Origin of the sequence: Pseudomonas sp. Pse79, from assembly GCF_024519615.1 — a bacterium.
GTDB lineage: Bacteria > Pseudomonadota > Gammaproteobacteria > Pseudomonadales > Pseudomonadaceae > Aquipseudomonas > Aquipseudomonas veronii.
In genome coordinates this window covers 115,343-172,127 of the sequence record NZ_JALJRR010000004.1, presented here as the reverse complement: position 1 = coordinate 172,127, position 56,785 = coordinate 115,343, and the positions used below count along the sequence as shown (strand labels likewise).

The 56,785-nt window shown below is 62.7% G+C and carries 48 protein-coding genes and 3 pseudogenes (2 of these 51 cut by a window edge); 17 read left to right on the top strand and 34 right to left on the bottom strand.

Translation table 11 applies throughout. The features are described 5' to 3' along the window. The 8 genes and pseudogenes from NR164_RS07815 to NR164_RS07780 all read left to right on the top strand — a co-directional run. Nucleotides 1-1,066 (top strand): annotated as a pseudogene (locus tag NR164_RS07815) (type IV pilus secretin PilQ); its annotated part reaches 188 nt to the left of the window's first position; the annotation flags it as partial. 4 nt (nucleotides 1,067-1,070) lie between these two features. Continuing rightward, nucleotides 1,071-1,589, top strand: a complete 519-nt coding sequence (gene aroK / locus NR164_RS07810; RefSeq protein ID WP_026140392.1) for a shikimate kinase AroK — start codon at nucleotides 1,071-1,073, stop codon at nucleotides 1,587-1,589. A gap of 125 nt (nucleotides 1,590-1,714) precedes the next feature. Continuing rightward, nucleotides 1,715-2,815 (top strand): 3-dehydroquinate synthase, encoded by a 1,101-nt coding sequence (gene aroB / locus NR164_RS07805; protein WP_017849857.1) that lies wholly within the window; start codon nucleotides 1,715-1,717, stop codon nucleotides 2,813-2,815. Between the two features lie 10 nt (nucleotides 2,816-2,825). Next, the gene (locus tag NR164_RS07800) at nucleotides 2,826-4,388 is read left to right on the top strand and encodes an SPOR domain-containing protein (RefSeq protein WP_046384966.1); all 1,563 of its coding nucleotides are present in this window, start codon (nucleotides 2,826-2,828) and stop codon (nucleotides 4,386-4,388) included. A gap of 351 nt (nucleotides 4,389-4,739) precedes the next feature. Then, nucleotides 4,740-9,185, top strand: coding sequence for a glutamate synthase large subunit (gltB, locus tag NR164_RS07795; RefSeq protein WP_057003636.1), 4,446 nt, complete (start codon nucleotides 4,740-4,742; stop codon nucleotides 9,183-9,185). Nucleotides 9,186-9,217: 32 nt separating this feature from the next. Beyond that, on the top strand, nucleotides 9,218-10,636 hold the full coding sequence (locus NR164_RS07790) for an FAD-dependent oxidoreductase (protein ID WP_017849854.1): 1,419 nt from the start codon (nucleotides 9,218-9,220) through the stop codon (nucleotides 10,634-10,636). 241 nt (nucleotides 10,637-10,877) lie between these two features. After that, a complete protein-coding gene (gene hemE, locus NR164_RS07785; RefSeq protein WP_017849853.1) occupies nucleotides 10,878-11,945 on the top strand; it encodes a uroporphyrinogen decarboxylase in 1,068 nt (355 codons plus the stop codon). Nucleotides 11,946-12,141: 196 nt separating this feature from the next. Then, a complete protein-coding gene (locus tag NR164_RS07780) occupies nucleotides 12,142-12,651 on the top strand; it encodes a cytochrome b/b6 domain-containing protein (RefSeq protein WP_104904081.1) in 510 nt (169 codons plus the stop codon). An 11-nt stretch (nucleotides 12,652-12,662) separates the two neighbouring features. Here NR164_RS07780 and NR164_RS07775 read toward each other — a convergent pair whose 3' ends face one another. Continuing rightward, the gene (locus NR164_RS07775; protein WP_198864526.1) at nucleotides 12,663-13,931 is read right to left on the bottom strand and encodes an MFS transporter; all 1,269 of its coding nucleotides are present in this window, start codon (nucleotides 13,929-13,931) and stop codon (nucleotides 12,663-12,665) included. A 124-nt stretch (nucleotides 13,932-14,055) separates the two neighbouring features. Here NR164_RS07775 and NR164_RS07770 point away from each other — a divergent pair, with 124 nt between their 5' ends. Then, the gene (locus NR164_RS07770) at nucleotides 14,056-14,970 is read left to right on the top strand and encodes a LysR family transcriptional regulator (RefSeq protein WP_256822576.1); all 915 of its coding nucleotides are present in this window, start codon (nucleotides 14,056-14,058) and stop codon (nucleotides 14,968-14,970) included. Nucleotides 14,971-15,078: 108 nt separating this feature from the next. On the opposite strand, the gene NR164_RS07765 is transcribed toward NR164_RS07770, so the two are convergent. Genes NR164_RS07765 through NR164_RS07670 form a run of 20 tightly spaced genes read right to left on the bottom strand, consistent with a single transcriptional unit; the run spans nucleotide 15,079 to nucleotide 32,379 of the window. Further along, complete coding sequence (locus NR164_RS07765) at nucleotides 15,079-15,474, bottom strand: hypothetical protein (protein ID WP_256822575.1); 396 nt, start codon at nucleotides 15,472-15,474, stop codon at nucleotides 15,079-15,081. Nucleotides 15,475-15,501: 27 nt separating this feature from the next. Continuing rightward, nucleotides 15,502-16,728, bottom strand: coding sequence for a beta-ketoacyl-ACP synthase (locus NR164_RS07760; protein WP_046384962.1), 1,227 nt, complete (start codon nucleotides 16,726-16,728; stop codon nucleotides 15,502-15,504). After that, complete coding sequence (gene fabG / locus NR164_RS07755) at nucleotides 16,728-17,456, bottom strand: 3-oxoacyl-ACP reductase FabG (protein ID WP_256822574.1); 729 nt, start codon at nucleotides 17,454-17,456, stop codon at nucleotides 16,728-16,730. Before fabG ends, NR164_RS07760 begins: the two co-directional genes overlap by 1 nt. Next, nucleotides 17,453-17,914: a hotdog family protein gene (locus NR164_RS07750; RefSeq protein WP_017849846.1), complete on the bottom strand. Its 462-nt coding sequence runs from the start codon at nucleotides 17,912-17,914 to the stop codon at nucleotides 17,453-17,455. The genes fabG and NR164_RS07750 overlap by 4 nt, the downstream gene beginning before the upstream one ends. Next, the gene (locus NR164_RS07745; protein WP_256822573.1) at nucleotides 17,911-19,077 is read right to left on the bottom strand and encodes a beta-ketoacyl-[acyl-carrier-protein] synthase family protein; all 1,167 of its coding nucleotides are present in this window, start codon (nucleotides 19,075-19,077) and stop codon (nucleotides 17,911-17,913) included. Before NR164_RS07745 ends, NR164_RS07750 begins: the two co-directional genes overlap by 4 nt. Further along, nucleotides 19,074-19,556, bottom strand: a complete 483-nt coding sequence (locus NR164_RS07740) for a hypothetical protein (protein WP_046490803.1) — start codon at nucleotides 19,554-19,556, stop codon at nucleotides 19,074-19,076. Before NR164_RS07740 ends, NR164_RS07745 begins: the two co-directional genes overlap by 4 nt. Continuing rightward, nucleotides 19,553-20,287 (bottom strand): class I SAM-dependent methyltransferase, encoded by a 735-nt coding sequence (locus NR164_RS07735; protein WP_017849843.1) that lies wholly within the window; start codon nucleotides 20,285-20,287, stop codon nucleotides 19,553-19,555. The genes NR164_RS07740 and NR164_RS07735 overlap by 4 nt, the downstream gene beginning before the upstream one ends. Further along, nucleotides 20,284-21,531 carry an NAD(P)/FAD-dependent oxidoreductase gene (locus NR164_RS07730; protein ID WP_026140390.1) on the bottom strand — a complete coding sequence of 416 codons (1,248 nt, stop codon included), beginning with the start codon at nucleotides 21,529-21,531 and terminating at the stop codon, nucleotides 20,284-20,286. The genes NR164_RS07735 and NR164_RS07730 overlap by 4 nt, the downstream gene beginning before the upstream one ends. Before the next feature lie 33 nt (nucleotides 21,532-21,564). Then, the gene (locus NR164_RS07725; protein WP_256822572.1) at nucleotides 21,565-23,895 is read right to left on the bottom strand and encodes an MMPL family transporter; all 2,331 of its coding nucleotides are present in this window, start codon (nucleotides 23,893-23,895) and stop codon (nucleotides 21,565-21,567) included. Beyond that, nucleotides 23,867-24,553, bottom strand: a complete 687-nt coding sequence (locus NR164_RS07720) for an outer membrane lipoprotein carrier protein LolA (RefSeq protein ID WP_046490798.1) — start codon at nucleotides 24,551-24,553, stop codon at nucleotides 23,867-23,869. The genes NR164_RS07725 and NR164_RS07720 overlap by 29 nt, the downstream gene beginning before the upstream one ends. Next, the gene (locus NR164_RS07715) at nucleotides 24,547-24,975 is read right to left on the bottom strand and encodes a thioesterase family protein (RefSeq protein WP_046384955.1); all 429 of its coding nucleotides are present in this window, start codon (nucleotides 24,973-24,975) and stop codon (nucleotides 24,547-24,549) included. Before NR164_RS07715 ends, NR164_RS07720 begins: the two co-directional genes overlap by 7 nt. Continuing rightward, the gene (gene hutH / locus NR164_RS07710; protein ID WP_256822571.1) at nucleotides 24,968-26,509 is read right to left on the bottom strand and encodes a histidine ammonia-lyase; all 1,542 of its coding nucleotides are present in this window, start codon (nucleotides 26,507-26,509) and stop codon (nucleotides 24,968-24,970) included. Before hutH ends, NR164_RS07715 begins: the two co-directional genes overlap by 8 nt. Continuing rightward, nucleotides 26,493-27,428, bottom strand: coding sequence for a glycosyl transferase (locus tag NR164_RS07705; RefSeq protein WP_057003644.1), 936 nt, complete (start codon nucleotides 27,426-27,428; stop codon nucleotides 26,493-26,495). Before NR164_RS07705 ends, hutH begins: the two co-directional genes overlap by 17 nt. Then, entirely contained in the window at nucleotides 27,425-28,159 is a 735-nt protein-coding gene (locus tag NR164_RS07700) for a glycosyltransferase family 2 protein (RefSeq protein WP_256822570.1), read from the bottom strand. Before NR164_RS07700 ends, NR164_RS07705 begins: the two co-directional genes overlap by 4 nt. Continuing rightward, the gene (locus NR164_RS07695; RefSeq protein WP_256822569.1) at nucleotides 28,152-29,822 is read right to left on the bottom strand and encodes an acyl-CoA synthetase family protein; all 1,671 of its coding nucleotides are present in this window, start codon (nucleotides 29,820-29,822) and stop codon (nucleotides 28,152-28,154) included. The genes NR164_RS07700 and NR164_RS07695 overlap by 8 nt, the downstream gene beginning before the upstream one ends. Continuing rightward, on the bottom strand, nucleotides 29,819-30,364 hold the full coding sequence (locus NR164_RS07690) for a membrane protein (protein WP_017849834.1): 546 nt from the start codon (nucleotides 30,362-30,364) through the stop codon (nucleotides 29,819-29,821). Before NR164_RS07690 ends, NR164_RS07695 begins: the two co-directional genes overlap by 4 nt. Beyond that, nucleotides 30,361-30,615 (bottom strand): acyl carrier protein, encoded by a 255-nt coding sequence (locus NR164_RS07685; protein ID WP_017849833.1) that lies wholly within the window; start codon nucleotides 30,613-30,615, stop codon nucleotides 30,361-30,363. Before NR164_RS07685 ends, NR164_RS07690 begins: the two co-directional genes overlap by 4 nt. Before the next feature lie 9 nt (nucleotides 30,616-30,624). After that, nucleotides 30,625-30,894, bottom strand: coding sequence for a phosphopantetheine-binding protein (locus NR164_RS07680; RefSeq protein ID WP_046384951.1), 270 nt, complete (start codon nucleotides 30,892-30,894; stop codon nucleotides 30,625-30,627). After that, a complete protein-coding gene (locus tag NR164_RS07675; protein WP_017849831.1) occupies nucleotides 30,872-31,684 on the bottom strand; it encodes a 1-acyl-sn-glycerol-3-phosphate acyltransferase in 813 nt (270 codons plus the stop codon). Before NR164_RS07675 ends, NR164_RS07680 begins: the two co-directional genes overlap by 23 nt. Then, the gene (locus tag NR164_RS07670; RefSeq protein ID WP_126588444.1) at nucleotides 31,660-32,379 is read right to left on the bottom strand and encodes a beta-ketoacyl synthase chain length factor; all 720 of its coding nucleotides are present in this window, start codon (nucleotides 32,377-32,379) and stop codon (nucleotides 31,660-31,662) included. The genes NR164_RS07675 and NR164_RS07670 overlap by 25 nt, the downstream gene beginning before the upstream one ends. A gap of 337 nt (nucleotides 32,380-32,716) precedes the next feature. Between NR164_RS07670 and NR164_RS07665 the strand changes: the two genes are divergently transcribed. Further along, nucleotides 32,717-33,487, top strand: coding sequence for a ParA family protein (locus NR164_RS07665; protein ID WP_017849829.1), 771 nt, complete (start codon nucleotides 32,717-32,719; stop codon nucleotides 33,485-33,487). Between the two features lie 41 nt (nucleotides 33,488-33,528). Here NR164_RS07665 and trxC read toward each other — a convergent pair whose 3' ends face one another. After that, nucleotides 33,529-33,963: a thioredoxin TrxC gene (gene trxC / locus NR164_RS07660; RefSeq protein ID WP_017849828.1), complete on the bottom strand. Its 435-nt coding sequence runs from the start codon at nucleotides 33,961-33,963 to the stop codon at nucleotides 33,529-33,531. Nucleotides 33,964-34,201: 238 nt separating this feature from the next. Here trxC and NR164_RS07655 point away from each other — a divergent pair, with 238 nt between their 5' ends. Together NR164_RS07655 and NR164_RS07650 are read left to right on the top strand one after the other, a co-directional pair. After that, a complete protein-coding gene (locus NR164_RS07655) occupies nucleotides 34,202-34,498 on the top strand; it encodes a type II toxin-antitoxin system HigB family toxin (protein WP_017849827.1) in 297 nt (98 codons plus the stop codon). Further along, nucleotides 34,495-34,896: a type II toxin-antitoxin system HigA family antitoxin gene (locus NR164_RS07650; protein ID WP_256822568.1), complete on the top strand. Its 402-nt coding sequence runs from the start codon at nucleotides 34,495-34,497 to the stop codon at nucleotides 34,894-34,896. The genes NR164_RS07655 and NR164_RS07650 overlap by 4 nt, the downstream gene beginning before the upstream one ends. 6 nt (nucleotides 34,897-34,902) lie before the next feature. Here NR164_RS07650 and selO read toward each other — a convergent pair whose 3' ends face one another. The 5 genes and pseudogenes from selO to NR164_RS30470 all read right to left on the bottom strand — a co-directional run. Beyond that, the gene (selO, locus tag NR164_RS07645) at nucleotides 34,903-36,366 is read right to left on the bottom strand and encodes a protein adenylyltransferase SelO (RefSeq protein ID WP_256822567.1); all 1,464 of its coding nucleotides are present in this window, start codon (nucleotides 36,364-36,366) and stop codon (nucleotides 34,903-34,905) included. A 48-nt stretch (nucleotides 36,367-36,414) separates the two neighbouring features. After that, a complete protein-coding gene (gene mscK, locus NR164_RS07640) occupies nucleotides 36,415-39,798 on the bottom strand; it encodes a mechanosensitive channel MscK (protein WP_256822566.1) in 3,384 nt (1,127 codons plus the stop codon). Nucleotides 39,799-39,847: 49 nt separating this feature from the next. Next, complete coding sequence (locus NR164_RS07635; protein WP_046384946.1) at nucleotides 39,848-41,590, bottom strand: potassium/proton antiporter; 1,743 nt, start codon at nucleotides 41,588-41,590, stop codon at nucleotides 39,848-39,850. 231 nt (nucleotides 41,591-41,821) lie between these two features. Next, a pseudogene (locus NR164_RS30475) lies at nucleotides 41,822-42,421 on the bottom strand (methyl-accepting chemotaxis protein); the annotation flags it as partial. Between the two features lie 303 nt (nucleotides 42,422-42,724). After that, nucleotides 42,725-43,381, bottom strand: a pseudogene (locus tag NR164_RS30470) (MCP four helix bundle domain-containing protein); the annotation flags it as partial. A gap of 342 nt (nucleotides 43,382-43,723) precedes the next feature. Between NR164_RS30470 and NR164_RS07625 the strand changes: the two are divergent. Together NR164_RS07625 and NR164_RS07620 are read left to right on the top strand one after the other, a co-directional pair. Next, nucleotides 43,724-43,954 carry a hypothetical protein gene (locus NR164_RS07625; RefSeq protein WP_017849821.1) on the top strand — a complete coding sequence of 77 codons (231 nt, stop codon included), beginning with the start codon at nucleotides 43,724-43,726 and terminating at the stop codon, nucleotides 43,952-43,954. Further along, nucleotides 43,951-44,244, top strand: a complete 294-nt coding sequence (locus NR164_RS07620; protein WP_017849820.1) for a cell division protein ZapA — start codon at nucleotides 43,951-43,953, stop codon at nucleotides 44,242-44,244. The genes NR164_RS07625 and NR164_RS07620 overlap by 4 nt, the downstream gene beginning before the upstream one ends. On the opposite strand, the gene NR164_RS07615 is transcribed toward NR164_RS07620, so the two are convergent. Beyond that, nucleotides 44,241-46,043, bottom strand: coding sequence for an acyl-CoA dehydrogenase (locus tag NR164_RS07615; RefSeq protein WP_256822565.1), 1,803 nt, complete (start codon nucleotides 46,041-46,043; stop codon nucleotides 44,241-44,243). The two genes, NR164_RS07620 and NR164_RS07615, sit on opposite strands and share 4 nt — an antisense overlap. 243 nt (nucleotides 46,044-46,286) lie before the next feature. After that, nucleotides 46,287-50,240, bottom strand: coding sequence for a trifunctional transcriptional regulator/proline dehydrogenase/L-glutamate gamma-semialdehyde dehydrogenase (gene putA, locus NR164_RS07610; protein ID WP_256822564.1), 3,954 nt, complete (start codon nucleotides 50,238-50,240; stop codon nucleotides 46,287-46,289). Between the two features lie 81 nt (nucleotides 50,241-50,321). Here putA and NR164_RS07605 point away from each other — a divergent pair, with 81 nt between their 5' ends. Together NR164_RS07605 and putP are read left to right on the top strand one after the other, a co-directional pair. Then, nucleotides 50,322-50,579, top strand: a complete 258-nt coding sequence (locus tag NR164_RS07605) for a hypothetical protein (protein WP_256822563.1) — start codon at nucleotides 50,322-50,324, stop codon at nucleotides 50,577-50,579. 123 nt (nucleotides 50,580-50,702) lie between these two features. After that, nucleotides 50,703-52,187, top strand: coding sequence for a sodium/proline symporter PutP (gene putP / locus NR164_RS07600; RefSeq protein WP_177031433.1), 1,485 nt, complete (start codon nucleotides 50,703-50,705; stop codon nucleotides 52,185-52,187). 134 nt (nucleotides 52,188-52,321) lie between these two features. On the opposite strand, the gene NR164_RS07595 is transcribed toward putP, so the two are convergent. The 3 genes from NR164_RS07595 to NR164_RS07585 form a co-directional block, all read right to left on the bottom strand. Continuing rightward, nucleotides 52,322-52,711, bottom strand: coding sequence for a hypothetical protein (locus NR164_RS07595; RefSeq protein ID WP_057003650.1), 390 nt, complete (start codon nucleotides 52,709-52,711; stop codon nucleotides 52,322-52,324). After that, the gene (locus NR164_RS07590) at nucleotides 52,701-53,147 is read right to left on the bottom strand and encodes a hypothetical protein (protein WP_256822562.1); all 447 of its coding nucleotides are present in this window, start codon (nucleotides 53,145-53,147) and stop codon (nucleotides 52,701-52,703) included. The genes NR164_RS07595 and NR164_RS07590 overlap by 11 nt, the downstream gene beginning before the upstream one ends. A gap of 299 nt (nucleotides 53,148-53,446) precedes the next feature. Continuing rightward, a complete protein-coding gene (locus NR164_RS07585; protein WP_256822561.1) occupies nucleotides 53,447-54,724 on the bottom strand; it encodes an O-acetylhomoserine aminocarboxypropyltransferase/cysteine synthase family protein in 1,278 nt (425 codons plus the stop codon). Between the two features lie 251 nt (nucleotides 54,725-54,975). Between NR164_RS07585 and NR164_RS07580 the strand changes: the two genes are divergently transcribed. Continuing rightward, on the top strand, nucleotides 54,976-55,812 hold the full coding sequence (locus NR164_RS07580) for a 23S rRNA (adenine(2030)-N(6))-methyltransferase RlmJ (RefSeq protein ID WP_017849812.1): 837 nt from the start codon (nucleotides 54,976-54,978) through the stop codon (nucleotides 55,810-55,812). 129 nt (nucleotides 55,813-55,941) lie between these two features. Here the strand turns inward: NR164_RS07580 and msrA are convergent, their stop codons facing one another. After that, the gene (msrA, locus tag NR164_RS07575) at nucleotides 55,942-56,589 is read right to left on the bottom strand and encodes a peptide-methionine (S)-S-oxide reductase MsrA (RefSeq protein ID WP_017849811.1); all 648 of its coding nucleotides are present in this window, start codon (nucleotides 56,587-56,589) and stop codon (nucleotides 55,942-55,944) included. A 73-nt stretch (nucleotides 56,590-56,662) separates the two neighbouring features. Next, nucleotides 56,663-56,785, bottom strand: the 3' end of a protein-coding gene (locus NR164_RS07570) for a bifunctional diguanylate cyclase/phosphodiesterase (protein ID WP_079442701.1). It continues 2,571 nt past the right edge of the window; only the last 123 of its 2,694 coding nucleotides appear in the window; its start codon lies off the right edge, out of view — the gene reads right to left on this strand; it ends in the stop codon at nucleotides 56,663-56,665.

Sequence of the window (56,785 nt, the reverse complement as noted above, 5' to 3'; positions counted from 1 at the left end):
CCAGCGGATAAAGGCCGGGGTGCTGTTGGTGGCGCCCGCCGACGAGTTGGCCGCGCGCGAGCTGCTGACGCTGGAGTCGCGCAAGCAGATGGCTGAACTGGCGCCATTGCGGCGCGAACTGTTGCAGGTCAATTACGCCAAGGCTGCGGACCTGGCCAAGTTGTTCCAATCGGTGACCGGCCTGGAAGGCACCACCGACGAACGCGGCTCGGTGGCGGTGGATGACCGCACCAACAACATCATCGCCTACCAGACCGGCGAACGCCTGGAAGAGCTGCGACGCATCGTGGCGCAGCTGGATATTCCGGTGCGCCAGGTGATGATCGAGGCGCGGATTGTCGAGGCCAATGTCGACTACGACAAAAGCCTGGGCGTGCGCTGGGGAGGGCGGATCAATCGCGGCAACTGGGGCGCTGGCGGTGTCGAGAAACCTCCGGAGCCAGGCACCGAGCCTGTGGAAAACCCGTCCGGCTCGCCCTTTGTCGACTTGGGGGCGCTCACTAACACCTCCGGGCTGGGGATCGCGTTTATTACCGACAACCTGCTGCTGGACCTGGAACTGACCGCGATGGAAAAAACCGGCAACGGCGAGATTGTCTCGCAGCCCAAGGTGGTCACGTCCGACAAGGAGACCGCGCGCATCCTCAAGGGCACCGAGATTCCCTACCAGGAGTCCAGCTCCAGCGGCGCCACCTCGGTGTCGTTCAAGGAGGCTTCGCTGTCCCTGGAAGTCACCCCGCAAATCACCCCCGACGACCGCGTGATCATGGAGGTCAAAGTCACCAAGGATGAGCCGGATTACCTGAACAAGCTCAACGACGTACCGCCGATCAAGAAAAACGAGGTCAACGCCAAGGTGCTGGTCAGGGACGGCGAGACCATCGTCATCGGCGGAGTTTTCTCCAATACCCAAAGCAAAGTGCTAGATAAAGTGCCATTTTTGGGCGATGTGCCGTATCTTGGCCGCCTTTTCCGGCGCGATGTGCTGGCAGAAAAAAAATCCGAGCTGCTGGTATTCCTGACTCCGCGTATTATGAATAACCAGGCGATTGCTGTGAGTCGTTGATTCTGTGCGAAATTTGATTCTTGTAGGACCGATGGGGGCTGGAAAAAGCACCATCGGCCGTTTGCTGGCCAAAGAGCTGCGCCTGCCATTCAAAGACTCCGATAAGGAAATTGAAGTGCGCTCGGGTGCCAATATCCCGTGGATCTTCGATAAGGAAGGCGAACTGGGCTTTCGTGACCGTGAGCAGGCGATGATTGCCGAGCTGTGCGCTTGCGATGGCGTGGTCCTGGCGACCGGCGGCGGTGCTGTGATGCGCGAGGAGAACCGCCGGGCATTGCATGCCGGTGGTCGGGTGGTCTATCTGCATGCGTCGGTCGAGCAGCAGGTGGGGCGCACCGCGCGTGATCGCAATCGCCCACTGCTGCGCACCGCCGACCCGGCGAAGACCCTGCGGGATCTGCTGGCGCTGCGCGATCCGCTGTATCGGGAAATCGCCGATCTGGTGGTGGAAACCGATGAGCGGCCACCTCGGATGGTGGTGCTCGACATTCTCGAGCGCCTGCAACGGCTGCCACCCCGTTAAAGCCAGGCCCGAAATGCGCTATTCTCGGCGGCGCGTCATCACCCTGCGGGGTGTGGCGTAGAGCCATCAGGCGACGTCGGATCACGACGTTGCCGGTCGTTAATACATCTTCAACGCGGGGACACATGCAGACACTTAAGGTCGATCTAGGCGAGCGCAGCTACCCGATCCATATTGGCGAAGGTCTGCTCGACCAGCCCGAGTTGCTCGCACCGCATATTGCCGGGCGGCAAGTGGCGATCATCTCCAACGAAACGGTCGCGCCGCTGTATCTTGAGCGTCTGAGCCGCAGCCTGGCGGCGTACTCGGTGATCTCCGTGGTGCTGCCCGACGGCGAAGCCCACAAGAACTGGGAAACCCTGCAACTGATCTTCGATGGCCTGCTGACCGCACGCCATGACCGGCGCACCACCGTGGTCGCCCTCGGTGGCGGCGTGATTGGTGACATGGCCGGTTTTGCGGCCGCCTGTTACCAGCGCGGCGTGGATTTCATCCAGGTGCCGACCACCTTGCTGTCCCAGGTCGATTCGTCGGTGGGCGGCAAGACCGGCATCAACCATCCGCTGGGCAAAAACATGGTGGGCGCGTTCTACCAGCCCCAGGCTGTGCTGATCGACACCGCGACCCTCAACACCTTGCCCCCGCGCGAGCTGTCGGCGGGCCTGGCGGAAGTCATCAAGTACGGGCTGATCTGCGACGAGCCGTTCCTGACCTGGCTGGAAGAACATGTCGACGCCCTGCGCGCGCTGGACCAGGTGGCGCTGACCGAAGCGATCTCCCGTTCCTGTGCGGCCAAGGCGCTGGTGGTGAATGCCGACGAACGGGAGTCCGGTGTACGGGCCACCTTGAACCTGGGCCACACCTTCGGCCATGCGATCGAAACGCACATGGGCTATGGTGTGTGGTTGCATGGGGAAGCCGTAGCGGCTGGCACAGTGATGGCATTGGAGATGTCGCAACGCCTGGGCTGGATCAGCGCCCAGGAGCGGGATCGGGGCATCCGCCTGTTCCAGCGCGCCGGGTTGCCGGTGATCCCGCCCGAGGAAATGAGCGAGGCGGATTTCCTCGAACATATGGCGATAGACAAGAAAGTGATCGACGGTCGACTGCGACTGGTGCTGCTGCGCCGCATGGGCGAAGCGGTGGTGACCGACGATTATCCGAAAGAGATTCTACAGGCCACGCTGGGAGCGGATTACCGCGCCCTGGCCCAGCTTAAAGGTTAATAAGAGCCCGATGACTAGTTTGCATGCCGACGAGGCGTTCCTCGGCCATTACCAGTTAAGCCACGACCCCTTCGCTCCACGGGTGCCTGGTTTCAAATTCTTCCCTGCGCAGCGCAAGCCGGTGCTCGGGCAGTTGCATCACCTGGCGCGCTACAGCCAGTTGTTGCTGGTCGTCACCGGCCCGCTGGGCAGCGGCAAGACCTTGCTGCGCCAGGCGCTGGTCGCCAGCACCAACAAGCAATCGGTGCAAAGCGTAGTGGTGTCGGCGCGTGGCGCCGGCGATGCGGCGGGCGTGCTGCGTCAGGTGGCCCAGGCCCTGGACGTTGCCAGCGCCGAGCCGAATGCGATTCTCAAGCAAGTGGTGCAACTGGGCCTGACCGGCCAGGAAGTCTACCTGCTGGTGGACGACGCCGAGCAGCTTGACGAGTCGGCCCTCGAAGCGCTGCTGGCGCTGGCGGCGGGTACGCCGGAAGGTCGTCCGCATGTGTTCCTGTTCGGTGAATCGTCCCTGATCGCCGCTCTGGAGCAGATCAGCGGCGAGCAGGAGCTGTTCCACGTCATCGAATTGCAGCCGTATGAAGAGGAAGAAACCCGCGAATATCTGGCACAACGCCTCGAAGGCGCCGGGCAGGGCATCGAACTTTTCTCCGCTCAGCAGATCTCTGATATTCACGAAAGCTCCGACGGCTGGCCTGGCACCATCAACCAGGTTGCCCGCGATGCGATGATTGAAGCCATGATTGCCAGCCGCTCTGCGGTCAAGCGTCCAAAGATGGGGTTCACTATGCCTAAAAAGCACGTATTGGCTATTTCCGCCGTTGTCGTGGTCGCTGTCGCCGCCGCCTGGTTGATCCCAGGTCGCAGCAAGGCACCGACGCCTGCCGGCGCGCCAACCGAACAGGCGCAGTTACCACTGGGTAAACCCACGCCGAATGTCGAGTTCGCCAACTCCGGCCAACCGACCAACCTGCCGATGGTCGGCCAGCCCGTCATGCGCGGCCCGCTCGCCGAAGCGGCCGGCGGTATCTCCGAAGGCGACGACGGCGTGCCAGTGGAAGGCTCCAGCAGCACACCGCCGACCGTGACCACCACCGCGCCGCCAGTGGGCGTGCCTGCCGGTCAACCGGCGGCAAAACCAACGCCTGTACCTGCGCCTACGGTCGCGACCGCCAAACCGGCGCCCGTCGCCAAGCCGGTCGCGCCAGCGCCTGTCGCCAAGCCAGCTCCGGCCCCGGCCGCCAAACCGGCGGAAAAACCGGTGACTGTCGCCAAGGCCGGCGCCACCGGCAGCAGCTGGTACACCAGCCAGCCCAGCGGTAACTTCGTGGTGCAGATCCTCGGCACCAGCTCCGAAGCCAATGCTCAAGCCTTCGTCAAAGAGCAGGGCGGCGAGTACCGTTATTTCAAGAAGGTGCTCAACGGCAAGCCGCTTTACGTGATCACTTACGGCAGCTTCTCCAGCCGTGCCGCCGCCGATACCGCTATCAAAGCCTTGCCAGCGAAGGTTCAGGCTGGTAAACCTTGGCCTCGCACTGTTGCCAGCGTTCAACAAGAACTGGCAGCAACTCGCTGAAGATTCGGCGGCCTTACCCAGGCCGCCCTCCCGGCACCTCAAAAAAAACCGCAAGTGCGTGCAGCCCTCAAGGCCGCGCGCATTGTGGTGTCTGCGTCACAGTGGCTTTTGAGTCGTAGCGGTCAAAATTAAAAAAGTTTTGACTAGCACAGCATATCGCTTTAAACCTTTCATAAATGCGACATAGATTTGCGACATCTCGTCGCTAAATTTGTGAGCGTCTGTGTCGGTGTGTACAATGACCTCCCTTTTGCCCCTGCAAAGCCGGCGAACGTTCGGTGTGGAAGGTAACTGGTTGAATTGAAAAGAAATTTGCCTCGATATAAGAGGCAGCCTGGTGAGAAAGTGTCTATGAAAGCAGGTCTGTACCAACCCGATGAATTCAAGGATAACTGCGGTTTCGGCCTGATTGCCCATATGCAGGGCGAGCCCAGTCATACCCTTTTGCAAACGGCCATCGAGGCCCTGACCTGCATGACCCACCGCGGTGGGATCAACGCCGACGGCAAGACCGGTGACGGTTGTGGCTTGCTCATTCAAAAGCCCGACCTGTTCCTGCGCGCCATCGCCAAACAGCATTTCGCGGTCGAGCTGCCCAAGCAGTACGCCGTGGGCATGGTGTTTTTCAACCAGGACCCGGTCAAAGCCGAAGCCGCTCGCGAGAACATGAACCGCGAAATCCTCGCGGCCGGCCTGCAACTCGTCGGCTGGCGCAAAGTGCCGATCGACACCAGCGTGCTCGGCCGCCTGGCCCTGGAGCGCCTGCCGCAGATCGAACAAGTGTTCATCGCAGGCGACGGCCTGAGCGACCAGGACATGGCGATCAAGCTGTTCACCTCGCGTCGTCGCTCGTCCGTGTCGAATGCCGCCGACACCGACCACTACATCTGCAGCTTTTCGCACAAGACCATCATTTATAAAGGCCTGATGATGCCGGCGGACTTGACCGCCTTCTATCCGGACCTGAGCGATGAGCGCCTGCAAACCGCGATCTGCGTGTTCCACCAGCGCTTCTCCACCAACACCCTGCCGAAATGGCCGCTGGCCCAGCCATTCCGCTTCCTCGCCCACAACGGCGAGATCAACACCATCACCGGCAACCGCAACTGGGCCGTGGCCCGTCGCACCAAGTTCGCCAACGATTTGATGGACCTGGAAGAGCTCGGCCCGCTGGTCAACCGCGTCGGCTCCGACTCCTCCAGCATGGACAACATGCTCGAACTGATGGTCACCGGCGGCATCGACCTGTTCCGTGGCGTGCGGATGATCATTCCGCCTGCGTGGCAGAACGTCGAGACCATGGACCCCGATCTGCGGGCGTTCTATGAGTACAACTCGATGCACATGGAACCGTGGGACGGCCCGGCCGGCGTGGTCATGACCGACGGCCGCTACGCGGTGTGCCTGCTCGACCGTAACGGTCTGCGCCCGGCGCGTTGGGTGACCACCACCAACGGTTTCATCACCCTCGCGTCGGAAATCGGCGTGTGGAACTACCAGCCGGAAGATGTGATCGCCAAAGGCCGCGTCGGCCCTGGCCAGATCCTCGCCGTGGACACCGAAACCGGGCAGATCCTCGACACCGATGCGATCGACAACCGCTTGAAGTCCCGTCACCCGTACAAGCAATGGCTGCGCAAGAATGCCCTGCGCATCCAGGCGACCATGGAAGACAACGACCACGGTTCGGCGTTCTACGACATCGACCAGCTCAAGCAGTACATGAAGATGTACCAGGTCACGTTCGAAGAGCGCGACCAGGTGCTGCGTCCGCTCGGCGAGCAAGGCTACGAGGCGGTCGGCTCGATGGGCGACGACACGCCGATGGCCGTGCTGTCCCAGCGCGTTCGCACGCCATACGACTATTTCCGCCAGCAGTTCGCCCAGGTGACCAACCCACCGATCGACCCGCTGCGTGAAGCCATCGTGATGTCCCTGGAAGTGTGTCTCGGCGCCGAGCGCAACATCTTCCAGGAATCGCCTGAGCACGCCTCCCGCGTGATCCTCAGCTCGCCGGTCATTTCCCCGGCCAAGTGGCGTTCGCTGATGACCCTGGAGCGTCCGGGCTTCGACCGCCAGATCATCGACCTGAACTACGACGAGAGCCTCGGCCTTGAAGCCGCGGTGCGCAATGTCGCGGACCAGGCCGAAGAAGCCGTGCGCGCCGGGCGTACCCAGATCGTGCTGACCGACCGTCACATCGCACCGGGCAAGCTGCCGATCCACGCCTCCCTGGCCACCGGCGCGGTCCATCACCGCCTGACCGAAAAAGGCCTGCGCTGCGACTCCAACATCCTCGTGGAAACCGCCACCGCCCGCGACCCGCATCACTTCGCGGTGCTGATCGGTTTCGGCGCCTCGGCGGTGTACCCGTTCCTCGCCTACGAAGTGCTCGGTGACCTGATCCGTACCGGTGAAGTGCTGGGCGACCTCTACGAGGTGTTCAAGAACTACCGCAAAGGCATCACCAAGGGCCTGCTGAAGATCCTGTCGAAGATGGGCATCTCCACCGTCACTTCCTACCGTGGCGCGCAGTTGTTCGAGGCCATTGGCCTGTCGGAAGAAGTCTGCGAGCTGAGCTTCCGTGGCGTACCGAGCCGCATCAAGGGTGCGCGTTTCGTCGACATCGAAGCCGAGCAGAAAGCCCTGGCGGCCGAAGCCTGGAGTGCGCGCAAGCCGATCCAGCAAGGCGGCCTGCTCAAGTTCGTACACGGTGGCGAGTATCACGCCTACAACCCGGACGTGGTCAGCACCCTGCAAGCCGCCGTGCAGCAGGGCGACTACGCCAAGTTCAAGGAATACACCGCGCTGGTGGATAACCGCCCGGTGTCGATGATCCGCGACCTGTTCAAGGTGAAAACCCTGGATACGCCGCTGGCCCTCAGCGAAATCGAACCGCTCGAATCGGTCCTCAAGCGCTTCGACTCCGCCGGTATTTCCCTGGGCGCCTTGTCGCCCGAGGCGCACGAAGCCCTGGCCGAAGCCATGAACCGCCTGGGTGCGCGTTCCAACTCCGGCGAAGGCGGCGAAGACCCGGCGCGCTATGGCACCATCAAGAGCTCGAAAATCAAGCAAGTGGCGACTGGCCGTTTCGGTGTAACCCCGGAATACCTGGTCAACGCCGAAGTGCTGCAGATCAAAGTCGCCCAGGGCGCCAAGCCCGGTGAAGGCGGCCAGCTGCCAGGCGGCAAGGTCAACGGTCTGATCGCCAAGCTGCGTTATGCGGTGCCGGGCGTGACCCTGATCTCGCCACCGCCGCACCACGACATCTACTCGATCGAAGACTTGTCGCAGCTGATTTTCGACCTCAAACAAGTCAACCCGCAGGCCCTGGTCTCGGTGAAACTGGTGGCGGAAGCCGGCGTGGGCACGATCGCCGCCGGTGTGGCCAAGGCCTATGCCGACCTGATCACCATCTCCGGCTACGACGGCGGCACCGGCGCTTCGCCGCTGACCTCGATCAAGTATGCTGGCGCTCCGTGGGAGCTGGGCCTGGCCGAGACGCACCAGACCCTGCGCGGCAACGACCTGCGCGGCAAAGTCCGAGTGCAAACCGACGGCGGCCTGAAAACCGGCCTCGACGTGATCAAGGCCGCGATCCTCGGCGCCGAAAGCTTCGGCTTCGGCACCGCGCCGATGATCGCCCTGGGCTGCAAATACCTGCGCATCTGCCACCTGAACAACTGCGCCACCGGCGTCGCCACTCAGAACGAGAAGCTGCGCAAGGATCACTACATCGGCACCGTCGACATGGTGGTGAATTTCTTCACCTACGTCGCCGAAGAAACCCGTGAGTGGCTGGCCAAGCTGGGCGTGCGCTCCCTCGAAGAGCTGATCGGCCGCACCGATCTGCTGGACATCCTCGAAGGCCAGACCGCCAAGCAACAACACCTGGACCTGACGCCGCTGTTGGGCAGCGATCACATCCCGGCCGACAAGCCGCAATTCTGCCAGGTGGACCGCAACCCACCGTTCGACAAGGGCCTGCTGGCCGAGAAGATGGTCGAGATGGCCGCTTCGTCGATCAACGACGCCAGCGGCGGCGAATTCAGCCTGGACATTTGCAACTGCGACCGTTCCATCGGCGCACGCATCTCCGGCGAAATCGCGCGCAAGCACGGTAACCAGGGCATGGCCAAGGCGCCGATCACCTTCCGCTTCATGGGCACCGCGGGCCAGAGCTTCGGCGTGTGGAACGCCGGTGGCCTGCACATGTACCTGGAAGGTGACGCCAACGACTACGTGGGCAAGGGCATGACCGGCGGCAAGCTGGTGATCGTTCCGCCTAAAGGCAGCGTCTACAAGACCCAGGACAGTGCCATCATCGGCAACACCTGCTTGTACGGCGCCACCGGCGGCAAGCTGTTCGCCGCGGGTACCGCCGGTGAGCGTTTCGCCGTGCGTAACTCCGGTGCCCACACCGTGGTGGAAGGCACTGGCGATCACTGCTGCGAGTACATGACCGGGGGCTTTGTCGCGGTACTGGGCAAGACCGGTTACAACTTCGGTTCGGGCATGACCGGCGGTTTCGCCTACGTGCTCGACCAGGACAACACCTTCGTCGACCGGGTCAACCACGAGTTGGTCGAGATCCAGCGGATCAGCGGCGAAGCGATGGAATCCCACCGTAACCACTTGCAGCACGTGCTGGACGAGTACGTCGAGGAAACCGGCAGCGAATGGGGTCGTAACCTCGCCGAGAACCTTGATGATTTCCTGCGTCGTTTCTGGCTGGTCAAGCCCAAGGCTGCCAACCTGAAATCGTTGCTTTCCAGCATCCGTGCCAACCCGCAGTGATATGCGCCTGAAGAGTTTGATGAGGTTTTAACATGGCTGAACGTCTGAATAACGACTTCCAGTTCATCGATGTCGGGCGCAAAGATCCGAAGAAGAAACTGTTGCGTCAACGCAAGAAAGAGTTCGTGGAAATCTACGAACCCTTCAAACCCCAGCAGTCGGCCGACCAGGCCCACCGCTGCCTGGGGTGCGGTAACCCGTATTGCGAATGGAAGTGTCCGGTACACAACTTCATTCCCAACTGGCTGAAACTGGTGGCCGAGGGCAACATCCTCGCCGCCGCCGAGCTGTCGCACCAGACCAACACCCTGCCGGAAGTCTGCGGCCGGGTGTGCCCGCAGGACCGTCTGTGCGAGGGTGCCTGCACCCTCAACGACGGTTTCGGCGCGGTGACCATCGGTTCGGTGGAGAAGTACATCACCGACACCGCCTTCGCCATGGGCTGGCGCCCGGACATGTCCAAGGTCAAGCCGAACGGCAAGCGCGTCGCGATCATCGGCGCGGGCCCGGCGGGCCTGGGCTGTGCCGACGTGCTGGTGCGTGGCGGCGTGACCCCGGTGGTGTTCGACAAGAACCCGGAAATCGGCGGCCTGCTGACCTTCGGCATCCCCGAGTTCAAGCTGGAAAAAACCGTGCTGAGCAATCGTCGTGAAGTGTTCACTGGCATGGGCATCGAGTTCCGCCTGAACACCGAAGTCGGCAAAGACGTGACCATGGAACAACTGCTCGCCGAATACGATGCGGTGTTCATGGGCATGGGCACCTACACCTACATGAAGGGCGGCTTTGCCGGCGAGGACCTGCCGGGCGTGTACGACGCGCTCGACTTCCTGATCGCCAACGTCAACCGCAACCTGGGCTTTGAAAAGTCGCCGGAAGACTTCATCGACATGAAAGGCAAGAAGGTCGTGGTGCTGGGCGGTGGCGACACCGCGATGGACTGCAACCGTACCTCGATCCGCCAGGGCGCCAAGTCGGTGACCTGTGCGTATCGTCGTGACGAAGCGAACATGCCAGGCTCGCGCAAAGAGGTGAAGAACGCCAAGGAAGAAGGCGTGAAATTCCTCTACAACCGCCAGCCGATCGCGATTGTCGGTGAAGACCGCGTCGAAGGCGTGAAGGTGGTCGAGACCCGTCTCGGCGAACCGGACGCCCGTGGCCGTCGCAGCCCTGAGCCGATCCCGGGTTCCGAAGAGATCATCCCGGCCGACGCCGTGGTCATCGCCTTCGGCTTCCGCCCAAGCCCGGCTCCGTGGTTCGAGCAGTTCCAGATCCAGACCGACAGCCAGGGCCGCGTCGTCGCCCCGGAACAAGGCCAGTACAAGCACCAGACCAGCAACCCGAAGATCTTCGCCGGTGGCGACATGGTGCGCGGCTCTGACCTGGTAGTGACGGCGATCTTCGAAGGCCGCAACGCCGCCGAAGGTATCCTGGACTACCTGCAGGTCTGACCCATTTCATCTTTGAAATGTGGCCAAAATGTGGGAGGGGGCTTGCCCCCGATAGCGGTAGTCCAGTTAAAGATACTGAGACTGACACACTGCAATCGGGGGCAAGCCCCCTCCCACATTTGGTTTTGATGTGCCCAAGAGATTGTCGTAAATCAACCCGATAGATAAAAGGCACGGCTCATCCCGTGCCTTTTGCGTCGCGCTCTGAGAAAATGCCCGTACTTTTTTTGCGGATGCCGACATGACTGCCCTCAAGAACGACCGTTTCCTTCGTGCCCTGCTCAAGCAGCCCGTAGACGTCACCCCTGTGTGGATGATGCGTCAAGCCGGTCGCTACCTGCCGGAATACCGCGCCAGCCGCGCCCAGGCCGGCGACTTCATGAGCCTGTGCATGAACCCGGAGTTCGCCTGCGAAGTCACCCTGCAGCCGTTGGACCGCTACCCGGAGCTGGATGCGGCCATCCTCTTCTCCGATATCCTCACCATTCCTGACGCCATGGGCCAAGGCCTGTACTTCGAGACCGGCGAAGGCCCGCGTTTCAAGAAAGTCATCAGCACCCTGGCCGACATCGAAGCGCTGCCGATCCCGGACCCGCACAAAGACCTCGGTTACGTGATGGACGCCGTCAGCACCATCCGCCGCGAGCTCAATGGCCGCGTGCCGCTGATCGGCTTCTCCGGCAGCCCCTGGACCCTGGCCACCTACATGGTCGAAGGCGGCTCGTCGAAAGACTTCCGCAAGACCAAGGCCATGCTCTACGACAACCCGCAGGCCATGCACCTGCTGCTGGACAAACTGGCGCAGTCGGTCACCTCGTACCTCAACGGCCAAATCATGGCCGGCGCGCAAGCGGTGCAGATCTTCGACACCTGGGGCGGCAACCTGTCGGCGGCGGCGTACCAGGAGTTCTCCCTGGCCTACATGCGCAAGATCGTCAGCGGCCTGATCCGCGAACACGAAGGCCGTAAAGTGCCGGTGATCCTGTTCACCAAGGGCGGCGGCCTGTGGCTGGAAAGCATCGCCGATGCCGGCGCGGATGCCCTGGGCCTGGACTGGACCTGCGACATCGGCGACGCCCGCCGTCGCGTCGGCAACCAGGTTGCGCTGCAAGGCAACATGGACCCGACCGTGCTGTACGCCAAGCCAGAAGCCATCTGCACCGAAGTCGGGCGCATCCTGGCCAGCTACGGCAAGGGCAGCGGGCATGTGTTCAACCTGGGTCACGGCATTACGCCGGAAGTGAACCCGGAACATGCCGGCGCGTTCTTGCGCGCGGTGCATGAGTTGTCGGCGCAGTATCACGAGTAACAGCGTCCCCGCCTGAATCGAGCCCCCGTCTGCCCGGCAGGCGGGGGCTCGTTGCGCTTCAGCTCTTGTTAAGTCCTGCCTTGGTAGTCTGTGGTCTTTAGGACTTCTCCTACGGCTGCCGTTGTCCGCCCAAGAAAAAATCCTGCCCAACTTTCCACTCGCCAGTGATTGGCGTCCGTTGTCAGGTGATCGCTGGATGAATACCGCTGACTATTCAACGTGCCAGAAACTGCTGCATTGGGTTTCGGCCGTCATCATCGTGTGGGCGCTATTGTCAGGTTCTGTCGTGGCGATATTCGCCGTGCCGGCCTCGGTCAAAGCGTGGGTGTTTTTTTTCAATGTGTCATTGACCACCCTGTACATCCCGGTGTTTGTCGTGCGGGTTTATTGCTCCTTTACCCACGGCCTGGATTTTTCCGTCAGGCGTTCACCACGGGAATACCTGGCGCTATGGGTGCATAAGACCATGTATGTGGTGTTGGCAATGGTGCTGGCAACAGGGGTACTGATGATGGATCGCCCGATCAACCTCTTTAACCTGGTCTCCTTCGCACCGTTTCACAGTGACCCGGCCAGCATCGTCTGGTACTCCCGCGTGCATGTGCTGTCCTGCGTGGCCTTGTTGCTGATGCTGGTGATGCACATCGGCGCCGTGGTTATGCACGAGCGCCGGGGCAAGCGGGTGATGGTGCGGATGTCGTTCTAGGGCGCTGCGCCTCAAGCCGAGGCCAGCGGCGGCAACTTCGCCAACTTCAACGCCACCAGCAACGCGCCGAGCAACAGCGCGACGATAAACCCGCCAATCCCGTTCCACCCGGCCAAATGCCAGAAGAACCCCCCCGTGGTGCCGGCGACGCTTGACCCCGCGTAGTAGCAGAACAGGTACAGCGACGACGCTTGCCCCTTGGCTTTCACCGCGCGACGGCCGATCCAGCTGCTGGCCACCGAGTGTGCGCCGAAGAAACCGAAGGTGAACACCAGCATGCCGGGTATCACCAGCCACAGCGGAGTGAACAGGGTCAGGCCGATGCCGCCAAGCATCGACACGATGGTGGCCCACAGCACACGGCGGCGGCCGAGGCGGTCGGCCAGCGCGCCGATTTTCGCCGAGCTGTAGATGCCCGAGAGGTACACCAGCGACAGCAGGCCGACCACGGCCTGGCTCAGGTCATACGGGTCGGCCAGCAGGCGATAGCCGATGTAGTTGAACATCGTCACAAACGCGCCCATCAGCAGGAAGGCTTCGAGGAACAACCACGGCAGGCCCGCGTCCTTGAAGTGCATGACGAAGCCGTCCACCAGGCTGCGCGGCTTGAGGCTGCTGGCGCGGAAGTTGCGCGATTCGGGGAGGATTTTCCAGAACACCGTCGCGGCGATCAGGGCCAGGGCGCCGATGATCAGCACGGCGGTGTGCCAACTGACAAAATCGATCAATACGCCGATGATCAGGCGCCCGCTCATGCCGCCGATGGCGTTACCGCCGATGTACAGGCCCATGGCCAGGCCGATGTGCTGCGGGTGGATCTCTTCGCTCAGGTAGGTCATCGCCACGGCGGCCAGGCCACTCAGCGACAGCCCCAGCAGCGCGCGCATCAGCAGAATCCCTTCCCAGCTCGGCATCAGGCCGCTGGCGATGGTGGACAGGGCGGCACAGAACAACGCGGCGACCATCACCGGCTTGCGCCCCAGGGTGTCGGAAATCGGCCCGGTGATCAGCAGGCCCAGGGCGAGCATCGCCGTGGACACCGACAGCACCAGGCTGCTTTGCGCCGCGTTGATGGAAAATTCGTGGGACAACGCCGGCATCATCGGCTGCACGCAATACAGCAGGGCAAACGTCGCGAAGCCGCCGCAGAACAGCGCCAGCACGGTCCGCATGAACATCGGTGTGCCTTTTTCGATGTAGGTGTCAGTGAGCGGCTCCACCCTCTTATCCAGGGCAGTCGACGGGACTTCTTGAGCGAATGGAGCGACAGCAGATTTCACGGGGACCTCGGGGAGGAAAAGCCTGCCAGGACCGGCAATGCAAAAAAGAATATAGCTGCCTAATGATTCTTTCCAATATATTATTCGACCTGTTTGATAGCTTTAACGACCTAATGAGGCTGCTATGGAATTACGTCACCTGCGGTACTTCATCGCCGTCGCCGAAGAGCTGCATTTTGGCCGGGCCGCGCAGGTGCTGGGCATCTCGCAACCGCCTCTGAGCCAGCAGATCCAGGCGCTGGAGCACGAGGTGGGCGCGCGTTTGTTCGAGCGGACCAACCGTCGGGTCGAACTGAGCGAAGCCGGGCGCTTGTTCCTGCACGAGGCGCGACTGGTGCTGGCGCAAGTCGATAAGGCCGCGGATGTGGCACGCCGGGCGCAGTTGGGTGAGCTGGGCGAACTGAAGATCGGCTTCACGTCGTCGGCGCCGTTCAATTCGAGCATCCCCCAGGCGATCTTTGCGTTTCGCCAGGCGTTCCCGGCGGTCCACCTGAGTTTGCAGGAAATGAGCAGCACCGAGGTAGCCGAGTCGCTGGTGGATGAGTCGATCCAGGTCGGCTTGATGCGGCCGCTGCCGTTGCCAGACTCGCTGAGTGTGGTGGAGTTGATGCGCGAACCTCTGGTGGCGGTGCTCAACGCCGATCATCCCTTGGTGCAAGGCAGCGAGCGGGGCTTGCACCTGGCGCAGTTGGCCGAGGAGCCGTTCGTGTTTTTCCCGCGCAGCTACGGCAGCGGCCTCTACGCGCAACTGCTCAACCTGGCCCGCGACGCCGGCTTCAGCCCGCGCTTTGCCCAGGAAGCCGGGGAGGCGATGACGATCATCGGGTTGGTCGCGGCGGGGTTGGGCGTGTCGGTGCTGCCGGCGTCCTACCAGCGCATCCGCATCGATGGCGTGGTCTATCGCACCCTGCTCGACCAGGAGGCGGTGACGGCGGTGTGGCTGGTGCAGCGCAAGGGCGCGCAAACGCCGATGGCGCAGGCGTTCGTGGAGTTGTTGACGCGTAAGGCGGCGGTTCGCAGCGCGCTTGGGGAGCGGTGAGTTCAGCTGCGTTTTGCCAGCGCTTGCAGAGCCAGGCAGGACGCGGCGATGACAAGCCCACCGGTTTGTGAAGAGGGCGCCGAACGGCGCCCTTTGTCGTTTCCGGGGTTACTGCATCCCCGCTGAACGCACCCCCGCCATGATGTCCCGATCCAGCATGCTCACCCAACGGTTGTAGTTGCGATGGATCTTGCCGTCCTTGTAGCCCAGGTCGCGGCTGTCGCGGTAAGTGATGGCGTAGCTGTTGCGGGTGTAGCGGATGTCGATGGCGGCGTAGAACTGATTGCGCACGGTGATCTCAGCCTGCACCAGTTGCGGGCTCAGGCGTTGCACGGTCCATTCGCGTTTTTGCAGGGCGGTGACGATCACCTGTTTGACTTGTTCTTCGCTGACCTGGGCACCCGCTGGCAAGTCGTGCTGGGTGTTGAGCACCGGTTTGCTGGTGCAACCGGCGCCGGTCAGCAGGGCCAGGGTGATCAGGGTGGCGCGTAGCAAGGAAGACATTCCGTTTTCTCCAGTCGATGTAAAAAGTCAGGACCAGCGGCGGAAGATCAACGAGGTGTTGACGCCGCCGAAGGCAAAATTGTTGTTCATCACGTAGTCGTGGTGCATCTCGCGAAACTCACCTTGCAGGTAATCCAGCTCGCCGCACTGCGGGTCGACGGAATCCAGGTTGAAGGTGTGTACGTACTGGTCGCGGTTCATCATCTCGATGCTGAACCACGACTCCAGCGCCCCGCACGCGCCCAGGGTGTGGCCGAGGAAGCTCTTCTGCGAGCTGATGGGCATGCGGCTGCCGAACAGGCTGTTGGTGGCCAGGGTTTCGGCGATGTCGCCCTGGTCGGTGGCGGTGCCATGGCCGTTCACGTAGCCGATGACCGAGGGCTCGAGCCCGGCGTCTTCCAGGGCCAGCTCCATGGCGCGGCGCATGGTTTTCTGTTCCGGGCGCGTGGTGTGCTGGCCGTCGGCGTTGCTGCCGAAACCGACAATTTCGGCGTGGATATGCGCGCCACGGGCCAGGGCGTGTTCCAGTTCTTCGAGCACCAGCATGCCGCCGCCTTCGCCGATCACCAGGCCGTCGCGGCCGCTGTCGTAGGGGCGCGGGCTGGTCTGTGGCGCATCGTTCTTCAGGCTGGTGGCGTAGAGCGCGTCAAACACCATGGCTTCGGTGGGGCACAGCTCTTCGGCGCCGCCGGCGAGCATCAGCGGCAGGCGTCCGAACTTGATCGCCTCATAGGCGTAGCCGATGCCCTGGCTGCCGCTGGTGCAAGCGCTGGACGTGGGAATCAAGCGCCCGGTGAGGCCAAAGAAGATGCTGATATTCGCCGCCGTGGTGTGGGGCATCATGCGGACATAGGAGTTGGCGTTCAGCCCCTCGGCCACCGAGTTGAGCAGCATGTTGCCGAACGCCTTGATCTCGTCGGTGCTGCCGGTGGACGAGCCGCAGGCCACGCCCATGCGCCCGTCCTTGATCGACTCGTCACCGAGCAAGCCGGCGTCTTTCAGCGCCTGCTCCGCCGCCCACACCGCCAGGCGCGATACGCGGCCCATGCTGCGCAGTTGCTTGCGGGTCCAGTGCGCGGGCACGACGAAGTCGTCGATCGGCCCGGCCAGGCGCGTGTTCAATTCGCTGAAACGGTCCCACTCGTCCATGCGCCGGATGCCGCTGCGGTTGGCGCGAAAGTTGGCGGCGATGGTGTTCCAGTCGCTGCCCAGGGAGGTGATGCCGGCCATGCCGGTTACGACCACGCGCTTCATCAACACAGACCTCCGTTCACGGCCAAGACCTGGCGGGTGATATAGCCGGCTTCGGCCGACATCAGGAAATTCACCGCGCCGGCCACTTCTTCCGGCGTGCCCATGCGCTGCGCCGGGATCATTTTCATCAGCTCTTCGACCGGCACGTTTTCATCGAGCATCGCGGTGTCGATCAAGCCCGGTGCGACGCAGTTGACGGTGATCTTGCGCTTGCCCAGCTCGATGGCCAGGGCCTTGGCCGCGCCGATCAGGCCGGCCTTGGAGGCGCTGTAGTTGACCTGGCCGCGATTGCCGATCAGCCCGGACACCGAGGTGATGCACACGATACGCCCGGCCGCGCGACGACGGATCATCGGCATCATCACCGGGTGCAGCACGTTGTAGAAACCGTCGAGGTTGGTACGCATCACCACGTCCCAGTCGTCTTCCGACAAGGCCGGGAACGCGCCGTCGCGGGTCAGGCCGGCGTTGAGCACCACACCGTAATACGCGCCGTGTCGTTCCACGTCGGCTTCGAGGATTGCCTTGCACTCGGCCCGCTCGGAAACGTCGAATTGCAGCACCCGCGCCTTGCGGCCCAGGGCTTCGATCCCGACCTGCACCGCGTCGGCTTCTGCTCGACCGCTGCGGCAATGCAACACGATGTCGTGCCCGGCCTGCGCCAGGCGCAGGGCAATGGCGCGGCCGATGCCACGGCTGGAGCCGGTGACCAGTACGGATTCAGTCATGGCGTTTCGTCCTTCGATTCATCTAAATAGGTGGCCGCCTGGGGCGGTCGAAATACGTTCAAGCGGGCGCTGGCGTGGATACCGTCGCCGGTCAGGTGGCATTCGAACACACCCATGCCGTTGTCGTCTTCCAGGGAGCGCAGGCCGTGGATGGTCAACTCGGCACCGGCCGGGAAGTGCTCCACGTTGCACTCGAACTTACGCGTGCCCAACAGGAAGCCCAGCTCCACCGCCTGGCCGTTCTGGCGCGCGCGGCAACCGGCATAGGCGGCGACGCTTTGCGCCATCAGCTCGATGCCGACCCAGGCTGGCAGGCTGCCGTCGGGGCGGTTGAACAAGCCACCGGGCTTGACGGTGAGGCGGGTGTGAATCTGCTCTTCGTCGAACGACAGCACCTGGTCGATCAGGATCATGTCGCCCGCGTGGGGCAGCAGTGCGGCGAGTGGCCAATCGATCATGGGGCCTCTGCGATAATCAGGCTGACATTATTGCCGCCGAAGGCAAACGAGTTGCTCATCAGGCAGCGTTTTTTCAAGGTGTCACCTCGGCGTGCCCACTGCAAGGCAGGCAGCGCCGGGTCGGCCTGGCCGTCCCATACGTGGGGCGGCAGCCGGCCGTGGGCCAGGCTCAGCCAGCAGAACGCCGCTTCCAGCGCGCCGGCCGCGCCCAGGGTGTGGCCGCTCATCGGTTTGGTCGATGAACAGGCCACGCCGTCGGGGAACAGGTTGGCGACGGCCAGGCTTTCCATGGCGTCGTTGTGTTGGGTGGCGGTGCCGTGCAGGTTCAGGTAGCCGATCTGCTCCGGCTTCAAGCGTGCGCTGGCCAGGGCCTTGCGCATCGCCAGCAACGCGCCTTTGCCAGTGGGCTCCGGCGCGGAAATATGGTGTGCATCGCAACTCGCGCCACTGCCCAGCAGCGCGATGGGGGCGGGCTCGCGAGTCATCAAAAACAACACCGCCGCTTCGCCGATGTTGATGCCGTTGCGGTTCACCGAAAACGGGTTGCAACGCTCGCTCGAGACCGCCTCCAGCGCGGTAAAGCCGTTAAGCGTCAGCTTGCACAGGCTGTCGACGCCGCCGCAGATCACCGCATCGCACAGGCCCAGCTCCAGCAGGCGCCGAGCACTCATCAAGGCGCGGGCGCTGGAGGTGCAGGCGGTGGAAATCACATAGGCCGGGCCGCTCAGTTGCAGCCAGTCGGCGAGGAAGTTCGCCGGGGCGCTGAGTTCCTGTTGCTGGTAGTCGTAGTCGTCGGGGAACCGATGATCGCTCAGGTAACGGGCGATGCCGCGACTGGCTTCGTCGATGCCCGAGGTGCTGGTGCCGAGCACAATGCCGACCCGCGCCGCGCCGTAGCGTTGGATCGCCTGGCGGATCTCGCTGTCGATCTGCAACGCGGCTTCGAGCAGCAACTGGTTATTGCGGCTGCTTTGCTGGCCCAGCTCGGGCGGGATGGTCGCCAGTGCGCCCGGCACGCCGGCAACCGGCAACACGCGCTCCGGCACCCAGTCGCTTTCGGCGCGCATGCCGGAGCAGTCGCCGGCAAACAGGCTGCGGCTGACGTCGGCCTGGCCGCGCCCGAGAGCGCAGATCACGCCGAGGGCATTCAGATACGCGGTCATCGCGCCATTCCCAGCGGGGTGATGCGATAGCTCAGCGGTTGCCCGCGCATGTTCACGCTGAACACCTCGGATGACTGATAGACGATTTGCCAATGGCCCGGCAGGGTGCGCGTCAGGTCCATCGCTTGGGCGTTCGGGTACAGCGCGCGGAGGTCATCCGCCGAAGTCAGTGCAAACAGCAACGCGGCGAACAGCTCGCGCGCCTGGGGATTGGGCGGCAGCAACCCGTCGGCCTGCCACTGGCCGTCGATCAGCTTCTGCCGGGCCTGGGGGATACCCAGCGGGTCCATCATCGACCAGCGGATCGCGTTACCTTCGCGCTGGATTACCAGCAACCAGTCCTGGCTCTGGCCGTCCGCCAGGCGCTGCACGTGCAGTTGCATCGGCAGGGCCAGGGCCGGGTTTTTTGCCGGCAAGGGCGGTTGGCTGGCGCAGGCGCTCAGCAGCAACAGGCAGCCGATCAGCAGCGCACGCATCATGGTGCCGCGCTCGCCAGGGGTTTGCGTGCCACGCAGTTGACCAGGGTTTCTTCGCGCTGGCCCACCGGCGGAGCCTTGCGCAGGCCCCAGCGTTCCAGCAGGCCGAAATCGCTGGCCCGGCTCCACCACAGGTATGGGTAGGAGACGTTCTGCGCGCCGAATTCAAAGCCCTGCTCGTGCAGCATCTGCAGGTACTCTTCGGCGCTTTTCTGCACCTGCATGGGGTGGCGGAACAACCAGCGAATCACCCAGGTGTCGATATAGGCTTCGGTGGACTCGGCAAACAGCAGATAGCCGCCGGGCTTGAGGACCCGGTAGAACTCTTTCAATGCACGGTGCTGCTCAACCAGATGATGGAAGGTCTGGTGGCAGAACAGGATATCGACGCTGGCGTCGGCGACGTCGAGGGTGGCGCAGTCGCTGCCGATCAGCTCGACGTCCAGCCCTTGGTGCGCGGCTTCCGCCTTGCTCAGCTCAAGGCTGTGCGGGTCGGCGTCCAGCCCGATCAGGCGGGACGGCGCAAACACTTGCTGCAACAGCTTGAAGGATTTGCCCTGGCCGCAGCCGGCGTCCAGCAGTACCGGCGCCACCGGCAGCGGTTCGCTGAACAGGCTGCGCAGGTCGTTGATCGCCACGCGCAACACATGGTGCTGCCAGGTGTGGCTGCGCAGGAACCAGAAGCCGAACTTGGTTTCTTCGACGTAGTTCTTACTCAAGTACTGACTGCTCACACGGCATCCCCTGCACAAATTTCCGACAACATCCGCAACCGCCGCTTGGGCTCGCTGACAAACGGGTTGCGCTCGTCCCAGGCGTAGCCGGCGAGGATCGAACTGATCATCCGGCGAATCTCCGGCGAGCTGCCGGCGTGAAAAATAACATCCTGGAACGTCCCGGCGTACCAGCCTTCGACGTAGCAGCGGAAGGTGTCGACGCCGCGCTTCAACGGCTCGGCAAACTCGCGCTGCCAGTCCACGGTTTCGCCGTTGAGCTGACGATGCAGCACGCCCGCGGCCATGCTCGCCGAACGCATGGCGATGGTCACGCCCGAGGAAAACACTGGGTCGAGGAATTCTGCCGCGTTGCCCAGCAGCGCAAAGCCCGGGCCGTGCAAGGTTTTGACGTTGGCCGAGTAGCCGCCGATGGTGCGCGCGGGGGTGTCCCACACGGCGTTCTGCAGCACGCTGCTGAGGCTTGGGGTTTCGTCGATGAACCCGCGCAGGCACGCATCCAGGTCGTTGTCGCGGCCGGCAAAATGTTCCTTGGCCGCCACTACGCCCACGGAGCAGCGGCCGTTGCTGAACGGGATGGTCCAGAACCAGATGTCGCGCTGGGTCGGGTGGGTCGTCACGAGGATCTTGGTGCGGTCGAAGCCTGGGTGTTCGATGCGGTCCTCGACATGGCTGAACACCGCCTGGCGCAACGGGAAATCCGACGGCGCTTCCAGGTCCAGCAGGCGCGGCAGGACGCGACCGTAGCCGCTGGCGTCGAGCACGAACTTGGCTTTGATGTGGTACTCGCTGCCGTTCTCCCGGCGCACATGCAGGTAGTGGGTTTCACCGCTGAAATCCACGCCGACGATGGTTTCGCCGTAACGGATGTCGACGCCTTGCAGCGCCGCCTGATCGGCCAGCAACTTGTCGAACTCGCCGCGCTGCACCTGGAAGGTGGTCGGTTTGCCGTGGCTGAACGTATCGCCGAAATCAAACGCACTGTAGCGCTCGCCCCAGGCGAATGCGGCACCGGTTTTCACCTGGAAACCCGCCGCCTGCACGGCGTCGAGCATGCCGGCCTCTTCGATAAAGTCGATGCAGTGCGACAGCAGGCTTTCACCGATCGAAAAGCGTGGGAAATGCTGGCGCTCGATAATCAATACATCATGCCCTTTACGCTTTAACAGCGCTGCAGCGATGGCACCGGACGGGCCGGCACCGATCACCACCACCTGGCGACGTTCCATTTCAACTATGGGCACGAGGGCTCCTTGCCGCTTTGGCGATAATCACATTCATGAGGCGTGCTTCTGTCGGCCGGCCCAGGGCGCCAGCATAAAGCTGAAGGCCAGGCCCAGGCTGACCGACAGGCCGAAATTACTCACCGCGGGTGTACTCGACAGCGCCAGCAGGCCGAACGACAACCAGGTCGTCAGTGCCGCCAGCAGTGTTCCTAATAGGCTGACCGCAGGCCCGCCGATCTGTTCACGCATCAGGATCGCGTAGTCGACGCTGATGGCGGTGACCAGCAGCAGGCCGAACAGGCTGAACAGCGTCAGCGGCTGGCCCAGCCAACCGAGGCTGGCCAGGCTGCACAGCGCGGCCAGCAACGGCAGGGCGACGATGCGCAGCGCGCCGCCAAAGCCGAAGGGCACGATCAGCAACAGCACGATCAGCCCGCACGACATCAACTTCAATTCAGCCGCGCTGATCTGCGTGGCGGCGAACACCCGGTTCAACTCCCCCAGGCGATCCACCAGTTGCACCCCCGGCAAATCCGCGGCCTGCACCTGCAGCAGCGCCGGGTCGCTCAAGCCTTGCAGGCTGATCATGGCTGCCACACCGCCGTCGACCGGGCCCAGCCACAGCGTGCGCCAGGGTTCGGCCAGCGGCCCGAGCAGTGCAGCGTCGATGTCTTGGGTGGGCAGCGCTTGCAGTTGAGCGACTTCGGCTTGCAGCGCGCCGACGGGCACGCCGAGGTCGAGCAGCGGTTGCCAGTGCGCGGGAAGTGCATTCAGCGCCTCGCGCAGCTGTTGTTGCTCGGCGGGCAGGTTGACCAGCTGGTTCAGCGCCAGATAATCCTGGAGTTTGTCCATATTCACCAGCTGTTCCAGGCGCTGGCCCAGGGCGGCCTGGCGTTCCAGCAACTGCTGCTGATTGTCGGCGCGCACCAGGAAGAACTGGCTGGTGGGTTGGAACCCGGTGATCCGCGCCACGGCCTGGGCTTCCTGCAGCAATTGCGGCGGGGCGCCGATCCACTGGCGCAGATCGTTTTTACTGTTCAACTGCCACAAGCCGCCGGCGCAAAACAGCAGCACCCACACCAGCAGCACGGCGCTCGGCACGCGCTTGATCAACCCGGAACGCATCAGCCACAGGCGCTCGGCGATGTGCAACGGCCATTGCGCCGGGCGCAGGTCGACACCCTTGAGCAGCGCCGGCAACAGGCACACGGCCGACAGGTACGCACCGACCAGGCCGGCAGCGGAGAATACGGCGATCTGGGTCAGCGCCGGGAACGGCGTCCAGGCCAGCGCCAGGTAACCGATGCAACTGGTCGCCAGGCTCAGGCTCAGGCCCGGCAGGGTCAGGCGCAACGCCGGCCAACTGCGCCACGGCTGCAGGCTCCAGCTTTTCGACAAATAGTGCAGCGGGTAGTCCACCGCCACGCCGATCAGGCTGGAGCCGAGCACCAGTGTCATCACATGCATATGCCCGAACAGCGCCACACAGGCCACCGCGCCGAACAGCATGCCCACCAGCACCGGCACGAAGGCCAGCAGCACGCGCCAGCGGCGGAACGCCAGGAGCAACAGCAGCAGAATGCCGAGGGTGGCGCCGCCGCCGACCCAGGTGATTTCGCGGCTGGCTTGCTGTTGCCCGCTGGCAGCGTAGAGCAAACCGCTGGCCGCGAGCAGTTGCGCGCCGTGCTCGGTGGCTTGGGCGCGACTGGCCTGGAGCAGGTCCGCGACCTGCAGCGGCAGTTTCATATCGAAGGCATTGCCGGTGGTACGCGCACGCAGCAGCACCCAACTCTTGCCGTCGGCATCGGCGATCAATGCGCCGCTGCCGATATCCAATTGCACCGCGCCGCTCTGCGGCTGGCTGTTCTGAATGCGTCCGGTCAGGCCCAGCCAGTCGTCCTGGCTCGGCACCAGGCTGAACCCGGTGAACGGGTCGAACAGCGCTTGCACGCGCTGCTGGATGAAGGCGTCGGGGTGGTCGATCAGTTGCTCGCGGTCCTTGGCCGCGAGCATCGACAAACGCCCGCGCAACAATTGCGCGCGCAGTGCCGGCAGGTCGGCTTGCAGGTTCCATTGGACCTTTTCAAACAGGCCGCTGGCTTGCCAGCGCGCGCCCAGTTGCTCGGCCACGTTGACCGCTTGCTGGCGGTCGGCGTGCCCCACGAGGACCAGGATTTCGCGGTTCAACGGTTCCTGCATGCGCTGTTCGGCTTGCAGTTCGAGGGCGTCCGGCGTGTTGCCCGGCACCAGTTCCATCAGGTTGGCCGACAACGGCGCGCCATGGCGCCATTGCCAGCCGGCCAGGGCCAGCACGGCCACCAGCAGGATCAGGAACAGGCGCGGCAATAAACGCTCACTGGGCAAAGTCGTGTTGCTCCGCATCGCTCAGGGGAAGGTCGGCGCTGCTGTCCTGCATGCGCAGCACGGTGCTGTCGCCCTGGGTTTCCAGCAGTTCGATGCTGTGGACCAGCGTGCCGCCGTCGATATTGATCTGCTTGAACACTTGCTTGAGCAGCAGCGAGCGCGGGGTCAGCGTCAACTGCCACTGCTCGGCTTCGCCCTGCAGTTGCAGGTCGAAGTCACGCTGCAAGCCGCTGCTGTCGCCCTGCAGCACGGCGAGGAACAGGCGGTTCTGCTCGGCCCCGGCGCTCTTGTTCGGCAGCGTCTGCCAGCCGTTGGCGTCACGCCGCGCAATGCCTTGGGTACTGATGCGGTAATCCTGTTGCAGCGGGGTTTTGAGCAGCCACAGCAGGCCGTGGTCTTTGGCCAGGACGAAGGTGCCTTTGCTGACCAAGGGCTGCGGCAGGGCGCGCAGGTGTTTTTCCTGGATGAAGCTGCCGTGGATCACGCTGGGTTTGGCCAACTGATCGCTCAGTTGCTGTAAGTCGAACCCATGGGCCGCCGCCGAAAAACCAAACAACGCGAACACTGTAGGAGCGAGCTTGCTCGCGAAAAACCTGAGGGCACCGCGGGGTGTCAGGTGGCCAGCGTTATCGTTGACGATCTTCGCGAGCAAGCTCGCTCCTACAGGGGTCAGCATTTCAGGGCCCTTTCGACCGCGTCGATGAAGACGGTGGGTGAGGCCAGTTGCATCTCGCGGCTGGCGATTTGTACCGCTACTTGTACCGTGCTGGCACGGGTCAGGCGTTCGCCGCTGGTACGGTCGGTGATCAGGTAGTTGACCTTCAAACGGTTCTCCCACTCCACCAGGCTGGCGCGCACGTTGAGCGTCTGGCCGAAGGTGGCGCCGCGCACATAGCGCAGTTGCATGTCGATCACCGGCCAGGCGTAGCCCGACTCGAGCATCGCTGCGTAGTTATGGCCGATCTTGTCGAGCAGGGCGCAGCGGGCGATTTCCAGGTACTTCACGTAGTGCCCGTGCCAGACCACGTTCATGGTGTCGATGTCGAAAAACGGCACGAGGATTTCCGTGTCGCAATGCAGTACGCCCGGGCTACGCATGCAGCCTCCAGTGTTGCTCGGCGATGCGTTGCAGGCACAGGCGCAGCTCGCCTTCGAGGGCGCGGTCTTCGATCACCGGCGGGAAGTCCTTGGCCAGTTCGCTGTGCATCGCTGCCAACGCCGGCGGCAACGGGCGCGCCTCGGCGGCCTGGGCGCGCAGCCACACGCCCTGGTTGGCGGCGAGCAGGGCGGCGGCGGCGACCTGTTCGGTCAGCTCCAGCACACGGATCGCATCGCGGGCGGCGATGGTGCCCATGCTCACTTTGTCCTGGTTGTGGCACTCGGTGGAGCGTGAAAACACGCTGGCCGGCATGGTGTTCTTCAGCGCTTCGGCGGTCCAGGCGCTGGTGCCGATCTGCACTGCCTTGAAGCCGTGGTTGATCATCGCGCGGTCGGCCGGGGCGCCGGACAGGTTGCTCGGCAGGCCGTGGTTGTAACGCACGTCCACCAGCAGGGCGAGCTGGCGGTCGAGCAGGTCGGCGACGTTGGCCACCAGGGTCTTGAGGCTGTCCATGGCGAAGGCGATGTGCCCGCCGTAGAAGTGCCCGCCGTGCAGCACGCGCTCTGCTTCGGCGTCGATGATCGGGTTGTCGTTGGCGCTGTTGAGTTCGATCTCGATGAACGAGCGCAGCCAGTTCAGGCTGTCGGCCAGCACGCCGAGAACGTGGGGCGCGCAACGCAGCGAGTAGCGGTCCTGCAAACGGTGCAGCGGCGCAGTCGGCGCATCGATGGCCAGGTCTTGGCGTAACCACGCGGCGACTTGCATCTGCCCCGGGTGCGGCTTGGCGGCGAACAGGCGCTCGTCGAAGTGTTCCGGGTTGCCTTGCAGCGCCACCACGTTCAGCGCGGTGATGCGCGTGGCCAATTGCAGCAGGTAATCGGCGCGGGCGAAGGCCAGGCAGGCGAGGCCGGTCATCACGGCGGTGCCGTTCATCAGTGCGAGGGCTTCCTTGGGCCGCAGGACCAGCGGCTCCCAGCCCAGTTCGCGGTGGACGTCGATGGCCTGGCGGCGTTCGCCACGGAACAGCACGTCGCGTTCGCCGGAGAGGGTCGCGGCCACGTAGGACAGCGGCGTCAGGTCGCCGCTGGCGCCCACCGAGCCTTCTTCCGGGATCAGCGGCAGCACGTCGTGTTCGAGGAACGCGTGCACGCGTTCGAGCAGTTCCACGCGCACCCCGGACACGCCGTGGCACAGCGACTGCAAACGCGCCGCGAGCACGGCGCGGGTGGCTTGCGCGTCGAGCAACTTGCCCAGGCCGCAACCGTGGAAGGTGTACAGGTGCCGCGGCAGGGCTTCGACGTGCTGCAACGGCACCGCCACCACGCACGAGTCGCCATAGCCGGTGGTCACGCCGTAGATCACGCCTTCCTTGTCCAGCAGCGAGTCGAGGAACTGCGCGCCCTTGGCGATGCGCTGGCGATACGCGGCATCATCCTGCAAGTGCGTGGGCGCCTGACGATTGGCCAGGGCCAATACGTCTTCAATGCGCAAAGCGCGTTCGCCAAACGTTACCGGCTCAAGATGCGTCGTCATCGGTCTTCCAGAAAGGGTAAAAGTTGAACCATTGTTGGGGCGCTTCCAGGCAGAACTGGCCCAGGCGTGCGGCATAGCGTGCGGTCCACAGCGCGATGACCTGCTCGCGGGTGCTGCGTTTCCATTCGATAAGTTGGGCAAACGGTTCGATGCTCAGGCGATAGCGGCCCTGGTGCTTGAGGCACATCAGCAGGTTGACCGGGCATTTCAGCAGGCCGGCCAGCAGCCACGGGCCCTGGGGGAAGGCGGCGTCATGGCCGAGGAAGTCCACGCGCACCGTGCGTCCGCCGTGCAGTGGCACGCGGTCGCCGGCAATCGCCAGCCATTCGCCGTCGTCCAGGCGCTGGCTGAGCAGCAGCATGGTGGCCGGGTCCAGCTCGCTGACCTGGATCAGGCGCAAATGGGTCGCGCCGGCTTCGCCCAGCAGGCGGTTGAAGCGTTCGGCGTGCTTGGTGTGGACCAGCACGTTCATGGTGACTTTTTCGCCGATCTCCGCGAGCGCGCGGCACACTTCGAGGTTGCCCAGGTGCGCGCCCACCAGCATCTGGCCGCGTTCGCCGCGCAGTTGGCCGCGCAATTGCGCCGGGTCGTGGATTTCGATCTGCTCGATGCGCAGCTTGCCGTTCCACACGTCGAGCTTGTCCAGCAGCGCATCGGCAAATGCCATGAACTGGCCGAAGACTTTGCGCCGGGTCGGGCGCAGCTCATCGCGGCCGCTCCATTGCGCCAGGCGCTGCTGGTATTGCCAGGTGCTCTGGCGCGCGGTGCGGCCGAACAGGAAGAAGTACAGCACGATGCCGTACAGCAGCGGGCTCAACAGCCGGCGCCCGAGCAGCCTGGCGGCGACTGCGGTGAGTTTCATCAGCCAGAAACTGCCACGCTCTTCGCGGTCGGCCCAGTGTTTGCTGCTGTCGCTCATGCCTGCCACCGTCGCCACAGAATCATCGGTGCGCGCACCAACATGCCGAAGAACAGCCGGGTGTGCATGGCCGAGATACGCACGTTGTCGCGGAACAGGCGGAAGTGCGACAGGCCGTCGGCGGGGTAATGCACCTTCGTCGGCAGCCAGCGCATCGGCTGGTTGCGCCAGGCCAGGCGCACCAGGATGTCCGAGTCGAAATCCATGTGGGTGCCGATGTAGGCCGAGTCCATCAGCGCCAGGGTCGGCACCAGCGGGTACACGCGAAAGCCGCACATCGAATCGCGAATCTGCAGCGACAGTGTGTTGATCCACACCCACACGTGGGTCAGGTAGCGTGCGTACAGGCGGCCCTTGGGCACGCTGTCGTCGTATTCGGGGTAGCCGCAGATCACCGCCGTGGGGTGTCGGCGCGAGGTGTCGATGAAGCTCTCGACTTCGCGCAGGTCATGTTGGCCGTCGGCGTCCACTTGCAGGGCATGGGTGAAGCCCAGGCGCGCCGCTTCGCGAAAGCCGGCCATCACCGCGCTGCCCTTGCCTTGGTTGTTCGGCAGGGTGAGCAGGCTGACGTTGTCGAGGGCCGCCAATTGCGCCAGCACCGCCGCGCACGCCGGGCTGCTGCCATCGTCCACCAACAGGCATGGCAGGCCGCTGTCGAGCAGGCTGTGGACCACGGCCGGCACGGCGGTTTCATGGTTGTAGACCGGGATCAGGGCGCAGGGGTTATGCATGCGCAGGCTCCAGTTGAATCCGGCCACTGGAGCAGGCCGCGACGCCGTTGCGGTAGGCGAAATACAGCTTGCTGCGTTGCGGGTCGAAGCGCAGGTGCAGTTCGACGTGGTCGCCGGGGCGCACCAGTTGCTGGAACTTGAGCACTTCCATGCCGGCAAAGGTCGCTGGCAGGTCGAGCAGTTGCTGGCCGAGGGTGAACGCCCACTCGACCTGCACCACGCCCGGCAGCACCGGCGTCACCGGGAAGTGGCCGCTGAAGTAGGCCAGGTCCGGCGGGATGCTCAGTTGCAAGGTCCATTCGCCATCGGCTTCGACTTGCTCCAGTACTTCGGGGGCTTTCGGCCGGGGCGCCAGCAGCAGCGCTTCGATCTCGGCCTGGGGCAGCTTGCCTTGGCTGTTCAGCGGCAACTGTCGCAGTAAACGCCAGCGACGCGGCAAGGCCAGGGCTTCGCAGTGTTGGCTCAAGTGTTGGCGCAGGGTTTGCGTGACGGTACGCCGGCCCTGGTTGCGCAGGGCATGCAGGCCGTCGGCGCTCAGCACCACGAGGGCGCCGAGGCTGGCGCGGTTTTCCTGGACCACGCCCAGGCGCGTTTCGGCGACCCAGGGGTGCGCCATCAGGGCCTGTTCGAGCATGGGCAGGGAGATACGTTTTTCTTCCAGTTTGACGATGCGATCCAGGCGCCCGAGCAGCTCGAAGCGGCCGTCGGCATGCAGGCGGGCGGCGTCGGCGGTCTGTTCGATATGCCCGGCGGGCAGGTACGGCGAGGCAATGCGCAGGGCACCGTCGGCGTCCTGGCTCAGTTCTACCCCGGCGAACGGCTGCCACGGCTGCGCGCCTTGGCGCCAGGCAATGCCGCCGGTTTCCGAGCTGCCGAGGATTTCCGTCGGCCATTGCTGCAAGCGTTCGTACAGGCTGGTGGCCGCGTCGATGGGCAGGGCGCCGCCGGAGGAGAACACCCGCGACACTCGGCTCAGGGCCGGCCAGTCGAGGTTGTCGCCCATCCGCTTGAGCAGCGCCGGGCTGGCGACCCAGGCGAACCGTGGGTGCTCGCGGCTGGCGCGCTGCAAATCCTCCGGGAAGGCCAACTGGCGGCGCACGAAGCTGCGGCCGGCGCACAACGGCCACAGCACGCGGAACAACAGGCCGTAGATGTGTTGGGTGGCGACGCTGCCGATGATGCAGGCGTCGTTGAGGTCCGCGCCCCATAGCGTTTCCAGGGCCTGCACCTCGTTGGCCAGCTGGCGCAGGGTCTTGTCGATGCGCTTGGGTTCGCCGCTGGAGCCGGAGGTACACAGGCTCAATTGGCACGCATCCAGGTCGAGGGCGGCCGGGCTCAACGGCGCCTGATACAACGCGTCCAGGTCCGCGGCGTCGGTCAGCCAGGTGTCGACGGCGTCGGCCCAGCGTTGGCGAGTCTGCGGTTGCAGGTCGGCGGGCAGCAACACGCCGACCCCGGCGCGCCAGGCCCCCAGCAGGGCGATCGCCAGCAGGCCGGCGTCTTCCAGATGCACCGCCACGCGCTGGATACCGCGCGCGTGCAGGCCTGCCGCCAGGCGCAGGGATTGCTCACATAGCTGGGCGTGATTCATCGCAGGCTCGGTGGTGACCAAGCGCTGTTCCAACGGCTCAAGCAGCAGGTGCTCAAGTTTCAACCCATTCATACGCGGCCTCGAACCCTTTGTCGTACCAGCCATTCCACGGCAAACAACAGCCCCATCAGCCCGTAGGCGATCAGGCCGTTGTACAACGTCCACCAGCTCAGCGGCGCCCACAGGGTGAGGGCGGCGGCCAGCAGGCCATTACACAGAAAAAACACGCTCCACACCACGGTGACCTGGCGCGTATACACAATGGCTTTCGGCGGCAGTTGCGGGTCGGTCATGCGTGCCAGGCGCTCGACCATCGGCGGGCCGTATTTCAGGCTCAGGCCGAACAGCGCCAACATGAACGCGCTGACCAGGCTCGGGTACCAGCGCAGCAGGTGCGGGTTGTCGAACCAGGCCAGGGCCAAGCAGAACAGGATGATCGCCACCGCCATCCAGCGGCTGCCGGGGCGCCGCGCACCCGTGAGCGCACGCAGCAACCACAGGCTGCCGAGCAGCAGGCCGAATTGCCACGGTGCAAAGTGCTCGGTGCCGTAATACACCGCGAAAGGGTACAGCAACCCCGCCAGCAACAGGCCAAGGCCGATCAGCCGGCTCATGCGGCCGGTTGGACCAGACGGTACACCGCCTCAACCACGTCGTTCACGGTACGCACAGCCTTGAACTCTTCGGCGGCGATTTTTTTGCCGGTCTGGCGTTTGATGTGGTCGATCAGGTCCACGGCGTCGATGCTGTCGATTTCCAGGTCCTGGTACAGGTTGGCTTCGAGGGTGATGCGTTCAGGTTCCAGTTCAAACAGTTCCACCAAGGCAGCGCGCAGGGTGTTGAAAATATCGTCACGAGTTTGCATGGTACGGTCTCAAGCTGCCTGTTTGGCCGTGACGAACGCCGCAAGGCTGGCCACGTTGGTGAAGTGATTGCGGGTGTCCTTGGCGTCGGCATCGATCTTGAAGCCGTACTTTTTCTGGATCGCCAGGCCCAGTTCCAGGGCGTCGACTGAGTCCAGGCCGAGGCCTTCGCCGAACAGGGTTTGGTCGCTGTTGATGTCGTCGACGCTGATGTCTTCCAGGCCCAGGGCCTCGATGATCAGCGTCTTTATGTCGTGCTCAAGGCTGTTTGAGTTGCTCATCTTCGGCGAGCTCCTTAATAAAATAGTGATGCAGGTAATCGTTGAGCTTGCGTGAGGCCTGGGGCGCGGGGCCGAGTGCGGCGAACGCTTGTGGTTCTATATCGGCACCCACCCGTAAACTGAAGTGAAAGCGGCGTTTGGGAATGCGATACCAGGGTTCGGCCTTGGTCAGGGTGGTCGGGCTGACCTTGATTACCACGGGGGTGATGATTGTCGCACCACGCAACGCAATCGCGGCGCCGCCGCGATGAAAGGCAGGCGCCGCGCCGGGTGTGGTGCGGGTGCCTTCTGGAAAGATGATCAGGGTCTGACCTTCGCGCAGCGCATCGGCGGCGGCGTCGAGCATGTCCGCGCTGCCGTCATTGCTGATGTAGCCGGCATCGCGCACCGGCCCACGGGTGAACGGGTTTTGAAACAGGCTCTGCTTGACCACGCAGTTGGTCTGGCGCATCAGGCCGATCAGGAACACCACGTCGATCAGTGACGGGTGGTTAGCGACGATCATCTGGCCGGGGCGTCCGAGTTTGTCGGCGCCGTCGACGCTGAACGTGAGAATGCCCAGGCGCTGCATCCACCGAATGAACAACCAGAACAGGCGACTGATGGTATGCCGCGCGCGCCGTTGGTGCTGCTTGGCAGTCCCCGGCAGGCAATTGAGCAACGGAAACACCAGTAAGCGCAGGCACAGCCCGCCGACGCCAAACAGCGCGAAGCTGGCGGCGGTGGCGAACAGGCGCCAGTAGTAGGCGTCCCGTGGCTTGTCGTTCAGGGCTTGCGTTGCCAGTTCCATACGCGGTTCTTCCAGGCGTGTTGGCAGGCGCCCTGTTCGGTCAACAGGGTGCGTAGCAGGTTCAGGGCATGAGGCCACTGGGTGTGAGTGTGTTGGACAGTGCCGGTGCGCAGTTCCAGTTGCCACTCGTCGCCCGGCGTCAGTAACAGGCCGAGGGCGTAGGGGAAGGGCACGTCGTGGATCCAGTTGGCGTAGGCCTCGGGTGGCTGTTCCTCGCTGATCACCAGCAATACCGCCGGGGCGCCTTCGTTGAGCAGGGCCGCCGCTTCGAGCATGCCGTGTTCCAGGCCATCGCCGGCGGCGGCGAGGGCGGTCATTTCGCTGGTTTCATTGCGCAGGATCGACCACAGGCCAATCACCGCGTTATGCACCGACAGGCTGAACTGAGTCGGCGACAGCGGCTGATCGTTGGCCAGGTCGCTGAGGATCTCGAGGGTGCGCGGGGTTTCGCCGTGGCGGGAAACGAACACCAGCGGCAGGTCTTGCAGGCCCTCGGCCAGCGGCCAGCCCACGCTGAAAGCCATGCGCGCCAGACGGCTCAGGCGGCGGCGCTGCATGGCCGGTAAAAACGAGACGTCGGGGGAGGCTTCGCTGGCGGGTAGCAACACTGGCGCCTGGCACCAGGCGCGCCAGTCGTCCGCACTTTCGAGGCCCGGAGCCCAGGCGCGCCATTGGCTGATATTGAAATTGATCACTGAGAAGGTATCCCGCCCCTGCGGGCTTCCATGCGCGGCCACTGGCCCCGAATACCGGGACAGGGAGCAGCAGCCGAATGGCGCGCATTATCCCGGTGCTGTGGGGTTCTAGCAAACTTTGGTAAATATTTGTTCACGGCCGATTACAATTTGCTGGGGAAGATTTACAGATTGTCCTTCACTGAGAACCGAGCTGGATTGTCGGACTGTTCCTTTTCATTTGTACGTTAGATGCTAGCCCGGACCATTAATGCAGCAGTGCATGGATGAACGAGGTAGCTAACCGGCGCTTTTGCCCTCTACACTCGGGCATTCATTGGTACACGGAGGTTTTTCCATGCGGCGCGTGGTGTTCAATCAAAAAGGCGGGGTTGGCAAGTCCAGCATCGCCTGCAACCTGGCGGCGGTCAGCGCCAGTGAAGGTTACCGAACCCTGTTGGTGGACCTCGATGCACAAGCCAACTCTACTCAGTACCTCACCGGGCTGACCGGCGACGATATACCGATGGGTATTGCCGAGTTCTTCAAGCAAACCCTGTCTTCGGGGCCGTTCGCCAAGAAAAACCGGGTGGATATCTACGAAACGCCCTTCGACAACCTGCACGTGATCACCGCCACCGCTGAGCTGGCGGACTTGCAGCCCAAGCTCGAAGCCAAGCACAAGATCAACAAGCTGCGAAAGCTGCTGGATGAGCTGAGCGAAGACTACGACCGGATTTACCTGGATACCCCGCCAGCGTTGAATTTTTATGCGGTTTCGGCGCTGATTGCTGCTGATCGTGTGTTGATCCCCTTCGATTGCGACAGTTTCTCGCGCCAGGCGCTGTATGGCCTGCTGGCGGAAATCGAAGAATTGAAGGAAGACCACAACGAAGGCCTGGAAGTCGAAGGCATCGTGGTCAACCAGTTCCAGGCGCGGGCGAGCTTGCCGCAGCAGATGCTCGATGAGTTGATTGCCGAAGGCTTGCCGGTGCTGCCGGTGTACCTGGCGAGTTCGGTACGCATGCGTGAGTCGCACCAGCAGAACAAGCCGCTGATCCACCTGGACCCACGGCACAAGCTGACGCAGCAGTTTGTGGAGTTGCATAACCTGCTGGAAAACGCCTGACCTAAAGCACCACACTGGCCTGCGTTGTGCTCAAGGTCGAGTTACACCCCTTGGCTACGCAACCAGCTCATCAACTGCGGTAACGGAAACGCCCCACTCTGGCGCGCCACTTCACGGCCGTTCTTGAACAGAATCAAGCTGGGAATCGAGCGAATCCCCAACTGCGCCGACAACTGCTGATTGGCCTCGCTGTCCAGCTTGGCCAACCGGCACTTGCCTTCCAACTGCGCAGCGGCCTGCTCGAAGATGGGCGCGAACGACTTGCACGGCCCGCACCAATCGGCCCACACATCCACCAGCAACGGCAGGTCGCCCTTGATCTGGCTGGCGTAGTCGCCCTGTTTCAGTTCAAAAGGTTTGTTCAGCAGCACCGGCTGCTTGCAGCGCCCGCACTTCGGCGCATCGCCCAGGCGTTCGCCGGGGATGCGATTGAGGCCGTTGCAGTGCGGGCAGGGAATGACGAGAGGGTTGGACATGGTGGCGCTCCTTTGAGACTGGCCAATAGATCCTATTTGGAGTCAGGTCTGGGGTTTATCAAGGCGTGGGAGCGGTGACTCATCCGTTCACAGTTTCTGCCATGTCGATGTGAAGCCGCTTATCTAGGCTGTTGGAGCGCGTTCTGTTTCCCGCCATCTGTCTGTTTGCGGTTATAGCAAATTGCGATAGTTTGAGTTCGGGTTTAACCTTCATAGCAAGATGCGATAAGGATGTTGCATGCGAGTGATTAGTGAGAAAAGGATCTGGGAAGCAAAGGAAAAGTGGCCGCGCTCAGCGAGTGCTTTGGATGAGTGGTACCGACGGATAAAGCGCAATAGCCCAGGAGATTTCGCGTCAATGAAAGGCATTTTTCCTGCGACGGATAAAGTCGGGCAGTTCCATGTGTTCGACATCGGTGGCAATAAACTGAGGTTAATTGCTTTCGTGCGGTACCCAGCACAACGAATTTACATCAAGCATCTGCTCGATCACCGCGAATACGAACAAGACAAGTGGAAGGAGACAATCAGATGAGCGCACTCATTCAGCTCGCCGCTGAACATTGGCAATTTGTTTCACCATTACTGCGCAAGCCAAAAAACGAGGCGGATTACGATGCACTGGTTGCTGCCCTCGACGAGTTGCTGGATTTGGTCGGGGAGGACGAATCAAATCCGCTTATGAGTTTGGTGGATATTCTCAGTGACTGGATCGAAGCCTACGATCACGAGCATCGTCCGATGCCCGTCGTCAGTGGTGTTGACGTGTTGCGCGCGATGATGCGCGAACACGGCTTGAATCAAAGTGATCTGCCAGGCTTAGGCAAACAGTCAGTCGTTTCCGAGATTCTGAGCGGTAAGCGTAAGCTCAATCTGCGACAGATTAAATGGTTGGCCGAACGCTTTGGGGTTTCCGTGGAGACGTTCATCTAGCCGACTCTACGAAGAACAACTGATCTCCAAATGCTTGCCCCAATCCGGCGGCCGCTGCGCGTACTGCTCCATCCCGGCCTGCTCCTCGAACGGTTTGCGCAACACCTCATGCAGCCGCCGCACTTCGCTGTAATCCCCCGACTCGGCGGCGCTGATGGCGTTCTGTGCGAGGTAGTTGCGCAGGATGTACAGCGGGTTGACCGCATGCATCCGTGCTCGGCGCTGTTCTTCGCTGTACTCGCCATCACGCGCCACGCGGGCCTTGTACGCATCCGCCCAGGCATCGAAGCCGTTCCTGTCGACAAACTCGTCGCGCAACCGCGCCACTGCGAGCGCCGCCGGTTCATCGCCCAGGCGGCGGAAGAACAGCGTGTAGTCCACGCCGCTGTTCTGCATCAATTGCAGCAGGCGCTCCAGCAGTTTCTGGTCATCGTCTTCGGCGCTGGTCAGCCCCAGCCGGCGGCGCATCAGGTCCAGGTAGTGCGCCTGGTACAGCGGCAGGTACAGGCCGAGGGTTTCCTTCAAGGCGTCGACGCTGATAAACGGTGTGAGCGCCTGCGCCAGCGCGCTGAGGTTCCACTGCCCGATCGGCACCTGATTGCTGAAGGAGTAGCGCCCTTCATGATCGGAGTGGTTGCAGACGAAGTGCGCGTCAAAATCGTCGAGAAACGCAAACGGCCCGAAATCGAAGGTGATGCCGAGGATCGACATGTTGTCGGTGTTCATCACCCCATGGCAGAAGCCATAGGCCTGCCATTTGGCGATCAGTGCGGCGTTGCGTTCGACGACTTCGCGGAACATCGCCAGGTACGGTTCGGGCTGTTCCTGGCACTCGGGGAAGTGCAGCTTCAACACGTGTTCGGCCAGTGCCGCCTGCTGCTCGGGCTTCTGGGTGTAGTAGAAGTACTCGAAATGGCCGAAGCGGACATGGCTACGGGCCAGGCGCAACACCATCGCCCCGCGTTCCTGCTTCTCGCGCCAAACCGGCGTGCTCGAGCCGATCACACACAGCGCCCGGCTGCTAGGGATGTTCAATGCATGCAGGGCTTCTGATGCCAGAAACTCCCGAATCGAAGAGCGCAGCACGGCGCGGCCATCGCCCATCCGCGAGTACGGCGTCTGCCCGGCGCCCTTGAGGTGCAAGTCCCAGTGTTCGCCGGCGCCGTTATACACCTCGCCGAGCAGCAAGCCACGGCCATCGCCCAACTGCGGGTTGTAGGAGCCGAACTGATGCCCGGAATACACCATCGCCCGCGGTTCGGCTTCGGCCCACAGCTTGTGGCCGCCGAACAGTTCGGCGAACACCGGCGTTTCGGCCACGGCCGGGTCGAGGTCGAGCAGGGCCATGGCGGCGTCGCTCGCCACGACCAAGCGCGGTTCGTCGAGGGGCTCGGGCAGGACGTGGGTTGAGAACGCGTCGCCCAGGCGTGCGAAGCGATTGTCGAAGGTCAGTTCGTCGAGGGCTTTCACCGGCCATCTCCAGCAGAATGTCCGAGCATTCTGCTGGGGATAGGCGTTTTAGTCGAGCTTGGAGGGTGGCGGCTCGGGGGCGTCCACCACTTTGCCCGGCGGCGGTTCCGGTGCGTCGTGCGTCTCGGCCGGGTTGGCGATGGTGCGTTTTTCGTCTTCTACCGGCACCAGCTTGTACTCCTGGCCGTGCAGGTTCTTCAGGTAAACCTCCATCTGCCGGAACGAGATGTTGATGTGGTTGTTCTTGAACTCGCGGTTGATAAAACGGTTCACCTCGTCGATCACCGGGTTGCGGTCACCGAGGTCGCGCACGTGCATGCGCAGTTCGTGGTCGAGGGTGCTTTCGCCGAAGTTGAGGAAGTACACGTGGGGTTCGGGTTCTTTCAGCACCCGCGGGTTTTCGCGCGCGGCCTGGAGCAACAGGGCTTTCACCAGGTCGAGGTCGGAGCCGTAGTCCACGCCGAGCTTGAGGGTGACCCGAGTGATGGTGTCGGTCAGCGACCAGTTGATCAGTTGCCCGGTGATGAACGTCTTGTTCGGGACAATGATGTCCTTGCGGTCGAAGTCGGTGATGGTGGTGGCGCGGATGCGGATCTTGCTCACCGTGCCCGACAGGTTGCCGATGGTGATGGTGTCGCCGATCCGCACCGGGCGCTCGAACAGGATCATGATGCCGGAGATAAAGTTGGCGAAGATCTCCTGCATACCGAAGCCCAGGCCCACCGACAGCGCCGCCACCAGCCATTGCAACTTGTCCCAGCTCACGCCGAGGGTCGATAGGGTCGCCACAAACCCCACGCCGGCAATCACGTAGGACAGCAACGTGGTGGTGGCGTAGGCGCTGCCCTGGGCCAGGTCCAGCTTGGACAGCACCAGCACTTCCAGCAAGCCGGGCAGGTTGCGCGCCAGGGCGAAGGTGATGCCGATGATGATCAGCGCGCCGAGCATGTCGCCGATGCTGATCGGCACCATGCTGATATTGGCCCCGGTGCCGCTGGTGTATTCGTAGAGGGTGACGTTGTCGAGGTAGGAGAACACCGAGATCAGGTCCGACCACACCCAGTACAGCGCCGCGATGAAGCCGCCGAGCAGGGCCAGGCGGATCAGGCGCATGGATTGTTCGTTGACCTGTTCGATGTCCAGGGTCGGCTCTTCGATCACCGCTTCGCCTTCGCCGGCTTCCTTGGCGGCCTGGCGTTTTGCCAATGCCCGCGAATAGGCCAGGCGCCGGGCGGCGACGCCCAGGCCGCGGGCGAACGTGGCTTCGATCACCAGCCAGAACATCAACAGGTACAGGGTGTTGATCAACCGGTCGCTGAGCTTCAGCGCGGTGTAGTAATAGCCGAAGCACACGGCGATAAACAGTGCGATGGGCAGCGCGGTAAACAACAGGCCCGCGGTTTTGCGGAACAGTGAGGCTTTCTCGTGGGTTGTGCTGTGCAACAGCAGGCGACCCAGCAGCCAGGCCATCAGCGCATAGCAGGTCAGCACCACGCCGATGCCCAGCACGTCGTCGGCCAGGGCTGCCGGCTGGTGCTCGGCAATGGCCACCACGGCCACCAGCGCCAGCACCACCAGCCCGAGCTTGCGTACCCAACCTTGCAGGAATGCGACCTGCGGTCGTTCCCAGCGGAAGTGCAATTCGGCGACGCCGCCTGGCGCGAGGATTCGGTAGGCGGTGTAGAACACCAACCACGCCTGGGCGATCTGCAACAGCGCGGCACCCAGGTTGGCGTTTTGCCCGCGGGCGTCGATCTGCAACGCATAACCGCATAACGCCAGGCCCAAGGCCACGGGCATGGCCAGCAGGATATTCACCAGGATCGCCTGGGGCGTGTGCCATTGGCTGTCACGCTTGAAGTGGCCGATGTCCATGTGCACCTTTTTCAGCCGCGCGTACAAGGCATTGCGCCGCCACAACAGTGCGCCGATCAACAGCAGCAACGGCAAGAACAGCAGCGGGCGCTGGGTCAGGCCGTCGTACAGTTCGCTGACGCTGGAGGCCCAGGGCAGGGAGGTGACTTGCTTGCTCAGGTGATCCGGGACGGTTTCCAGCCACTCGGTGTCCAGCGGCTTGTTGCTGGGAATCCAGAACATCTGCTCATCGAGGGTCGCACGCAGGGTGGTGGCGGTGCTCAGCAGTTGTTTCTGGTTCAGTTGCAGGGTGATCGATTCATTGAGCAGCGCGCTCAGTTCGCGGCTCAGGCGCTCGAGCAGGTCGCTGCGGGTGATCGCCAGTTCCAGCAGAGTGCGCCGCAATTGCGGGGTGACCTCATCCGGCGGCTGGTTGGCCAGCAGGTTATCCACATAGGTGCTGGGCGAGCTGATCAGTTCGCGCTGCTGGTTGACCTCGAACTGGTACAGGCGAATGTTGGCGATGTCGTCGGCGAGGTTGCGGTCGACCGTGAGGCGCGGCAAGGCCTGTTTCTGTTTGTACAGAATCTTCGACAGCAGCAGGCTGCCCTTGAGCACGTTGATCTGTTCGTCCAGCGCCGAGTCGCTCTGGGTCACGGTGTCCAGTTGCTGCTTGGTCTGCAGGTTCTTCTGGGTCAGGTCGTTGAGGCGGTCGGTGCTTTTGAGCAGGTAGTCGGACAGCTTCAGGTTGGCCGCGCTTTCCGTGGCCAACAGGCTGCTGCTGCCGGCTTTCTGCGCTTCGATGGACTGTTGGGTCACCGTCTGTTGGGACTGGGCCAGGCGTTTCTGGTTGATCAGGGTTTGCAGGTCCTGGATCTCTTGTTCCAGGCGCGCGGTTTTTTCCACCACCAGGTCATGCTGGCTGTTGCCCAGGTCTTGCAGTTGGCTGTTGCCGGCCAGTTCCTGGCGGCGCAGTGGGATCAGGGCATTCAGCGACGCCAGTTCGGCGTTCAACTGGTTGCGCTGGTCGGCGCTGAGGGTTTTGCCATTGTCCTTGCCGGCCTTGAGGGTCGCGTTGATCTGCTGGATGCGCGTCTGGCTGCTGCTGATTTCGGTCTGCGCGCGCTCGGGGCGGGTCTGGGCGGCGATGGTCAGGCTGTTGGCGTCGGCCAGGTCTTTTTGCAGGTCGCCTTGCTGGGTGGTGCGCTGCACCAGCAGTTGTTCCAGTTGCGGCACCGGCAACGTGGCGTAGCGCTGGGCCACCGGGACGACTTTGGTGGCCTTGAGCCGGGTCAGTTCGCGCTGGTTTTCGCTGGTCTGGCGCGGGGCGTCTTGCAACTGGCGCTTGAGATCGACCAGGCGCTGCTCGTAATCCTGCTTGTTGCCCAGGTGAGTCAGCGTCTGCTGCAGGATCGCCTGCAGCGCCTTCATGTCGGCGTCGGGCAGCTTGCGGTCGGGCAGCTTGTCCAGGGTTTGCTGGATAGCGTCGGCGCTGGGCGGGTCGGCGGCGTATACGCTGCCGACACAAAGGGTCAGGCTCAGCAGGGCAGTGGCGAGAAAAGTGCGCAGGGTTGGCATAGAGACCGGTCGAGCAAGGTGAAGAATCGGGGCAGTATTGCCCCGCAGTTTAGAGGAAGAGTCCGGGGCCCGGGCGACTTCCTTCGGGGAATCTGACGCCGACTTTGCCAATCTTGTTCCCGTCCATGACGGCGACGGTCCAGATCGTGTTGTTCCACTCCACCTGGTCGCCGACCACCGGCGCGCCGCCGACTTTCTGGGTGATGAAGTGGCTCAATGGCATGTCCGGGTCGATGCCTTCGAGTTGCAGGCCGTACAGCGCCGAGACTGCGCCCAGTTGGGCGTCGCCTTCGAGGATGAAGTCGCCGAAGAAGCGCAAATCCAAGCCGCGTTGCGGCGCCTGGCTGAACAGTTTGCCCAGGGCCGGCAGGTTGTGTTCGTGGCCGATCACGCAGAGCAGATCGTCGGCTTCCAGCACCGTACTACCCGACGGATGGAGCAGTTGCTGGCCACGGAACAGTGCAGCGATACGCGTGCCTTCGGGCATTTTCAGCTCGCGCAGGGCTGCGCCGATGCACCATTTTTCCGCGCCCAGGCGGTAGACGAACAGCTCCCACTCACTGGTGACGTGAACTTCCAGGGCGGCGCGGGAAATCGGCGCCGGCTCCGGTGGCACGGTCACTTTCAGCAGCTTGGCGACCCACGGCAGGCTGGTGCCTTGCACCAGCAGCGAGACCAGCACGATAAAGAACGCCAGGTTGAAGTACAGCTGTGCATGGGGCAGGCCGGCCATCAGCGGGAACACCGCAAGAATGATCGGCACCGCGCCGCGCAGGCCGACCCAGGCGATAAAGGCTTTTTCGCGGCCGTGGAACGCCTTGAACGGCAGCAGGCCGACCATCACCGACAGCGGCCGCGCAAACAGGATCATCCACAGCGCCAGGCCCAGGGCGGGCAGCGCAATCGGCAGCAGGTCGTGGGGCGTGACCAGCAGGCCCAGCACCAGGAACATGCCGATCTGGGCGAGCCAGGCCATGCCGTCGAGCATATGCAAAATGCCATGACGGCTGCGCACCGGCCGGTTGCCGATCACCAGGCCGCACAGGTACACGGCGAGGAAGCCGCTGCCGTGCAGGGCGTTGGTCAGGGCGAAGACGAACAGGCCGCCGGCGATCACCAGGATCGGGTACAGGCCGTTGGCCAGGTTGATGCGGTTGACCATCTGCAGCATCAGCCAGCCGCCGCCCAGGCCGATGAGGCCGCCGATGCCGAACTCGCGCACCAGGTGCAACAGCAGGTTCCAGTGCAGGCCGGTCTGGCCGCTGGCGAGCATGTCGATCAGGGTGACGGTGAGGAACACGGCCATCGGGTCGTTGCTGCCGGATTCGATTTCCAGGCTGGCGGAGACCCGTTCGTTGAGCCCCTTGCCGCCGAGCAGCGAGAACACCGCGGCGGCGTCGGTGGAGCCGACAATCGCGCCGATCAGCAAGCCTTGAATGATGTTGAGGTCAAACAGCCAGGCCGCGGCCATGCCGGTGAGGCCGGTGGTAATCAACACCCCCACCGTGGCCAGCGACAACGCCGGCCAGAGTGCCACGCGAAAACTCGCCACCCGGGTGCGCAAGCCGCCGTCGAGCAGGATCACGGCCAGGGCGAGGTTGCCCACCAGGTAGGCGGTCGGGTAGTTATCGAAGATGATGCCGCCGCCGTCGACGCCGGCGACCATGCCCACGGCCAGGATGATCACCAGGATCGGAATGCCCAGGCGGGACGAAAGAGAGCTCACCAGAATGCTCGCACTCACCAGCAACGCGCCGATCAAGAACAGGCTGTTGATGGTGGTCGCATTCAAAGGCAGTACTCCATGGGCAAAATAAGACGGACGCATTCTGACCATGCAGTCTGCGTGCCAGCGATTCTAACCTGTTGAATTGCCGCGCTGTCAAAAAGGTTTTAGCGACGGGCGCCGATCTAAATGTGGGAGGGGGCTTGCCCCCGATTGCGGTGGGTCAGCTGTAGATAAGCTAGCTGACAAATCGCAATCGGGGGCAAGTCGAATCGTCGCATCGCCCCTCCCACATCTTTAGAGGCGAAACCGCCCGACCATCCCGTTCAAGTCCACCGCCAGGCGCGACAACTCGCTGCTCGCGGCACTGGTCTGGCCGGCGCCGGTTGCCGATTGCACCGACAGATCACGAATGTTCACCAGGTTGCGGTCCACTTCCCGTGCCACCTGCGCTTGTTCCTCCGCCGCGCTGGCGATCACCAGGTTGCGTTCATTGATCTCGACAATCGCCGTGTTGATCGTATCCAGCGACATCCCCGCGCCTTTGGCGATGTTCAGCGTCGATTCCGCGCGCTCGGTGCTGTTGCGCATCGAATCCACGGCATGCTCGGTGCCGGCCTGGATACTGCCGATCATCCGTTCGATCTCGCTGGTCGACTGCTGGGTGCGATGGGCCAGCGCACGCACTTCGTCGGCCACTACGGCAAAGCCACGGCCGGCTTCCCCGGCACGCGCCGCTTCAATCGCCGCGTTCAGGGCCAGCAGGTTGGTCTGGTCGGCAAGGCCGCGAATCACGTCGAGCACCTTGCCGATGTCGCGCGATTCATTGGCCAGGTCGCCGATCAGCGTCGCGGTGGCTTGCACGTCGCCGCTCATGCGCTCAATGGCGCTGACGGTTTCCTGCACCAGGTCGCGGCCGTCACCGGCGGAGGTGGTGGCGTTGCGCGAGGCCTCGGAGGTGCTCACCGCATTGCGCGCGACTTCCTCGACGGCGCTGGTCATCTCGTTGACCGCGGTGGCGGCCTGTTCGATTTCGTTGTTTTGTTGGGTCAGGCCACGGGCGCTTTCGTCGGTCACGGCGTTGAGCTCTTCGGCGGCAGAAGCCAACTGAGTGGCCGAGCCGGCGATGCGTTGCAGGGTGTCGCGCAGCTTGTCCTGCATCTTGGCCATGGCAGCCAGCAGGCGGCCGGCTTCGTCGTGGCCATCGACCTTGATCGGGCGTGTCAGGTTGCCTTCGGCGATTTCTTCAGCCGCGTCCAGGGCCTGGGCGATCGGCAGGGTGATACTGCGGGTCAGCAGCCAGGCGAACCACAGGGTCAGCGTCGTGGCGATGACCAGCAGCCCAACCACCAGGTCGAAGGCCAGGTTGTATTGGTCTTTGGCCTGCTGATTGGTGGTCAGGGCCATCTTGTTGTTGATGTCCGCCAGGCGCGCCAGCACGGCGTTGGTCTGCTCGGCGTTGCTCAGCAACTCGCTGTTGAGCAACTCGCGCAGCTCGTCGACCTGATTGGCCCGCGACATGCTCTTCATGCGCTCTTCGATCTGATGGTACTGGGCTAGCAGGCGCACGTATTCGTCGTAGGCCGCGCGTTCTTCGCTGCTGTCGATGAGTTTTTCGTAGATGCCCTGGGCGGTCCGAATCTGCTGGTTGCGCTGTTCGATGGTTTCCAGGGTTTTTTGCTGCACGTCTGGCCCGCGGTTGGTCAGCAATCGGTATGACAGCACCCGCAGGCGCAATGTCAGCTGGGTGAACTCATCGAGGGCGCGAATACTCGGGACGCTGGACAGCGTGATGTCTTCTGCCGCCGCGCGGATTTTGCTCATTTGGTTCAGGGCGAACACACCGAGAAACAACATGAGTGCACCAATCAACGCGAAGCCTAGGAACGCACGCGGCGCGATATTCATATTACGAAGAGACATGCGGGAGTCCTGGGAAGAAGCGCGATCCATGCGGCTATGAGACAGGGTGAGTATTACCTATCGGCAGTACGACTAAAGTCTAAAGTGGCGTGTGTTTTTATCGCATCTGACGAGGGGCCGGGTCGATTCAGGAACCAGATGGGGGAAATGCAGTCACTAAGGCTCGAAAGTGCGGCCCGGCCCTTAACAATCGGGCTGCGCGCCGGGGATAACCCTGGCATCCGAGGTGAATTTTCTTTATCGTCACCGCCCTTTTAAAAAGCCCAGGAAATCAAAATGTTAGAAGCATCCCTCAGCCAGCTGGAACAACTGGTCAGCGACCTGGTACAGCAGAATCAAGACCTGTTGGGCACCAATGAATCCCTCAAGGCGCAATTGGCCCGCGCCAAGGATGAGAACGACAGCCTGCAATTGAACCTGATGGAACAGGAAGAAAAGAACGGCGCCACCGCTGCGCGTATCCAGGCGTTGGTTGAGCGTGTGAGCGCAGGGCCTGTCAGCGCATGAACGAAGGGATAAAGGTCGTTTCGATTCTCGGAGAGGATTACTCGATCAAGGCTCCGGCCGGGGAAGATCAAACCCTGATGCACGCCGTGACCCTGCTCAAGGCCTCCCTGGCCACCACCAAGAAAAAGTACCCGACCCTGATCGGTGACAAGCTATTGGTACTGGCCGCGCTGAACCTGTGCGCCGAGCAGATCGAAATGCAACAGCGTCACCAGCAGGAACTCGACCGTTACCAAGAGCAAGTCAGCGCCACGGTCGAGGTGATTTCCAAGGCTATCGGACAGCCTTAGAACCACTCATCCTGCATGCCGAGGCACGTATCGTCGCGGGCCTCCAGTATTGCCAGTTCATGATGGCAGCCCGGTACTTCCCAGGTCAGGAAGTAGCGGGCCGCCTGGAGCTTGCCTTTATAGAACGCGGTGTCCGCCGCATCGCCCTTGGCCAGGCCTTCTTCGGCGCGAATCGCCTGCTCCAGCCAGCGCCAGCCAATCACCGTGTGCCCGAATACCTTCAGGTACAGCGCCGAATTCGCCAGGCTGCTGTTGACCTTGCCTTGGGCGAGATCCGTCAGCAGGCCGATCGTCACGCTTTGCAGGCGCGCCACCAACTGTTCCAGCGGTTCTCTCATGGCCTTCAGCGATGGATATTGCTGCGCCCGTGCGCCTGTTTCGGCGATCAACCGAATCAGTTGCTTCAGGCCCGCGCCGCCGTTCTGCGCGAGCTTGCGCCCCAGCAGGTCGAGGGACTGGATACCGTGGGTACCTTCATGGATCGGGTTGAGGCGGTTGTCGCGGTAATACTGTTCCACCGGGTATTCGCGGGTGTAGCCGTGGCCGCCGAGGATCTGGATCGCCAGCTCGTTGGCCTTGAGGCAGAACTCCGAGGGCCAGGATTTGACGATCGGCGTCAGCAGGTCGAGCAGTTCGTGAGCGCGCTTGCGTTCGACATCGGTTGCCAGGGTGGTGGTGTCGTCGAACAGGCGCGCGGCAAACAGGCCGAGGTCGAAGGCGCCTTCGACGTAGGCTTTCTGGGTCAGCAACATGCGTTTGATATCGGCGTGCTGGATGATCGACACCGGCGCGGTACTCGGGTCTTTGCTGTCCGGCAGGCGGCCTTGCGGGCGTTCGCGGGCGTATTCCAGGGAATACAGGTAGCCGGCGTAACCGAGCATCACCGCGCCCATGCCGACGCCGATGCGCGCTTCGTTCATCATCTGGAACATGCAGCTCAGGCCCTGGTGCGGTTTGCCCACCAGATAGCCGACACAGTGCCCGTTATCGCCGAAATTCAGCGCCGTGGACGTGGTGCCACGCCAACCCATCTTGTGAAACAGCCCGGCCAGCAACACATCGTTGCGCGCACCCAGGCTGCCATCGTCGTTGACCAGGAATTTGGGCACGATAAACAGCGAAATGCCCTTCACCCCGGCCGGCGCGTCCGGCAGTTTGGCCAGCACCATATGCACGATGTTTTCCGACAGCGGGTGGTCGCCGCCGGAGATAAAGATCTTGTTGCCCTTGAGCCGATAGCTGCCATCCGGTGCAGGCTCTGCGCGGGTACGAATGTCCGACAGCGACGAGCCGGCATGCGGCTCGGTCAGGGCCATGGTGCCGAAGAAGCGCCCCTCGATCATCGGCTGCAGGAAGCGTTGCTTTTGCTCCTCGGTGCCGAAACTTTCGATCAGGTTGGCGGCGCCCATGGTCAGGAACGGGTAGGACGTTGACGCCGCGTTGGCCGCCTGGAAGTGCGCGAAGCAGGCTTGGGACAGCAATGTCGGCAACTGCATGCCGCCGGCTTCGAAACTGCGCGCGGCATTGAGGAAGCCGGCTTCGAGGAAGGCGTCCACGGCCGGTTTGACTTCCGGGATCAGGATGGCCTTGCCGTCCTCGTAGCGCGGTTCGTTTTCGTCGTTTTTGCGGTTATGCGGTGCGAAGTACTTTTCGGCGATGGTGCGGGCGGTACTGATGGCCGCGTCGAAGGTTTCGCGATTATGTTCGGCAAACCGCTCGCGCTGGGTCAGGCCCTCGGCATCGAGGACTTCGTACAGCTCGAAAGCCAGATTGCGGGAACTGAGGAGCGTCTCGGACATGGCGGCTTACCTGTGTGGGAAGGAGCCTGAGTCTAAGTGCGCGAATAAAGGCTGGATAGCAAGATTGATCTGGGTGATGGAGGGGCAGAACGCGGACGAGGAATTGAAATACAGTCAAATGTGGGAGGGGGCTTGCCCCCGATGGCGGTGGATCAGTAACAGCTGAACTGACTGACACACTGCAATCGGGGGCAAGTCGAATCGTCGCACCGCCCCTCCCACATGTTTACCGCGTTCCGGCAGTTAGCCGATGGTCATCAGGCTGGCGTTACCGCCCGCCGCTGCGGTGTTGACGCTCAGCGCACGCTCGATCACCAGACGCTCCAGGGCAATTGCTGTCTCGCCTTGGGACAAACCATGTACCCCGACAATCGCCCCGCCACGCTGGGCCACTTGCTGGCAAACCGCGCGCAGTTGATCGGAATCGCCGTGGTGCAGGACTGCGTCGAACAGCACATCGTCCTTGGTCCAGTCGGCCACGCGCTTGATCTTCGCCTGAATCTCTTTCGGCAGGCGTGGGAACAAGGCTTTGGTCAGCTCGGTTTCCGGCCATACCGCCGAACCGCCGACGGCCAATACCGCCGCCAGTTGGGTCAGCAGGTCACCTTCTACTTCTGCCAGGCACAGTACGTGCTCGCGGGGCAGGATGGCGTAGCTGTTGCGCTCGCCGGTCGGGCCGGCCAACAGGCGGGTGATACCGCTTTGCGATTGCGTGGCGAACCGGCTGCACAGGGCGCTCAGGTCGCTGAGCGTGTGGCTGTCGGCCCAGGCTTTCAAGGCGGTCAGCGGTTGGCTCATGGCGTCGCGTAGGCGCACGTCCGGTGCGGACAATGCATCGCCGCGAACGAAGGACTGCTCGATCGCATCGGTAGGACGCGTCGACAGCAGGCGGTACAGGTACAGCGGACCACCGGCTTTCGGGCCGGTGCCCGACAAACCTTCGCCGCCAAACGGCTGCACGCCGACCACCGCCCCGACAATGTTGCGGTTGACATAGACGTTGCCGGCATGAACGTTGTCGATCACCTTGGCGATGGTCTCGTCGATGCGCGTGTGTACGCCCAGGGTCAGGCCGTAGCCGGAAGCGTTGATCTGGCCGATCAACTGGTCGATCTCCTTGCGCTTGTAGCGCACCACGTGCAGCACCGGGCCGAAGATCTCCCGTTGCAGCTCGTCGAAGCTTTCCAGCTCGATCAGGGTGGGCATCACGAAGGTGCCGCGCTTGATCTCTTCGCCGTCGGCGATCGCCACTTGGTACACCGCGCGGCCTTTGTCGCGCATGGCCTGGATGTGTTTCTCGATGCCAGCCTTGGCTTCGGCGTCGATCACCGGGCCGATATCCACCGACAGGCGCTCCGGGTTGCCCAAACGGCATTCAGCCATGGCGCCCTTGAGCATTTCGATGACGCGGTCTGCAGAATCTTCCTGCAGGCACAGTACACGCAGGGCCGAGCAACGCTGGCCGGCGCTGTCGAAGGCCGACGACACCACGTCGATGACCACTTGTTCGGTCAGGGCCGAGGAGTCGACGATCATCGCGTTCTGGCCACCGGTTTCGGCGATCAGCGGGATCGGTCGGCCCTGGGCATCCAGGCGCCCGGCGACATTGCGTTGCAGCAGGCGCGCGACTTCGGTGGAACCGGTGAACATGACGCCTTTGACGCGATCATCGCCGACCAGGCGCGCACCAACGGTTTCGCCCTGGCCCGGCAGCAGTTGCAGCACGCCTTCCGGAATACCGGCTTCGAGCAGGATACGTACCGCTTGTGCGGCCACCAGCGGGGTTTGCTCGGCAGGCTTGGCCAATACCGGGTTACCGGCGGCCAGTGCGGCGGCGACTTGCCCACTGAAAATCGCCAGCGGGAAGTTCCACGGGCTGATGCAGACCACCGGGCCCAATGGGCGGTGGGCGTCGTTGGTGAAATCGTGACGCGCCTGCACCGCGTAGTAACGCAGGAAGTCCACGGCTTCGCGCACTTCGGCGATGGCATTGGCGAAGGTCTTGCCGGCTTCGCGGGCCAGCAGGCCCATCAGCGGCTGGATCTCGCCTTCCATCAGGTCGGCGGCGCGTTCAAGGATCGCGGCGCGCTCGGCGGGCGGAGTCGCCTGCCAGATCGGGCCGGCGTTGATGGCGCACTGGATCGCGTTGTCGACGTCATCGACGGTCGCTTCCTGTACGTGGCCGACCACATCACGCAGGTCGGACGGGTTCAGCACCGGCGTCGCAGCTTCATTACTGGCGGCGCAACCCAACATCGGCGCGGCTTTCCAGTGATTGTGCGCGGTGGCCAGCAGGGCGCAGGACAACGACGCCAAACGGTGTTCGTTGGCCAGGTCGATACCGGCCGAGTTGGCGCGGTCGCTGCCGTACAGATCGCGTGGCAATGGAATACGCGGGTGCGGCAGGCCGAAGCCGCCTTCCAGCGTCGCCATTTGCTCGATGCTGGCCACTGGATCGGCCACCAGCTCTTGGATCGAGATGGACTGGTCGGCGATACGGTTGACGAACGAGGTGTTGGCGCCGTTTTCCAACAGGCGACGTACCAGGTAGGCCAGCAGGGTTTCGTGGGTGCCGACCGGGGCGTACACGCGGCACGGACGGTTCAGCTTGCCCTCGGCCACTTTGCCGACGACCTGTTCGTAGAGCGGTTCGCCCATGCCGTGCAGGCACTGGAACTCGTACTGGCCGGGGTAATAGTTCTGACCGGCGATATGGTAGATAGCCGACAGGGTGTGGGCGTTATGCGTGGCGAACTGCGGGTAGATGACTTCCGGCACCGACAGCAGTTTGCGTGCGCAGGCGATGTAGGACACGTCGGTGTACACCTTGCGGGTATAGACCGGGTAGCCTTCCAGGCCTTCGACCTGGGCGCGCTTGATTTCGCTGTCCCAGTACGCGCCTTTTACCAGGCGGATCATCAGGCGGTGGCGGCTGCGGCGCGCCAGGTCGATGACGTAGTCGATCACATACGGGCAGCGCTTCTGGTAGGCCTGGATCACGAAACCGATGCCGTTCCAGCCGCTCAGTTGCGGCTCGAAGCACAGGCGTTCGAGCAGGTCCAGGGACAGTTCCAGGCGGTCGGCTTCTTCGGCATCGATGTTCAGGCCGATGTCGTATTGCTTGGCCAGCAGGGTCAGGGACAGCAAGCGCGGGTACAGCTCGTCCATCACTCGTTCGTACTGGGCACGGCTGTAACGTGGGTGCAGGGCCGACAGCTTGATGGAAATGCCCGGGCCTTCATAAATCCCACGGCCGTTCGAGGCTTTGCCGATGGAATGAATGGCTTGTTCGTAAGAGGCGAGGTACTTCTGTGCATCGTGTTCGGTGAGTGCGGCTTCACCGAGCATGTCGTAGGAATAGCGGAAACCCTTGGCTTCGAACTTGCTCGCATTGGCCAGGGCTTCGGCGATGGTTTCGCCGGTGACGAACTGCTCGCCCATCAGGCGCATGGCCATGTCGACGCCCTTGCGGATCATCGGCTCGCCGCTCTTGCCGATGATGCGGCTCAGGGATGAGGTCAGGCCTGCTTCGTTGTGGGTGGCGACCAGTTTTCCGGTCAGCAGCAGGCCCCAGGTGGCCGCGTTGACGAACAGCGACGGGCTGTTGCCCAGGTGCGGTTGCCAGTTACCGGTGCTGATCTTGTCGCGGATCAGTGCGTCGCGGGTGCCTTTGTCGGGGATGCGCAGCAGCGCTTCGGCCAGGCACATCAGTGCCACGCCTTCCTGGGACGACAGGGAGAATTCCTGCAGCAAACCCTGGACGATGCCGGCACGGCCGCCGGCGCTCTTCTGATTGCGCAGTTTTTCTGCAATCGACGCGGCCAGCTTATTCGTGGCTTCGGCCATCTGGGCCGGCAGGCGAGCCTGTTCGATCAGCATCGGCACCACTTCCGGCTCCGGGCGGCGGTAAGCGGCGGTGATCGAGGCGCGCAGTACGGATTGCGGCAGGATGCTCTCGGCGAACTCGAGGAAGCACTGATGGACGTGGTCGGCCTGGACCTCTCCGGCGTCGTCGGCCTCCTTGCTGCTCAAGCCATTGAGCTCGGTCAGGGTTGCACCACCCTCGAGTTTCTCCAGGTAATTGAAAATCGCCTGCTTGATCAGCCAGTGCGGCGTGCGATCAATGGAGGTCGCGGCCGCCTTCAGGCGCTCGCGGGTCGGGTCGTCGAGTTTGACCCCAAGGGTGGTTGTAGCCATTTTCTTATCCTCATGGGTGCCACTACCGAGTGGCATCAGCTGGCGGCAAGATTAGCTTCGGTCTGGAAGAGGTGCAACCGGGTGCAACCCTTTTTATGCATGAATTTTTCGCCGTTCCATCGGGAAAAAACCGACACTCGACCGAATCCGCTGCACTTTGGTGCATTTGCTTCTGAGATCGGCTGTTCTTGCTCCGAAAAGGAGCAAAAACGCGGTGTTTTCTGTAAAACACATCAAGGTGCAACTTATTCGCGAGAAACTGGTTGCACCTTATTTGCTTTGTTGAATAGCATTCGCGGCCAAGGTGCAACCACCCGTATGGTGTGGTTCATCGGCTGACGGCTTTCCTGGGGAAACGTCAGTCATAAATGCGCGCGATGCAGCTACGTTTACTCACTGGATCAGTGGGTGGCCGTCTGACAGACCGCCGCTACATAAAAACAAAGCCAGGGCGTCACTTCTATGAGCGTTAGTAATCCAACCCTGATCACGTTCGTGATCTACATCGCAGCAATGGTGCTGATCGGCTTCATGGCCTATCGCTCCACCAACAACCTTTCCGATTACATCCTGGGCGGTCGCAGCCTCGGTAGCGTGGTGACTGCCTTGTCAGCCGGTGCTTCCGACATGAGCGGCTGGTTGTTGATGGGCCTGCCGGGCGCGATCTACATGTCCGGCCTGTCGGAAAGCTGGATCGCCGTCGGCCTGATCGTCGGTGCGTACCTCAACTGGCTGTTCGTGGCCGGTCGCCTGCGCGTGCAGACCGAGCACAACGGCGACGCCCTGACGCTGCCGGATTACTTCTCCAGCCGTTTCGAAGATAAAAGCGGCCTGCTGCGGATCATCTCCGCAGTAGTGATCCTGGTGTTCTTCACCATCTATTGCGCTTCCGGCATCGTGGCTGGTGCCCGTCTGTTCGAAAGCACCTTCGGCATGTCCTACGAGACTGCGCTGTGGGCCGGCGCGGCGGCGACGATTGCCTACACCTTCGTCGGTGGTTTCCTGGCTGTGAGCTGGACCGACACCGTACAAGCCACCCTGATGATCTTCGCGCTGATCCTGACGCCGATCATCGTGCTGCTGGCCACCGGCGGTATCGATACCACGTTCCTGGCGATCGAAGCGAAGAACCCCGACAACTTCAACATGCTGAAAAACACCAGCTTCATCGGCATCATCTCGCTGATGGGCTGGGGCCTGGGTTACTTCGGCCAGCCGCACATCCTCGCGCGCTTCATGGCGGCGGATTCGGTGAAGTCGATCGCCAAGGCGCGTCGCATCTCCATGACCTGGATGATCCTGTGCCTGGGCGGCACCGTGGCCGTGGGCTTCTTCGGCATCGCCTACTTCTCGGCGCACCCGGAAGTGGCCGGCCCCGTGACCGAGAACCACGAGCGCGTGTTTATCGAGCTGGCCAAGCTGCTGTTCAACCCATGGATTGCTGGCGTTCTGCTGTCGGCGATTCTGGCGGCGGTCATGAGCACTTTGAGCTGCCAATTGCTGGTGTGCTCCAGCGCCCTGACCGAGGACTTCTACAAGACCTTCCTGCGCAAGAACGCTTCCCAGGTTGAGCTGGTGTGGGTCGGCCGCGCCATGGTGCTGCTGGTGGCCGTGATCGCCATCGGCCTGGCCGCCAACCCGAATAACCGCGTATTGGGCCTGGTGAGCTACGCCTGGGCCGGCTTCGGCGCCGCGTTCGGCCCTGTGGTGCTGATCTCGGTGATCTGGAAGCAGATGACCCGCAACGGCGCACTGGCTGGCATTCTGGTCGGCGCGATCACCGTGATCGTGTGGAAGCATTTCGAATTGTTGGGCCTGTACGAAATCATCCCAGGCTTCATCTTCGCCAGCCTGGCGATCTACATCGTCAGCAAGCTGGGCGCGCCGACTGCGGGTATGGTTGAGCGCTTTGATGCTGCCGAGAAAGACTACAACCTCAACAAATAAAACCTCGGGCGTTATGCGCCTGATGTGTTGAAGAAAACGGCTCGCTATCTTTTGGATAGCGGGCCGTTTTTCCTTCTGGTGCTTAAGCAAAGTAGATAGCGACCAAACAAAATCTGGCCCCTGCAATCGGGTGCTTATACGTTCAATTGATCACGGAAATGAAAGATCGTCGCGCCTGCAACTCCGACTAGTCCGATCAGGGCTGTCCCGTGAAGAGCAAGTTTTAGGCAGCTCGGAAACGCCTCCACCTGCTGTAAATCAACGACGCCACGTTTTGCATTCCATCGCGGCAGAGCGATTGCCACGTAGACCACGCATAGCCTGCCCAATCTTCCACGTAAGGAGTTGCTCAAAAGATGTTTGTACGTGCTCAAGAGGCTGCACTGATCCAAATAGCGCTCCATCACCTCTAATTTCCGATAGGCCAGAAATAGATCGAGAATAACCGCTATGAGCATTGCGGCCGCTGACCCAAGTGCTATTTGGTCTTTCGTGGGGAGATTGAGGAAGTACTCAATATTCATACAGAACCTCTCCAGCCGTAGCGCCAATTTCACCACCCCAGTGCCCGAAAATAGCGCCTCCGACTCCGCCGGCTATCAAAAGACAGCTCAAGGCGAATGGCCCGGTTGTAGGAGCCATTACGGCGACACACAAGCCCATTCCGATCTGACCTCCAAGGATTCCTCCTGCTACACCGAAGGTCAATTTACCTGCCTCTACATACTTCGCTTTCCTGCAGTGCTCCTCTCTTCCAGTGGAACACGCCTCCTTGATCTCCAACGCCGTTGCAGTCGTACTCAACGCGATGCCCAGCGGCGTGCCTTTTTTCAGCAGCTTTGCCGTCTTCGAAACCCGCGCAATCGTTTCGCTGTACCTCTTTATCTCTCCGCTGTGCAAATAGCTCTTGGTCGAGATTCCCAGCATTTTTTTGATCGAACCTTCATTGGGCTGAGGCATTAGCGACTCCCCAACCATGGTGATCGGTTCGAAGGGCGGTCGCTGCTTGCCATGGAAACAGTCCTTTTTGAATGAGCATGGCTGCGCAATTTAAAGAGCGGTTCGAGCGGTGTCGTGGTTTTGGCGGGGGATTTTTCGGTGGTTTTTTGCTTTTGGGAAAAGGGCTACTGAGTTGCGCCAGGTTTCCGACAGAGGCGTGAATTTTCACTGCCTTTACGCTGACGACCTTGCGGCACAAGGTCGCCTGCTTCACGCGCCATGCAGATGTTAGCCATGGCGCGCGGGTCGCTTATCTGGCCTCAGGCGTGTGTTGCAGCCAGCGCCTGTTGCAGATCCTCGATCAAGTCTTCAATCGCCTCGATCCCCACCGAGAGGCGAATCATCTCCGGCTTCACGCCGGCCTTGGCCTGTTCCTGCTCGTTCATCTGGCGATGGGTGGTGGACGCCGGGTGGCAGGCCAGGGATTTGGCGTCGCCGATGTTCACCAGGCGTTTGAAGATTTGCAGGGCGTCGTAGAAGCGTACACCGGCTTCGTAACCGCCCTTCAGACCAAACGACAGGATCGCCGACGGTTTGCCCTGCATGTATTTCTGCGCCAGCGCGTGGTGCGGATGATCGGGCAGCCCGGCGTAGCTGACCCACTCGACTTCGGCGTGATCTTGCAGGAACTGCGCGACCTTCAAGGCATTCTCGGTGTGGCGTTCCATGCGCAGGGCCAGGGTTTCCAGGCCTTGCAGCAGCAGGAAGGCGTTCATCGGCGCCAGTGCTGCGCCGGTGTTGCGCAGCGGTACGGTGCGGGCGCGGGCGATGAAGGCGGCGGGGCCGAATTTTTCGGTGTAGACCACGCCGTGGTAAGCCGGTTCGGGCTGGTTGAGGCCGGGGAATTTTTCGGCGTATTTCGCCCACGGGAACGTGCCGCTGTCGACAATCACGCCGCCCAGGGAGTTGCCATGGGCGCCAACGTATTTGGTCACCGAATGCACCACGATATCGGCACCGAACTGGATCGGTTTGCACAGGATCGGCGTGGCCACGGTGTTGTCCACCATCAGCGGTACGCCACGGGCGTGGGCCACGTCGGCGAGGGCTTGCAGGTCGATGATGTTGCCCGCCGGGTTGCCGATGCTTTCGCAGTACACCAGCTTGGTGTTGTCGTCGATCAGTTCGGCGATGGCCTCGGCGCTGTCATCGCGGGCGAAGCGCACATCGACGCCAAAGCTCGGCAGCAGGTGGGCGAACAGGGTGTAGGTGCCGCCATAGAGCTGCGGCGTGGTGACGATGTTGTCACCGGCGCGGGTCAGGGTCTGGATCGCATAGTGGATCGCTGCGCTGCCGGCGGACACGGCCAGCGCGGCGATACCGCCTTCGAGCGCGGCCATGCGTTGCTCCAGCACATCGTTGGTCGGGTTCATGATCCGCGTGTAGATATTGCCGGGTACGTCCAGGTTGAACAGGTCGGCGCCGTGCTGGGCGTTATCGAATTCGAAGGCGACGTTCTGGTAGATCGGCACCGCGACGGCCTTGGTGGTCGGGTCGGACTTGAAGCCGTGGTGCAGGGCGATGGTGGCGTCTTTCATGGTTATTGTTGACCTCCTTGGTTTTTAAGGGCGCCCCCGGGCAGGGTGGGAGGCGGCTTGGCTGCGATGGCATCATCGCGGTGTGCAGGTAATACCGCGTCGCTTGTGTCGCGGGCAAGCCCGCACATGCTGTAAGGATTAGATTGTTTTCACAAGGACACCTGTCTTTGCGGCATAAGCACCGCCCGGCATGCGGCCCTGCACCTTTGCCCGTGTAGCAGGTAAACTTCGCCCCCTGCGCAGGAGCAACCATGAATTATCGTCACGCCTTTCACGCCGGCAACCACGCCGATGTCTTCAAACACCTGACCTTGACCCGCCTCATCGCCTTGATGTCGCGCAAGGAGCAGCCGTTCGCCTACCTCGATACCCATGCCGGGATCGGTCTGTACGACCTGCAGGGCGATCAGGCCAACCGTACCGGTGAATACCTGGAAGGCATCGCCCGTCTGTGGGGCAAGAGCGATCTGCCGCCATTGACCGCCGACTACATGCGCGTGCTGCACGAGATGAACCCGGATGGCCAGTTGCGCTACTACCCCGGTTCGCCGGAACTGGCACGCCGCCTGACCCGCCCCCAGGACCGCGTGCTGCTCAATGAAAAGCACCCGGAAGACGGCGTGCTGCTCAAGGACAACATGAAGGGCGATCGTCGCGTCAAGGTTCACCTGGGCGAAGGCTGGCATGTGCCACGCGCGTTGCTGCCGGTGCCGGAAAAGCGTGCGCTGATGCTGATCGACCCGCCGTTTGAACAGCTCGACGAAATGCAGCGCTGCGCGGCGTCGCTCAAAGAGGCGGTCGGCCGCATGCGCCAGACGGTCGCAGCGATCTGGTACCCGGTGAAGGACCAGCGCATGTTGCGCCGTTTCTACCAGGACCTGGCCGGCACCGGTGCGCCGAAGCTGCTGCGCGTCGAATTGCTGGTGCATCCGTTGGACACGCCCAACACCCTGACCGGCTCGGGCCTGGCGATTGCCAACCCGCCGTGGGGCTTGGAGGAGGAGTTGCGTGAGCTGCTGCCGTGGCTGTCCAAGCAACTGGGCCAGACCCAGGGCGGGTGGCAGATGGATTGGCTGATTGCTGAGTAACCGAGTCTGGCGCAAGCCCATGTGGGAGGGGGCTTGCCCACGATAACGGTGTATCAGTCCATACATCTGTACCTGATACATTGCTATCGGGGGCAAGTCGAACCGTCGCACCGCCCCTCCCACATTTTTTTAGATCGGGCAGGTCACGCCTGTACCGCCAATCCCGCAATAGCCCTGCGGATTCTTCGCCAGGTACTGTTGGTGATACGCCTCGGCGAAGTACACCGTCGGGGCCTCGTCGATTTCCGTGGTGATGGGCCCCAGGCCAGCCTTGGTCAGCTCTTGCTGATACGCCTGCGCACTGGCCTGCGCCGCCGCCAATTGCTCCGGCGTGGTGGCATAGATCACTGAACGGTACTGGCTGCCGATGTCGTTGCCCTGGCGCATGCCCTGGGTCGGGTTGTGCAGTTCCCAGAACATCTTCAGCAAGTCTTCGTATTTCACCTTGGCCTGGTCATACACCACCAGCACCACTTCGCTATGGCCGGTCAGGCCCGAGCAGACTTCTTCGTAGGTCGGGTTCGGCGTGTAGCCGCCGGCATAACCGACCACGGTGCTGACCACGCCATCGCGCTGCCAGAATTTGCGTTCTGCGCCCCAGAAGCAGCCCAGGCCGAAGATCGCGAAGCCGACGTCGTCGAGGAACGGGCCGAGCAGCGGGTTGCCGTTGACGAAGTGCGTCTCCGGCAGCGTCATCGGGGTTTCGCGGCCAGGCAAAGCTTGTTCTGCAGTAGGAAGCACGTTTTTGTTCACCAGAATTTCCGAGCGCAAGACCATGAGCAGTCCTCTCGTCAGGTTGAGTTAACAGTAAAGAATCAGACAGCCAGTGTGCCCGAGTGTTACAGCGCTGTCAGGCGATTGGCCCGCGAGGGTAGCGTTTAAGCTTCTCGAGCAGCTCTGAACCGGGGATGGGCCGGTCGAACAGATAGCCCTGGCCGACGTCGCAACGGTGCCGACGCAGGAACGCCAACTG

Excerpts from the sequence above, each read along its gene's own strand:
- NR164_RS07770 (WP_256822576.1), top strand. The coding sequence starts at position 14,056 with ATGGAATTACGTCACCTGCGGTACTTCATCGCCGTCGCCGAAGAGCTG.
- NR164_RS07695 (WP_256822569.1), bottom strand. The coding sequence starts at position 29,822 with ATGAATGGGTTGAAACTTGAGCACCTGCTGCTTGAGCCGTTGGAACAG.
- NR164_RS07745 (WP_256822573.1), bottom strand. The coding sequence starts at position 19,077 with ATGACCGCGTATCTGAATGCCCTCGGCGTGATCTGCGCTCTCGGGCGC.
- NR164_RS07620 (WP_017849820.1), top strand. The coding sequence starts at position 43,951 with ATGAACGAAGGGATAAAGGTCGTTTCGATTCTCGGAGAGGATTACTCG.
- NR164_RS07690 (WP_017849834.1), bottom strand. The coding sequence starts at position 30,364 with ATGAGCCGGCTGATCGGCCTTGGCCTGTTGCTGGCGGGGTTGCTGTAC.
- putP (WP_177031433.1), top strand. The coding sequence starts at position 50,703 with ATGAGCGTTAGTAATCCAACCCTGATCACGTTCGTGATCTACATCGCA.
- NR164_RS07680 (WP_046384951.1), bottom strand. The coding sequence starts at position 30,894 with ATGAGCAACTCAAACAGCCTTGAGCACGACATAAAGACGCTGATCATC.
- mscK (WP_256822566.1), bottom strand. The coding sequence starts at position 39,798 with ATGCCAACCCTGCGCACTTTTCTCGCCACTGCCCTGCTGAGCCTGACC.
- NR164_RS07580 (WP_017849812.1), top strand. The coding sequence starts at position 54,976 with ATGAATTATCGTCACGCCTTTCACGCCGGCAACCACGCCGATGTCTTC.
- NR164_RS07700 (WP_256822570.1), bottom strand. The coding sequence starts at position 28,159 with ATGCATAACCCCTGCGCCCTGATCCCGGTCTACAACCATGAAACCGCC.
- NR164_RS07725 (WP_256822572.1), bottom strand. The coding sequence starts at position 23,895 with ATGCGGAGCAACACGACTTTGCCCAGTGAGCGTTTATTGCCGCGCCTG.
- NR164_RS07625 (WP_017849821.1), top strand. The coding sequence starts at position 43,724 with ATGTTAGAAGCATCCCTCAGCCAGCTGGAACAACTGGTCAGCGACCTG.
- NR164_RS07740 (WP_046490803.1), bottom strand. The coding sequence starts at position 19,556 with ATGATGCGTGCGCTGCTGATCGGCTGCCTGTTGCTGCTGAGCGCCTGC.
- fabG (WP_256822574.1), bottom strand. The coding sequence starts at position 17,456 with ATGACTGAATCCGTACTGGTCACCGGCTCCAGCCGTGGCATCGGCCGC.
- hemE (WP_017849853.1), top strand. The coding sequence starts at position 10,878 with ATGACTGCCCTCAAGAACGACCGTTTCCTTCGTGCCCTGCTCAAGCAG.
- NR164_RS07585 (WP_256822561.1), bottom strand. The coding sequence starts at position 54,724 with ATGAAAGACGCCACCATCGCCCTGCACCACGGCTTCAAGTCCGACCCG.
- NR164_RS07705 (WP_057003644.1), bottom strand. The coding sequence starts at position 27,428 with ATGAGCGACAGCAGCAAACACTGGGCCGACCGCGAAGAGCGTGGCAGT.
- NR164_RS07720 (WP_046490798.1), bottom strand. The coding sequence starts at position 24,553 with ATGCTGACCCCTGTAGGAGCGAGCTTGCTCGCGAAGATCGTCAACGAT.
- NR164_RS07750 (WP_017849846.1), bottom strand. The coding sequence starts at position 17,914 with ATGATCGATTGGCCACTCGCCGCACTGCTGCCCCACGCGGGCGACATG.
- msrA (WP_017849811.1), bottom strand. The coding sequence starts at position 56,589 with ATGGTCTTGCGCTCGGAAATTCTGGTGAACAAAAACGTGCTTCCTACT.
- NR164_RS07675 (WP_017849831.1), bottom strand. The coding sequence starts at position 31,684 with ATGGAACTGGCAACGCAAGCCCTGAACGACAAGCCACGGGACGCCTAC.
- NR164_RS07760 (WP_046384962.1), bottom strand. The coding sequence starts at position 16,728 with ATGAAGCGCGTGGTCGTAACCGGCATGGCCGGCATCACCTCCCTGGGC.
- hutH (WP_256822571.1), bottom strand. The coding sequence starts at position 26,509 with ATGACGACGCATCTTGAGCCGGTAACGTTTGGCGAACGCGCTTTGCGC.
- NR164_RS07590 (WP_256822562.1), bottom strand. The coding sequence starts at position 53,147 with ATGCCTCAGCCCAATGAAGGTTCGATCAAAAAAATGCTGGGAATCTCG.
- NR164_RS07780 (WP_104904081.1), top strand. The coding sequence starts at position 12,142 with ATGAATACCGCTGACTATTCAACGTGCCAGAAACTGCTGCATTGGGTT.
- gltB (WP_057003636.1), top strand. The coding sequence starts at position 4,740 with ATGAAAGCAGGTCTGTACCAACCCGATGAATTCAAGGATAACTGCGGT.
- NR164_RS07685 (WP_017849833.1), bottom strand. The coding sequence starts at position 30,615 with ATGCAAACTCGTGACGATATTTTCAACACCCTGCGCGCTGCCTTGGTG.
- NR164_RS07615 (WP_256822565.1), bottom strand. The coding sequence starts at position 46,043 with ATGTCCGAGACGCTCCTCAGTTCCCGCAATCTGGCTTTCGAGCTGTAC.
- aroB (WP_017849857.1), top strand. The coding sequence starts at position 1,715 with ATGCAGACACTTAAGGTCGATCTAGGCGAGCGCAGCTACCCGATCCAT.
- NR164_RS07665 (WP_017849829.1), top strand. The coding sequence starts at position 32,717 with ATGCGGCGCGTGGTGTTCAATCAAAAAGGCGGGGTTGGCAAGTCCAGC.
- NR164_RS07650 (WP_256822568.1), top strand. The coding sequence starts at position 34,495 with ATGAGCGCACTCATTCAGCTCGCCGCTGAACATTGGCAATTTGTTTCA.
- NR164_RS07715 (WP_046384955.1), bottom strand. The coding sequence starts at position 24,975 with ATGCGTAGCCCGGGCGTACTGCATTGCGACACGGAAATCCTCGTGCCG.
- trxC (WP_017849828.1), bottom strand. The coding sequence starts at position 33,963 with ATGTCCAACCCTCTCGTCATTCCCTGCCCGCACTGCAACGGCCTCAAT.
- NR164_RS07800 (WP_046384966.1), top strand. The coding sequence starts at position 2,826 with ATGACTAGTTTGCATGCCGACGAGGCGTTCCTCGGCCATTACCAGTTA.
- NR164_RS07595 (WP_057003650.1), bottom strand. The coding sequence starts at position 52,711 with ATGAATATTGAGTACTTCCTCAATCTCCCCACGAAAGACCAAATAGCA.
- NR164_RS07765 (WP_256822575.1), bottom strand. The coding sequence starts at position 15,474 with ATGTCTTCCTTGCTACGCGCCACCCTGATCACCCTGGCCCTGCTGACC.
- NR164_RS07790 (WP_017849854.1), top strand. The coding sequence starts at position 9,218 with ATGGCTGAACGTCTGAATAACGACTTCCAGTTCATCGATGTCGGGCGC.
- putA (WP_256822564.1), bottom strand. The coding sequence starts at position 50,240 with ATGGCTACAACCACCCTTGGGGTCAAACTCGACGACCCGACCCGCGAG.
- NR164_RS07655 (WP_017849827.1), top strand. The coding sequence starts at position 34,202 with ATGCGAGTGATTAGTGAGAAAAGGATCTGGGAAGCAAAGGAAAAGTGG.